A 56,212-nucleotide genomic window follows, 5' to 3' on the forward strand; every position below is an offset into this window, starting at 1 on the left:
CTCGGTATAGATCATGAAGCTGTCCATGAAGCGCAGCAGGATGGCGATGGTCAGCACGTGCTTCATCTTCGGAAGCTGAATGTAGCGGAACACCGCCCAGCGCGACGCGCCGTCGATCTGGGCCGCCCGGTAGTAGTTCTCGTCGATGGACTGCAGGCCGGCATAGGCCAGCAGCACCACCAGCGAGGTCCAGTGCCAGACGTCCATCAGGATGACCGTGAACCAGGCGGAGACCGGCTGCTGGGTGAAGTCGTAGTTGATGCCCAGCCAGTTAAGGCCGAAGCCCAGCAGGCCGATATCCGGCAGCGCGTAGATGTTCCACATCGCACCGACGACGTTCCAGGGGATGAGCAGCGGCAGGGCCATCAGGACGAGACAGACCGAAGCCCAGAAGCCCGAGCGCGGCATGGCCAGGGCGATCACCACGCCCAGCGGAATCTCGATCGCCAGGATGGTGGCGGTGAAGAAGAGCTGGCGGCCGAGCGCGCTGTGGAAGCGCTCCGAGGCCAGCACCGCATCGAACCAGCGCGCGCCCTCGAAGAAGAAGATGTTGTTGCCGAAGGTGTCCTGGACCGAATAGTTCACCACCGTCATCAGCGGCACGACGGCGTTCAGGGCCACGATCAGCAGGACCGGCAGAACCATGAACCAGGCTTTGTTGTTCTGGATCTTCTCCATGGCTCAGGCCTCTCCCCGCACGAGGTGGGAATCCTTGTAGATGTTGATTCGGCGCGGATCGATCACCGCACTGGCCTCTGCCGGGATCGGACTGCCCTCCGGCAGCACAGCGTCAAAGCTGCGCCCCTCGAAGAGCGCCCTGACGATCTTGAAGCGGCCGATGTCCTCGACCCCGGTCACCGAGATCGGCAATCCCTCGCCGCTGGCCGCCAGCCTGACGAACTCCGGCCGCACGCCCATCTCCACCTTGCCTTCCAACGCCGGGTAGCGCCGTTGGAGAGGGATTTCGCTGGTGCCGAGCTGCAGGCGGTCGCCGGCGACCTGGCAGGGCAGCACGTTCATGCCCGGCGAGCCGATGAAGTATCCGACAAAGGTGTGGGCAGGCTCGTCGAAGAGTTCCTCCGGCGTGCCGATCTGAACCACCTCACCCTCGTACATCACAACCACCTTGTCGGCGAAGGTCAGTGCCTCCGTCTGGTCGTGGGTGACGTAGATCATCGTGTGGCCGAATTCGTGATGCAGCTCCTTCAACTGGGTGCGCAGTTGCCACTTCATGTGCGGGTCGATGACCGTGAGCGGCTCGTCGAAGAGAATGGCATTCACGTCGTAGCGCACCAGCCCGCGGCCCAGGGAGATCTTCTGCTTCTCGTCCGCCGTCAGGCCCTGCGCTCTGCGCCTGGCCTTGTCGGTCATGTCGAGCATGGCCAGGGTCTTTTCGACGCGGCGGGCGATCTCGTCCGCCTCGACCTTCCTGTTGGCCAGCGGAAAGGCCAGGTTCTGCGCCACGGTCATGGTGTCGTAAACCACCGGGAACTGGAACACCTGGGCGATGTTGCGCTGCTCCGGTGCCAGCGGCGTGACGTCCTGATCGTCAAAGAGAATGCGCCCGCGCGAAGGCACCAGGAGACCGGAGATGATGTTCAGCAGCGTGGTCTTGCCGCAGCCCGACGGCCCCAGCAGGGCATAGGCGCCGCCGTCTTCCCAGTCGTGGTCGATCTGCTTGAGGGCGAAGTCGCCTTCGCCCTGCGGGTTGGGCATGTAGGAGTGGGCCAGGTGGTCCAGGGTGATGCGCGCCATGATCCCTACTCCGCCGCGCGCGCCGCCGGGGCGGCGACCAGCCTGTCGGCGTCGTCAAACACATAGAAGGACGCCGGGTCGAGGTAGACCGAGATGGTGTCCCCCACCTCGACACGGTGGACCCCATGGGTCAGCGCCACCCAGCGCTCGCCCTCGCTCTCGACATGCACGAAGCTCTCCGATCCCGTGATCTCCGTGGTGGAGACCGCGGCGCGGGCTTCCAGGCAGGCGCCCTCTGGACTGTGCAGCAGCAGGTGGTGCGGCCGGATGCCCACCCGGTAGGGGCCGTCCGCGAGGGCCTCGGCGCCGGCCGGCGCGGCCACGGAGCGGCCGGCGAAACTGAACTGCGCGCCCGCCTTCACCATCGGTACCAGGTTCATCGGCGGGTCGGAAAAGGTCACCGCCGTGATCAGGTCGGCCGGGCGGTTGTAGACCTCGATGGTCGGGCCGAACTGGGTCACGCGCCCCTCCGACAGGGTCGCCGTTTTGCCGCCCAGCAGCAGGGCTTCGTGGGGCTCGGTGGTCGCATAGACGAAGACCGCGCCGGTTTCGGCGAAGATGCGCGGCAGCTCGACGCGCAGTTCCTCGCGCAGCTTGTAATCGAGATTGGCGAGCGGCTCGTCGAGCAGGACCAGGTCGGCCCCCTTGACGAGGGCGCGGGCCAGGGCCGTGCGTTGCTGTTGTCCGCCGGAAAGCTCCAAAGGCGTGCGCTGCAACAGCGCATCGATCTTCAAGAGCCCGGCGGCTTCGTTCACCTTGCGCTCGATGGTCGCCTTGTCCGCGCCGGAGACGCGCAGCGGCGACGCGATGTTCTCGTAGACCGTCAGCGTCGGGTAGTTGATGAACTGCTGGTAGACCATGGCGACATTGCGCTTCTGAACCGGCATGCCGACCACGGACTGACCGTCGACCAGCACGTCGCCCTCGGTCGGCTTGTCGAGCCCGGCCATCAGGCGCATGAGCGAGGTCTTGCCGGAAAGAGTCGGCCCCAGCAGAACGTTCAGTGACCCGGTATCAAGGACCAGCGACACGTCGCGGATATGCATCTCCGCGCCCACCCGCTTGCTGACGTTTCTGAGCTCGAGCGCCATCAGGCCGACTCCTGCCGCGGGCTGCCGCCGTCCTGGCGCGCGAGCCAGGTCTCCAGCTTCTGCCGTGTCTGGTCGGACACATGCAGGCCCATCTTGGAGCGGCGCCAGAGAATGTCGTCGGCCGTCCGCGCCCACTCGTGCTTGCGCAGATAGGTCATCTCGGCGGCATAGAGGCCATCGCCGAAGTCTTCGCCCAGGTCGCTCAGCGCGCGCGCGCCGGCGACGATGGTCTCCGCCCGGGTGCCGTAGTTGCGCACGTAGCGCCAGGCGAGATCCGCCGGCAGCCAGGGGCGTTCCTTGCGGAAGCGGGCCAGATAGCCGTCGAAGTCGGCATCGGCGATGTTGCCGCCGGGCAGCGGTGCCGTGGCGGTCCAGGGTTCGCCCAGCGGCCCCAGGGCCTCGGCAAGCTTTACAAGAGCGTGCTCGGAGAGCTTGCGGAAGGTCGTGATCTTGCCGCCGAAGACCGAAAGCAAGGGCGCGCGGCCGGGGCCGTGATCCAGTTCCAGCACATAGTCGCGGGTGGCGGAGGAGGCGTTCTCCGCCTCGTCGTCGTAGAGCGGGCGCACACCGGAGTAAGCCCAGGCCACATCCGCCGGCGACACTTTCTCCCGGAAATAGGCGTTCACCGCCTCGCAGAGATAGGCCGTTTCCTCTTCGGAGATCGCAACGGCCGCCGGGTCGCCGTCGAAGTCGACATCGGTGGTGCCTACGAGGGTGAAGTCCTGCTCGTAGGGAATCGCAAAGACGATGCGCCCATCAGGGTTCTGGAAGATGTAGGGATAGTCGTGCTCGAACATCTTGCGCACGACGATGTGGGAGCCCTTTACGAGACGCAGCGACTGCGCCTTGTTGAGACCGGCGCGCTGTTCGATGAACTCGGCCGTCCAAGGCCCTGCAGCGTTCACCAGCGCGCGGGCCTGCACCTCCCGCGTCGAGCCGTCGTGAAGATCGCGCAGGACCACCTGCCAGCCGCCGTCCTGGCGTCGTGCCGAAACGCATTCCACCCGCGTCAGCACCTCTGCACCATGCTCGTGCGCGTCCAGGGCATTCAGGGTTACGAGGCGCGAATCCTGCACCCAGCAATCCGAGTAGATGAACCCCTTCTTGAGCTCCGGCACCAGCGGCGCGCCGGCCTCGTGACTGCGCAGGTCGACTCCCTTGGAACCGGGCAGCAGCTTGCGCCCGCCGAGATGATCGTAGAGGAAGAGCCCGAGACGGATCAGCCAGGCCGGCCGCAGCCCCTTGTTGTGCGGCAGGACGAAGCGCAGCGGCCAGATGATATGGGGCGCGGAGCGCAGCAGCACCTCGCGCTCGATCAGCGCTTCGCGCACCAGCCGGAACTCGTAGTACTCCAGGTAGCGCAGCCCGCCGTGGATCAGCTTGGTGCTGGCCGAGGAGGTGGCGTTCGCAAGGTCGTTTTTTTCGCAGAGAAGGACGGAGAGGCCGCGACCGGCAGCGTCGCGGGCAATGCCCGCCCCATTAATGCCACCGCCAACGACAACGATATCAAACGCCTCGGTCATGACCGGCGTTGAGCCCTCCCCCAAAATCGCCCCTTGCGCGGGGCCGTCCGCAGCCGCAACGGTCTGCGTTTACTTGCTTGGCCCAAAGCATAGGCCGCCTTGCCAAGCTTTGACAATCGAAAATATTCGAAAACGAAAAAAATCGAACTTGGCGCAGACTCAGCGGGCCGCCGGGCGAACCCTAGTCGGAACCCTAGTCGTCGGCCCCTGCCGTCGCGATGTGCAGCGCCACGTCGGCCTCTTTCATGATTCCGCGCATCGCTTTGGTCGGCGGTCGATCCGTAAAGACCGCATCGATCTCGTCGAGATGACCGAGGCGGACCATGGCGTTGCGCCCGAACTTCGTGTGGTCGGTCGCCAAAAACACGCGCCGCGAGTTGCCGATGATCGCCTGCGCCACGCGCACCTCCCGGTAATCGAAGTCCAGAAGCGAACCATCGTCATCGATGCCGGAGATGCCGATGATTCCGATGTCGACCTTGAACTGCCGGATGGTATCGAGCGTTGCCTCGCCGACGATGCCCTTGTCGCGGCTGCGCACCAGCCCCCCCGCGACAATCACCTCGAAATCGCGATTCTCCGATAAGATACTGGCAACATTGAGATTATTCGTAATTACACGAAGCCCGCGGCGATCCACCAAGGCCTTTGCCACCTCTTCGGTCGTCGTGCCGATGTTGATGAAAAGGGAGGCGTTGTCAGGCACCTCCCTTGCGACGATGGCGGCGATCCGGGACTTCGCCTCGCGGTTCAGCACCTGCCGCGTCTGATAGGCCAGATTCTCCACCGACGAAGGCAGGCCGGCGCCGCCATGATAGCGCCGCATCAGGCCCTGATCGCAGAGTTGGTTGATGTCGCGCCGCACCGTCTGCGGCGTCACCGCGAAGTGGTCCGCCAGCGCCTCGATGGCCACGAAGCCACGCTCGCGAACCAAATCGATGATCCGCTCCTGGCGCTGATTCAACTCGCTGCGCGGGGGCCGCGGCTCACCCCCGGCGCCCGCTTCACCGGGCTCGCTCACTGCCATACTCCCATAACGGGAGCATAAGCGCAGATACAAATTTTCGAAACCGAAAATTCGAACGTGGGCGGCACGAGCCGGGCGGGGCGCCCGAAAGGGCTCGTTCCGGCGCCGGATGCGGCCCCTTTCGAGCGCTCGGTCCGACACAGAACATCAGGGCGTGAAAGGCCGGAGCGAAGCCCCTATATTGAAGCAACTCATCCGCGCCGCGACGGACCGCCGATCACCGCACCAAGGCAGCGGCGTCCGCCCCGGTCGATCATCTCATTAGCAAGAGGCGTCTATGCAAGAGGCCGCCCCCCTCGCGCCAAAACTGCCCGAAACGCTGGATTCCAGCGAATACCGCATTGCCATCGAGCCGAGCGGCAAGCGCGTGCGGGTGGTCTATGGCGGCCAAACCGTTGCCGACAGCAACCGGGCCCTGGTGCTGCGCGAGACCCGCCTGCCGCCGGTCTACTACCTGCCGCGTGACGACATTGCGATGCAGTTCCTCCAGGCCAGCGAGCACCGCACCTACTGCCCCTTCAAGGGAACGGCCAACTACTGGCATGTCGCCGTCGATGGCAAAACGGTGGAGAACGCGGCCTGGAGCTACGAAGACCCCATCGAGGAAGCGCTTGGGATCCGCGGCTACGTCGCTTTCTACTGGAACAAGGTGGACACCTGGTTCGAGGACAACGCCGCGGTTGAAATCGACCCGAGCGACGGCATCGCCGAGCACGCCAACCCGCTGGCCGCCTGGATGCTGCGGGAGGCCTGGGAAGCAACCTCTTCGGCGGAGCTGCTCGACCGTCTGGGCCGCCAGCTTGTGGAAGCCGGCTTCGGCGTATCGCGGATGAACGTGATCATTCCGACCCTGCACCCGCAGATGGCCAGCAATGCCTTTGTCTGGCGGCGCGGCGAGAGCGTGGTCGACGAGCGGGACTTTCCCCACTATGGCCTGCAGTCGGAGGCTTATCTCAACAGCCCCGTCCGCCTGATCTTCGATGGCGCCGGTGGCATCCGTCGGCGCCTGGAAGGTTCGAAGCCGCGGCTCGACTTTCCGATCCTGGAGGAGCTTCAGGAGGCCGGCGCGACCGACTACGTCGCCATGCCCATGCGCTTTTCCAACGGCAAGATCAACGCCTTTACGCTGGCGACCGACCGGCCCGGCGGCTTCACGACCGAACACCTGGGCCAGATGTACGAGGTTCTGCCGATTCTCAGCCGCCTCTTGGAAGTGCATGCCATGCACCGCATGTCGCGCACCCTGCTGGACACCTATCTTGGCGCCTACACCGGTCAGCGCGTGCTCAACGGGCTCATCAAGCGCGGCGACGGCGAGAACATTCCGGCCGTGGTCTGGTACTGCGACCTGCGCGGCTCCACCGCGCTTGCCGACAGCGTGTCGCGGGACGACTACCTGGATCTCATCAACCGCTTCTTCGAGGCCATGGCCGGCGCCGTCATGGACCGCGGCGGCGAGGTCCTGAAGTTCATCGGCGACGGCCTCCTCGCGATCTTTCCGATGGAGAAGGCGCAAGCCCCCGAGAGCGGCGGGGAAGCTTACTGCGGTGCCAGCGCCTGCAAGGAGGCGCTGGAGGCGGCACGCGACGCGGTCGGCCGCATGCAGGAGGTCAATGCCGCCTTGGCGGAAGAGGGGCGGGCGCCGCTGCGCTTCGGGTTGGCGCTGCATCTGGGCGACGTCACCTACGGCAACATCGGCGGCCAGAGCCGGCTGGACTTCACCGTGATCGGACCGGCCACCAACGAGGCCGCGCGCATCGACCACCTGACGAAGGAACTGGGGATCGCCGTCCTGGTGTCCGAGGACTTCGAGCGCTATGTCACCGGCAAGCTGACCTCGCTCGGCTTCCACCGCCTGCGCGGCGTGACCGACGACATGGAGCTCTTCACCCTGCCGGAGCTGGCGCCCGCCGGTGCCGCGGACTAGCCCCCTGATCGCGGTGCTGCTGGACGAGAACACCAGCGGCGACGGCTCCCGCTACGAGGCCTCGAAGACCTACTTCGAGGCCGTCGACGCCGCCGGCGGCCTGCCGTTCGGCATTCCCTACCTGCCGGCGGTGATCGAAGACGTGGTCGAGAACTTCGACGGACTGCTGGCCACCGGGTCGCGCTTTGCCTTCCCGCCGGACTGGTATCTGCCGGGCGAAACCACCGCTGCTCCGCCGTCGCCACGCCTCGAAGCCGAATGCAAGATCATGGAAGGGTTCCTCGCGCGGGATAAACCGGTGCTTGGCCTCTGCGGCGGCATGCAAGTGCTGGCGGGCTTGAGGGGCTGCCGTCTGGCCGCCGATACCACCAAGATCTCAACCGCACGCCGCAATCACTGCGACCCGGCGATTTCTCACGGCGTCGCTTTGGTTGCCGGAACCCGCCTGGCGGCCATCGCCGAAGCGCCGGTCTTCGAGGTCAACAGTCTGCATCGGGAGTCCGTGGCCGAAGCGCCCGAGGGCGTGGTGGTCAGCGCCTTCTCCGAAGACGGCGTGATCGAGGCCATCGAACTGCCCCAGCACCGCTTTGCCCTCGGCCTTCAGTGGCATCAGGAAAAGTACGCGGGCAAGGCGCATCCTGGAAACACCGTCTTCGGGGCCTTCGTGGCAGCCTGCCAGGAACCATGACGCCTTGCCGGCAGGTTCCGCTTCAGCCGGCGTAGCGGTCCTCTTCCCGGTAGTAATCCTCGAAGCCGACACGCTCGCGCAGTTCGGCGAAGCTGAGAATAGCCTGCGGGTGTGCGCCGGCAGCGAAGGCTGCCAGGGCTTCCTGCATGGCGCTGACGGCGGCGGAGAGAAGCGTCAGGGGATAGGCAGCCAGCTTGTAGCCGATGTCCTCCAGCGCCGCCGGCGGCAGCACAGGGGTTTCGCCCTGCTCCACCAGGTTGGCCAGGGTCGGCTTGTCGACGGCGCTGCAGAAGGCGCGCATCTCAGCCTCCGACGTCGGTGCCTCCAGGAACAGGATGTCGGCACCCAGGCGCTGGAACCCCTCGACGCGGCGCAGCGCCTCGTCCAGGCCATCGGTGGCGCGGGCGTCGGTCCTGGCAAGGATCAGGATGTCGGCCCCCTCCTCGCGCGCATCGACCGCCGCCCGGACGCGGGCCATGGCTTCGTCGTGGCTGACCACGGCCTTTCCGCGGGTATGGCCGCAGCGCTTGGGCCAGACCTGATCCTCGATCATGACCGCAGCGAAGCCGGCCTGGGCATAGCCGGCCACCGTGCGCTTCACGTTGACCGCATTGCCGTAGCCGGTATCGCCGTCGCCGATCACCGGGATGCGGGTGGCGGCGCAGATGTTACGTCCCTGGTCGAGCATCTCCGCATAGGAGATCAAGCCGGTATCGGGAAGCCCCAGACGCGCGGCAGAGACCGCAAAACCGCTCATGAAGGTGAGCGGGAAGCCCGCCTGCTCGATCAGCTTGGCGGAAAGCGCGTCAAAGCAGCAGGGCATCGGGACCAGGCCCGGCTGCGTAAGGATAGCGCGCAGCGCTTCGGCGCCGTGCCGTCCGCCAGCCTGTGGGACCAGGCCGGATTGGGTGATGCCGGGAGCTGTCATCGATAGGGTCCTCACTTGCCGTTCCTGGCCGGTCCCCGCCCGCCGGAGAACGACCCGCCGAAGAATAGTGCCGCCGATACCATCGGGCCAGCTTTGGCGCTATGATCGCCGCCGAATGTGCGAGACCTGCCAGATGCTGCTTTCCGCTGCCCGATCGACCCTTCTGCTGACCGCTGTGCCGACCGGCAAAGCAGAGACCGCTCAGGCAACGCCCGACCAGACCAACCGGGCGTTGCTGGAGGCCGCAGCCCGGCGCCTTGGTGTGCCCATCGACTCTCCCGCCGGCTTCAACGCCGAGGCGGCGCTGAGCCAGGGGCGCGATCAGGCGGTCTTCTGCGACTGGCCATCGCCGGTCACAGCCCCGGAGCGGCTGCACGGTTTCCTGGTGGTCGATTGCCTTGCGGAGAGCGAACGGCCGGGCCTCGACGACATCGGCAGCGGAGGCGTCACCGCCGTGGCTGCGGAGATGGTGGTCTTCGAGTGGCTGGAACGGGCCGACAGCGACGACTTCCGTACACTGTTGCAGCTCATCCGCTAGAGGACCGGCTGCAGGCTGGAGACGCCTGCCGCCATCCGCCCTACATCGTCTTCAGCACCTCGGCGGCGTTCTCGTCGCCCCCTTCAGCCGCCTGCTGCAGCCAGTAGCGGGCTGCCGAAGCATCCGCCGGAACCCCCTGGCCCCGCAGCAAGGCCATGCCGTAGTGATACTGCCCGACGGCATAGCCGGTCATCGCCGCCTGCTTGGCCCAGTGGGCTGCCAGCTCCGGGCTCGCATCGGTGCCGAGACCGTTCTCGTAGGCATGCGAGAGCAGAATCATTGAGGGCGCATTGCCGCTTTCCGCACAGTCCTGCAGGGCAGCCAGCGCAGTTTCGTGCATTCCGCCCTTCTGGGTTTCGTAAACGACCCAGCAGACAAAGCCGGCGCGGTCGGGGCGGGCGGCCAGGGTCTCGCGAAGCTGGGCGATGCCCCCCTCGTCGGGGTTCAGAATCCCATCGTCGGCCTGGGCAGCGGTCGCGGACAGCGCCACCAGAGCGGCCATCATCCATCGCATGGCGGTCTCCTCGTCAGGAAAAGGTTCCGGCTGGAGAAAATGACGAGCCTTCACTGTACACTGTCAGCGAACGCAGGGCATCGGCACCTTAGTCGCAGCGTTTCAGCCGGCGGGCGATGGTGCCGGCGCCCAAGTTGGCCTATCTTGAAGACTGGCCGCGCCGGACTGTCTCCGGCCCAGGCAGGCTGTAGCCGCGCAAAGGGAGTCAGGAATGATCGTCGAGCAGATCTGGACCGGAAATGCCTACCGCAACTTCAACTACCTGATCGCCTGTCCGGACAGCGGACAGGCGCTGGCCATCGATCCGCTCGACCACCGGAAATGTTTGGCCTTGGCGCGCGAGCGCGGCTGGGAGATCACGCAGATCCTCAACACCCATGAGCATGGTGATCACATCGGCGGCAACAAGGCCGTGGTGGCAGCGACCGGTGCAAAGGTCCTCGCCCACAAAAACGCGAAGGACCGCATTCCCGGCATGGACCAGGGCCTCAGCGCCGGAGACGTGGTCAAGGTGGGGCGCAGCGTGGACCTGGAAGTACTCGACACGCCCGGCCACACCATGAGCCATGTCTGCCTGCTCTCCCGCAGCGATCAGCCGGCCCTCTTCTGCGGCGACACGCTGTTCAACGCCGGGGCCGGCAACTGCCACAACGGTGGGCACCCCAACGAGCTCTACCACACCTTCGCCGAGCAGCTTGCGAAGCTCGGCGACGAAACGCTGATTTATCCGGGCCACGACTACATCGCCACCAACCTGCGTTTCACCCTGGACCGGGAACCGGATAACGGCGCCGCCGCCGATCTGCTGGATCGGGTCGATGATCAGGACCCGGCGAAGGCCATGGTTTCAACCCTGGGCCTGGAAAAGGAGATTAACACCTTCTTTCGCCTACACAGCCCGACGGTGATCGCCCGTCTGCGCCAGGCCTTTCCCGACCTGCCTGACGAGCCCAGCACCAAGGACGTGTTCCTGAAGCTGCGCGAACTGCGCAACAGCTGGTGACCCCCTGCCCCGGCGGCGGCATCACTCCGAGGCATCACTCCGAGGCATCACTCCGAGGCATCACTCCGAGGCATCACTCCGGCAGACTGTTCAGCGTGGGGTCCGGCAGGGCATCACTGCCCATGGACGGCATGAAATCAGAGGTAAAATCCTGATACTTGCCGCTTGGCGGCCGTTCGATCTGGTCGACCTCCATCAGATCCAGTGAAAGCCCGGCGTTACCGGCCGCTGCCGCCCAGGCGGCCATGATGCGCTCGCGGAAGGCGGGCGGCAGAGGCGCGACGGTGCAGAGGCGCATTTCGAAGCGCCCGTCGCGGAACTGGTGCACCTGGAACTGGCGGACCGAGCGCGCCAGTTGCTGCGGCATGTCCTCCAACGCCTGACGCAGAGCGCCGACGTAGCCGAGGGTGCCCTCGGGCAGGTAGGCGATGCGGCTGTAACGTCCGACGATGCTGCCAAACGACGGCAGGCTGCGCCCGCAGGGGCAGGGCCCCTCCTCCACCCGCGCCATGTCGTCGGTGTCATAGCGAATCAAGGGCATCGCCAGATTGCTCAAGCCGGTGACGACGATTCGCCCGCTTTCGCCCGGCTGCGCCGGCTGCCCATTCAGATCGACGATCTCAACGAGACAGTGCTCGGTGTTCACGTGGTAGCGCCCGGCCTCACAGCCGCTGGCAACAATGCCGATCTCGTTCAGTCCGTAGTTCTGGGTGACCGGTGCCTTGAAGGCGGTGGTGACGCGCCGGCGCATGGCATCGGTGAGCTGTTCGGAGATCGCCCGCAAACCTCTCAGAGTCACGGGAGGCGGGCTTTCCCCGCAGGCAAAGGCGATCTGCTCCAGGGTCTCCGAATAGCCCGAGAGATAGTCGGGCTGCTCTCGGCCGAGCCAGGCGAGCTGAGCGTCCACCGGGTTGAAGACACTGTACCCGAGCGAGGGTCCGGTCTCGAAGAAGCGGCCGAGATAGCGCCAGGTGTCCTGCCGGCGGGTTTCGCCGAGCTCCAGCATGCGCCCCTCGGCATCGCGCGGCATCTGGACCGGCAGGCGTATCTCCGCGACCGTCGCCATGGGATCCCAACGCGCCCAGCGCACATGGCGCTGTCCGAGGAACGAGAACATCGCGTTGTTGCGTTGCGTTTGTACGACGCGCGCCGGACGCCCGGTGGTGCCGGAAGAAGAAACGACGCCATAGATCTTTTCGCCCTGTGGAAGGGTCTCGCTGCGCAGGCGTTCGTTTTCCTCGTTCACTGTCAGCTTGGAGAGCAGGGGAAGCTTCGTCAGATCGGAAAGCCCGCGAACATCTTCCGGGCGCAGGCGCAGTTCGGCGAAAAGAGCGCGGTAGTACGGCACCCGGGCCACGGCGTAGCGCAGGATCCATTGCAGAGCCTGCGCCTCATGGCGGCGTTGGGCGCCTTCGTCGCGGAACTCGTTCTCGACCAGGCGGTCGAAGACCTGCATCTCCCGATAGGGCGGCTTCAGCGACCACTGTGCCTGCACTTCCCGCTCGGTCTTCAGATCCGTCATGCCGGCCTTTCCGTGCTGCCGGACAGCGCCGCTGTGCTGCTGGGAGCCAGGCCATGCCTGACCCGCAGATCGGAAAAGGCGCTGATGAAGCCAGCCTCCATCGAGGCTTTCGCCTGTCCCGACAGGTAGGTGGCACGCACGGCGGTCAGCACGGCGTCCTGAAGCTGGTCGAGTGTCAGGCCGCAGGCATCTACGGCGCGGAGGTACTCGCCGGTAAGGGAGCTGCCGAAGAGTGCCGGATCGTCCGAATTGACGGTGACGCGGCAGCCCGCGGACAGCAGAACGATCAGCGGATGCTCCTCGTAGGAAGGATAGACGGAAAGGGCGACGTTGCTGGTTGGACAGACCTCGAGAACGATCTCCTCATCGGCCAGATGCCGGACCAGAGCTTCGTCCTCGATCGACCGGACGCCGTGTCCGATACGCCGCGGCCGGAGAGCCTTCAGCGTCGCCCAGACGCTTTGCGGCCCGCCTCCTTCACCCGCGTGAGGGTTGGCCGGCAGACCGGCGGCGGCGGCGCGGGCAAATGCTTCCACGATCTCGGCATCCAAGGGCGCATCGGACTCAGGCCCGCCCAGGCCAAGCGCCACCACGCCGCCGTCCCGTGCCTCCGCCGAGCATGCCCAGGCCTGGACGCGCAGGGCCGGCCCCGGATAGCTGCGCACCAGATCCGGGATCCAGCGGATCTCGGCACCCCAGCGCTCCAGAACCTCCTGCCGGCCGGCGTTCAGGGCGGCCAGAATGTCGTTCGCGCCGAAGCCCAGATGCGCGTGGAGCTGCGGGGTCCAGGTGACCTCGGCATAGCGGATGTTCTCGCGCCCCATGTCCCGGCCCAGACCGACCACGAGACTGCGAAAGTCTTCGAGCGAGCGCAGGCAGGCGGCCGTGGCCGTAAACACGCGGACAAAGCTGTCGAAACTGCCGAAGCGACGCGGCCGGTCTGCGGCCCGGGTCAGAGCCGGCGGCAGGTCAATCCGGTTGCGCTCGGCCAGAAGCTGCAGCGTCTCGGGTCCAACGGTGCCCTCGAGATGCACATGCAACTCCACCTTCGGCATCTCGCGGATGAAAGAGACAACACCCTGATCCAAGCGACCGCACCCCGTCGACGTGCAGGGACCCCGGGCGAACTCTTCCAAGGTGTTTCGCCCTCACGAATCTAGACGTAAAGACTAGATAGAACAGCGAGGCTTGTCGAGGTGGCTCGGCCTTATGGCGCTCGCTCCGGCGGTGCCAGCGGCAACTCCAAAGTGGCGGTCAGGCCCGGAGCGTTGTCGCCGAGCACCAGCCGGCCGCCGTGCAAATGCGCCACCGCTTCAACCAGGCTGAGTCCCAAGCCGCTTCCTGCGGTGCTGCGACTTTGCTCCAGACGCACGAAGCGCTTCAGAACCTGCTCGCGCTGATCCTCGGGAATGCCCGGCCCGCGGTCCCGCACGGAGAGAACCGCAAGACTGCCGCGCCGCTCGACGCCGATGCCGACGCGTCCGCCGCGCTTTGAAAACTTGATGGCATTGTCCATGAGGTTCACCAGGGCCTGAAACAGCAAATCACGGTCGCCCGGACGGCTTGCCGCTTGCAAGGGTGTCACGTCGATTCCGATCTCCAAGTCTTCGGTCAGCGGCGCGTAGAGCTCGACCACGTCCTCGACCAGCGCCTTCAGGTCCACCTTGGCGAAGCGGTCGCGCGAGGTGCCGGCCTCGGCCTGGGCAATCCTGAGGAGCGCCGTGAAGGTCCGCAGCAGGTCGTCAGCCTCTCCGATCGCCTTGGTGATGGCCTCGCGGTAGCCGGCCGACCCCGGTTTTTCAATCAGCGCCAGCTCCAGGCCGCTGCGCAGGCGGGACAAAGGACTGCGCAGATCATGGGCGATGTTGTCGCTGACCTGGCGCATCCCGGCCAGCAGACGCTCGATCTGGTCGAGCATGGCGTTGAGGTTGCCTGCGAGCTGGTCGAATTCGTCGCCGCGGGCACTCATAGGTACGCGCTGCCCAAGATCGCCGGCCATGATGTCCCTGCTGGTGCTGTTGATCGTCTCGATGCGCCGCAGCAGCGCACGGCTCATGAGCAGTCCACCGATGACGGAGAATCCGAGAATGGCCAGCAGGCTGAAAACCAGGATCTCACCGATCTGCGCAGACAGGCGGTCGCGTTCGCGCACGTCGTGGCCGACAAGAACGCGCGCCCCGCTCGACAGCACGAAAGTTCGGGCGCGCCCGAAGTTGACGCCGCCGCCCTCGCTGTCGGGGAAGGCCAGGCGAAAGGTCAGCCAGCCGTCCTCGTCCGCCTCTTCATCGGGCCAGCGGCTGAGGTTCCCCGCCAGCGGCCGGCCAGTTGGATCCGTCAGCAGATAGAGACCGCGGGTCCGGTCCGCGGCGGCGCTGCGGCGTCTGATGGCTTCAATAAGGCCCGGCGTACTGCGCTGGGAAAACTGTTCGGCCAGTCCCCTGACCTCTGCCTCGATTGTGCTGTCGATCTGGCGCGATACCTGACCGGCGGAGATCCAGAAGGTCGCCGCCGCCAGGAAAAGGACCGCAAGGCTGAAGAAACTGAGATAGATCAGCGCCAGGCGGAAGATGCTGGACCGGAGGAGCCTAGCCGTTCTCACGAAGCGAGTATCCCGCACCCCGCACCGTGTGCAGGAGCGCCTTGTCGAAATCCTTGTCGATCTTCTGCCGGAGGCGGGAGATGTGCACGTCGACCACGTTGGTCTGCGGGTCGAAGTGGTAGTTCCAAACGTTCTCCAGCAGCATCGTACGGGTCACCACCTGACCTGCGTGGCGCATCAGGTATTCCAGGATCTTGAACTCGCGCGGCTGAAGGTCGATGGGTTCGCCCTTGCGCGAAACCTTGCGGGCCAGCAGGTCCATCTCCAGATCCGCCATCCGCAATGTGGTTTCCACTTTGTCGCCGGCCGGGCGCCGCAGCAGCGCCTCGACCCGCGCCTGCAGTTCCGAGAAGGCGAAGGGCTTGACCAGATAGTCATCGCCACCAGCCTTCAGCCCCTTCACCCTGTCGTCGACGCCACCCATGGCGGAAAGAAAGAGGATCGGCAGAGTGCTGCCGGTACCGCGCAGTGTCTCCACCACTGCAAGGCCGTCCACCTGCGGCAGCATGCGGTCGACGATGGCGAGGTCGAAGTCTTCGCTGGCGGCCCTCAGGAGGCCTTCCTTGCCGTCGGCCGCGATTTCCGTGGTGTAGCCGGCCTCGCGCAGCCCCTTGGCAATGTAGCCTGCCGTTTCCTTGTCATCCTCGACGATGAGCACACGCATGGGGTCTGCCTCGGACAATGGCGGGACGAAGCCCGAAAAGCCATCTCAGGGTTAGGCCTTTCCTGCTTCGGCTGCAAGCCTGAAGGCCGATCATGGCCGCCGTGTCAGGGAGATCCAAATGCCGGGGAGTGCCGGGCACCGTGGCGGCGCCGGCACTCCCCTTGCGGCCAGGGCAAACCTTCCTGGAACGCCCTGACCTTAGCAGTTCTGCCCTTATGCCGTTCCGGCCGGTCTCAGGCGCGCTTCTTCAGGCCCTAGTCAGGCCCGGTTCAGGCGGAGCGCGAAGAAGCTTTCGCTGCCGCCGCGCGCGGCCCGGATGGCGGCCACCGACTCGCCGGCTGCGGCAAGTTCGGCGATGCGCTCTGCCGCCTGCTCGGCCGTCTGCACAGGCTCAAGGGCGATACTGCGGATGATGTCACCCGCGCGCAGGCCGCTGCGCGCGGCATTGCTGTCGGGCGCGATCTCCACCACGACCACGCCACTGGCCACGTCCGCCAGGTCGAAGTCGTCGCGGATCTCGTCGTCCAGGGTGGCCACCGTCACGCCGGTATCACCGAGCACCGCTTCGCTGTTCTGGACAGACCCTTCGCTCTCCGGCTGGGCCGGCGCCAAGGCCTGCCGCTCGCCGGGGGCGGAGCCGGTGACGACCGTCAGCGTTCGCGCCTCGCGGTCGCGCCAGATGCGCAGCTCTGCCTCTTTCTCCACTTCCGTTGCGGCGACCAGTTGGCTGAGGTCCTTCACTCTTGTGACGGGCTTGCCGTCCCAGCTCAGGACCACGTCACCGGCCCGCAGGCCGGCCTCATCCGCCGGGCTGCCGGGTTCCACCGCGGCCACCAGGGCGCCTTCGGTACCCTCCAGGCCAAAGCCCTCTGCAATGTCCGGCGTGACCGGCTGAATACGCACGCCCAGCCAGCCGCGCTCGACCGCGCCATCGTCGCGCAGATCATCGACGATCTGGCTGGCAAGCTCCGACGGGATGGCGAAGCCGATCCCGACGCTGCCGCCGTTGGGCGAATAGATCGCGGTGTTGACGCCGATAACTTCGCCGGCGCTGTTGAAGGTGGGCCCGCCGGAGTTGCCGCGGTTGATGGGCGCATCGATCTGGATGAAGTCGATCAGGCTGCCGCCCGGAAGATCGCGGCCGCGGGCCGAGACAATACCGGCGGTCACCGATCCGCCAAGCCCGAAGGGATTGCCCACCGCGACCACCCAGTCGCCGGGCCGCAGATCGTCGGACTCGCCGAATGCCACATAGGGCAAGGGACCCTCGGCATCGACTTTCAGCAGCGCGAGATCGGTGCGCGGATCGGCACCGATCAACTCGGCTTCGTAGGCCTTGCCGTCGCGCAGTGTGACGGTGATCTCGTCGGCGCCGTCGATCACATGGTTGTTGGTGACGACATAGCCTTCGGGATCGACGACGAACCCGGAACCGGCGCCCAGCCGCGGACGCTGCGGCTGGCCCTGCGGCTGGCCGGGCCCACCCGGCACTTGGCGATCGAAGAAACGCTCGAAGAATTCCCGGAATTCCGGATTCTGGGGGAAGGGCGCGCCATCACCTCCCCGTCCCCGCGGCGGTTGCGATTCGGAACCGCCGCGCTGAAGAACCGAGATGTTCACCACCGCCGGGGCGACATCTTCGACGAGGTCAGCGAAGCTGGCCGGCGCGGGGCGGGCGACCGCAGGCGCGAGCGAGCCTGCCAGGAGGGCCACAGAGAGGCCGGCCACGGCCAGCGCCCTGCGTGTCGAAGGCAAACGCCCCTGCGGAGCGGGGCTGCGGGCCCCTGTGGCCTGTCGGGCAGGACGGACGAAGGCTGATACCACGGCTGGGTTCTCCTCGGCAGATGAAAGGGTCTCCGAGGACATGGAGCGCCGCCATGAAGGCCGCTTTACCTGATCATTAACTTTTGTTCACCTTGCGCCTCCGCACTGCCCGCGCCGGCTTCACGCCGCTGCTTCGCTGCGGGCGTAGTCGCAGATTGCGGCGACAAGCCTGTCGATGTCCGCCTTGAGCGTGTCAAAACCGCCGTTCTTCTCGATCCGCTCTTCATCCATATAGAGCTTGCGGTTGATCTCCACCTGCAAGCTGTGGCGGCCCTTGGCGGGGTCGGAGTAGCGGCGCACCAGTTCGACGCCCTTATAGGGCTGGTTGATCTTCACCTCGTAGCCCAGGCCCTTCAGTTGTTCGGCCACGAAGGCCGTGAAGTCGGGGGCGCAGGTGGTGCCGTCGCGATCACCCAACACGAACTCGGCCCGCGCGACCGGCCCGTCCTCGGTGCCGCTGTTGCCCATGGCCGGCATCGAATGACAGTTGATATGCCAGACCTGCCCGAAGCGCTGGTGTGCGGCGTCGATCGCCCCTGCCACGGCATCGTGGTAAGGCTGCCAGCAGGTATCGATCCGGCGCCGCACCTCGGCCGGGCTCAGCAGGCGGTCGTAGAGCTGGGCGTCCGGCGGCATCAGGCGCCAGATCAGCCCAACCCCCAGCTCGGTCTTGCGGCTGGGCACCAGCGGATCCGGCCAATCGCCGTCCAGCATTGCGGGATCGAGGTCGACGAGGTCGCGGTTCGGGTCGATGTAGATGCGCGGGAACTCGGCGGCGATCAGGGGTGCGCCGTGCTGCGGCGCGGCGCCGAAGAGCTCGTCGACGAAGGCATCCTCGGCGCGGCGCAGGACAGACAGCGGCGCGATACTGCCGAAGTCCTCGGGATAGGTGCTACCGCTGTGCGGACTGTCGAAAACGGCCGGCACCGGGCTTCCCAGCGGCGCATGGCGACGCAGCCGGGCCTCTGAAGGGGCTGTGGACATGCCAAGGATTTAGGCTAGAAAGCGCTTGAGGTCTAGAGCACTTTCTCGCCGTCACTCGACCCAGTACTCAGGTTTGTTCAAGGTATCCGCGCAGGTGACCCGCCAGTCTCCCTTGCCGGGCGAATCGTCGCCCAGCATCTGCACCATCCAGGCCTCGGCATTGCGCTCTGCGATCGGATAGGGGGCGGCGAATCCCAGCCGCCCGGCGGTGGTGAACCCGTGGCGCTGATAGTAGGCCGGATAGCCGAGCACGAAAACGAGCGCCGTGCCGGCCCGGGAAAGGTCCTCCAGACCGCGCCGGATAAGGGCACCGCCGATGCCCTGTCCCTGCAGCGCCGGCACAACGGCCAGCGGTGCGAGGATTGCCGCTGCGGGGCCGGCCTCTGGGCTGGCAGAGCGTGGGTCGGAAGGTTCGGGGCCGAACAGGCGGGCGCGGGAAAACAGAATGTGCCCGGCCGGCTCTCCATCCACCATCGCAAGCAGCGAAACGACGGGCTGTGCACTGGGATCCCGCAGGATCGCCTCGGTCAGGCCAGCCTCCTCCTCCTGGCCGAACGCCAGCCGATGAACGCGCAGGATTGCGGGCAGGTCGCTCTCTGCCGTTTCCCGTATGAGCATCCGGGACCGGTCCTCCCTCCAGGTTCGGCGCCGCTACTCCTTCACCGCGCCGGTCATGGAGGAGACATAATGCTCCACGAAAAAGGAGTAAAGGATCGCCACCGGCAGCGAGCCCAGCAGGGCCCCGGCCATGAGAGAGCCCCAGCGATAGATGTCGCCGTCGACGAACTCCGACAGCATGGCGACGGGGACCGTCTTGTTGGAGGTGGTGGAGATAAAGGTGAGCGCGTAGATGAACTCGTTCCAGCACAGCGTGAACGAGAAGATGCCGGCCGAGATGAGGCCGGGCACCGCCAACGGCAACACGATCTTCAGGAGGATCTGCGTGCGGGTGGCACCGTCGATCAGCGCGCATTCCTCCAGCTCGTAGGGGATGGTCTTGAAGTATCCCATCAGCAGCCAGGTGGAAAAGGGAATGAGGATCGTCGGATAGGTCAGGATCAGCGCCATGGGTGTGTCGAAGAGGCCGTAGGCGTGGACGATGACAGAGAGCGGGATGAAGAGGATCGACGGCGGCACCAGGTAGGCCAGAAAGATCAGTCCGCCGACCCACTGCGACCCCTTGTAGCGGATGCGCACGATGGCATAGGCGGCCAGCACGGAGGCCACCAGCGAGATGAAGGTCGCGACCACCGACACCAGCATGGTGTTCCACATCCACACCGGATAGTCGGTCTCGAAGATCACGTGGAAGATGTGGGACAGCGTCGGCGCCGCCACCCAGAGCGGATTCGTGGTCTCCATGTCCAGCAGTTCCGCGTTGGGTTTCAGCGCCGTCAGCGTCATCCAGTAGAACGGGAACAGCAGAATGAAGACGATGACCGAGAGCGGAATGTAGATGGTGACCCAGCGCGTCCGCCGCGTCATCAGGAAGTCCATGCCCTCCGAGTCGTCTTTCGCCGCCGCCTTTGCAGCCGTCTTTGCCGCGTCAGTCATCGCTCTCTCCCTGCTGCCACTTGCGCCGCTGCAGGCCGAACCAGGACACCATGATCGCCGCCAGCAGGAAGGGAATCATGGCGGTGGAAATCGCCGCCCCCTCGCCCATGTTGCCGCCCAGGATCGCACGCTGATAGCTGAGGGTGGCCATCAGATGGGTGGCATTGGCCGGACCGCCGCGGGTGATCGCCCAGATCAGCTGGAAGTCGGTGAACGTAAAGAGCACGGAAAACGTCATCACCACGGCGATGATCGGGGTCAGCAGCGGGAAGGTGACGTGGCGGAACATCTGCCAGCGCCCGGCGCCGTCGAGAGTGGCGGCCTCGTAGAGAGAGGGCGGCACGGTCTGCAGCCCGGCCAGCAGGGTGATGGCGACGAAGGGCACGCCGCGCCAGACGTTGGCGAAGATCAGCGACCAGCGCGCGTTCCAGGGATCGCCGAGAAAGTCGATGTACTGATCGATCAGCCCCAGCTTGGTGAGCGACCAGGAGATGATCGAGAACTGCGCGTCGTAGATCCACCAGAAGGCAATGGCCGAAAGCACCGTCGGCACGATAAAGGGCAGCAGGATCACCGCCCTGAGGATCGCCTTGAACGGCAGATGATTGTTCAGAAGCAGGGCCAGATAGAGGCCGATGGCGAACTTCGCGACGCTGGCGACAGTGGTATAGAAGATCGTCTGCCAAACCGACTGCCAGAACACATGGTCGCCGAAGAGCCCATAGATCTCGCAGTCGTCCGGCCCGTAACACTCCTTTTCGTAGAAGTTCAGGATCCCGACGAACTTGCCGGGATTGCCAATGCTGGCATCGGTCAGGGAGAGCCATATGCCGAGGCCCAGCGGATAAGTCAGGAAGAGCACCAGGATCGCCGCCGCCGGCAGCATGAACCAGAAGCCGAGCCAGTTCCTGTCGTTGTTCAGGCGGGTCCAGAGGCCCGGCCCCGTCATGGCGACCGCACTGCGGCGGAGCGTCGAATCGGTCATCGGAGTGCCCTTTCCGGCGCCCGGGCGCCGGCTCGCTTCACGCACCGATAGAGCATGGCGCAGCTACGAAACGTGAGCAAGCCGGCATCCTTTCTCTGGCTTTCCCTGGCTTTCCCTGGGTTGGGGCTTTAGCGGTAAATCCGCCGCGCCTTCTTGGTGGCGTCGGCCACCGCGTCGGCGGGGGACATCTGCCCGGTCGCGGTGTTGGCAAACATGTCGACAACGATGAACTCGGCGATCGCCGAGGCCGCCTTCTGGCCGACAGACCCCTTGTAGCCGGCCACGAAGGTCCGGTTCGCCGCCTCCTTGAAGATCTTGCGCTTCGGATCCGACGTCCAGATTGGATTGCCCTCGAAGGCCTGCAGCGAGTGGGTCAGGTAGGCGACCGAGCCTTCAAGCCAGCGGTTGTACTGCTCGGCTTCCATCAGGAAGGCGATGAAGGCCTTCGCTGCATTGGGGAACTTGGTGTAGGTCGGCACCAGGATCGGATAGGCGATGTGGAACTCCGTCGGCTCGCCCACCGGCCCGACCGGATAGTAGGCGTGATCCATGTCGTTCTGGATGTCGAGGCCGTCGACCAGTGCCTTCTGGTAGATCGAGATGCCGTTGTTGGTGAGCCCGACTTCGCCGGCCAGGAAGGCCTTGTTGTTGGACCCATCGTTCCAGGAGGCCGTACCGGGAATGAAGGCGTCATAGAGCTTCTTCACATACTCGCAGGCCGCGACCGCTTCCGGACTGTTGAGGATGACCTTGTCGTTCTCGTCGACCATGGCCGCACCATGGGCCCAGAGCGCCCAGTGGACCCAGGCATTGGCGTCGCCCGTGGCGTGCCCCAGCGCCATGCCCGCCGGCATGTCGCCGCCTTTCATCGCCTCGCAGAGCGCCAGGAAGCCGTCGAGATCCTGCGGCACTTCCTTGAAGCCGGCTTTCTCGATGGCGGAGTTCCGGTAGTTGATGTAGTTGCCGCCAAAGCACATCGGGATGCCGATCCACTTGTCGCCGCTTTTGCCGTAGGTCTCCGCCGCCGGCACCCAGCCGCCGTACTTGCCGCCCAGATAGTCGGCGACATCGGTGAGGTCGGTGCACCTGTTCGGGAAAAGGTGCGGTAGGGAATAGAGGCCCCAGATGAGGTCCGGACCGGCGCCGACGTTGACCGCCACCGAGGACTTCGGCTGCACGTCGTCCATCGACTCGTTCAGCACCTCGACTTCGATGCCGGTTGCCTTGGTGAAGGCCGCAACCAGTTCCATAAAGGCGTCTTCTTCCGACTGGATGAAGCGCTTCCAGCGCAAGACCTGGAGGCTGGCGCCGCTTTCAGGTTTGAAGGGCGAATCCGCCGCCCAGGCAGAGCTCCAGTCCAAGAGGTCGCTGCCGGCCACTGCCGCGCCGGCCACGGTCGCCGCCGTCGCTTTCAGAATCGAACGACGCGTAAATCTCTGCTGCATAACCTTTCCTCCCATTCCTTTTCGCTGTTGGGCTTGTTGCTTTGGGTTCCCGCTATGGCTGCTCTCTGTCTCTAAGCCTCTGCCTCTAGAGTCTCTGCCCGGAGTCCTGATGAAAGAGATGCACCTTCGCCAGGTTGGGACGCAGGTGGATGCGCTGACCCGGATGGAATTCGTGGCGTTCGCGGAAGGCGGCGATGATCTCGCGCCCGTCAAGGCGCGCCAGAACCTGGGTTTCAGAGCCCATGGGTTCGACCACCACGACTTCGGCCGCAAAACCGTCGCTCTCGGACACCAGGTCCAGGTGTTCGGGCCGGACGCCGTAGACCACCGGCTGCCCTTCGCCGGCCGCGGCCTCCTCGGCCAGCGGCAACGTCGTGCCGTTGCTCATGGTGACCTGCGCACGTCCCCCACGCTCCACCGAGCCCGGCAAAAAGTTCATCGCCGGCGAACCGATGAAGCCGGCAACAAAGACGTTGGCCGGGTTGTCGTAGAGGTCCAGGGGCGCCCCGATCTGCTCGACGATCCCGTCATGCATGACCACGATCTGATCGGCCATGGTCATCGCCTCGATCTGGTCGTGGGTGACGTAGATCGTCGTGGTCCTGAGGCGCTGGTGCAGCTCGCGGATCTCGGTGCGCATCTGCACCCGCAGCTTGGCATCGAGGTTGGAGAGCGGTTCGTCGAAGAGAAAGACCTGCGGATCCCGCACGATCGCGCGGCCCATGGCGACACGCTGGCGCTGACCGCCGGAGAGCTGGCGCGGAAAGCGCTCCAGATAGTCCTCCAGGTTCAGAATGCCTGCGGCGCGGTGCACGGCCTCTTCGATCTGCTTCGCATCGACCTTCGCCAGCTTCAGCGAGAAGGCCATGTTGTCGAAGACCTTCATATGCGGATAGAGCGCGTAGTTTTGAAACACCATGGCGATGTCGCGCTGCTTGGGCGGCACCTCGTTCACCACCTGCCCGCGGATCACGATCTCGCCCGAGGTCACCTTCTCGAGACCCGCAATCATACGCAGCAGGGTGGACTTGCCGCAGCCCGAGGGCCCGACCAGGACCGTGAACGACTCGTCCGGGATCGAGATATCGACCCCGTGAAGCACCTCAGTGGCGCCAAAGGACTTGCGAACGTCGCAAATCTCGACGTCAGCCATCGTGCCTCCCCATTCCAAAGGGCTCAGGGCCCCTGGCTTTGTTTCCGTTATTAACGCCGACCATATATTGTATACGTAACTGCGTCCATTATTTTCAGCCCTGGCGTCAAAGAGCACGCCTTCCACGCGAAACCGGCACTTGTGGCAGCGCCTTTGCGCAGAGTGCAGCGCCCCGGAACCCGTGTGTGAGGGGCCGGCCGCTGCGGCGGCGGCCCTTTCGGACCGCGGGCGACGGCGGCTATGGTCGCACAGGTCGACCGGCAAAAGGCGTGGGATAAGAAGGACCTGGGCATGGGAGCGGGCAACATGGGCGGAGCGAGCAGTATTGGGGGAGCGAGCGGTATGGAAGGACAGGTTGCGGTGATCACCGGCGGGGCCCGCGGCATTGGATTGGCGGTCGCCCGGCGCCTTGCGGCGGAGGGCGCCAGGGTGGCGCTCTGGGACCGGGACGCGGCCGCCCTGGAGGACGCCAGGGCGAGCCTCACGGAGGCGAACTCCGTGGCCTGCGTCCTCGATATCACCGACGAAGAGGCTGTGGCCGCCGCGGCCGCTGAGACGGCGGAGGCCCTGGGCCCGGCCGATATCCTGGTGAACAATGCCGGCATCACCGGCCCCAATCTGAAGACCTGGGAGTACAGCCCCGCAGACTGGCGGCGTGTGATCGACGTCGATCTCACGGCCCCCTTTCTGTGCTGCCGCGCCCTGGTTCCGGGCATGCTGGAGCGCGGCTACGGGCGGGTGGTCAACGTCGCCTCCATCGCCGGCAAGGAAGGCAACCCGAACGCCCCCGCCTACAGCAGCGCCAAGGCCGGGGTCATCGGCCTCACCAAGTCGCTGGGCAAGGAGACGGCGGGCAGCGGCGTGACGGTCAACTGCGTCACCCCTGCCGCGGTCGAGACCGATATCTTCAAGCAGATGAGCCAGGAGCATATCGACTACATGCTCTCGAAGATCCCCATGGGACGTTTCGGGCAGGTCGAGGAGGTCGCTGCCCTGATCGCCTGGCTCGCCTCGCCCGAGGCTTCCTTCAGCACCGGCGCGGTCTTCGACGTCTCCGGCGGGCGCGCTACTTACTGACGGAGCGCGGTCGCTTGGGAAGGTCCGGCTCAGCCCTGCGTTTACGCATGGGCGGCCTGCAGAGATGGCGCTACTGATGCAGGAAGGCGCCCGCTAGCATTCGCTGCCGCTCTGGGCGTCTTGCAGCGCTGCCGGAACCGGCGCGAACCCGCGAGGCCGAGGCCCGACACCCATGCAGATGCCCCGAGATCTCCAGATCCAGCCAGTGGTGCACGCACCGCTGCAGGGCATTGCCTTGATGATCGCGGCCTTCACCACCTTCGCCGCGCTCGACACCACGGCCAAGTACCTCGTGCAGTTCTATCCGCCGGAGCAGGTCGTCTGGGCCCGCTACACCGGCCACTGCGTACTCGCCCTGGTGATCCTCTGGCCGCGCAACGGCGCCGCTCTGCTGCGCAGCCAGCGGCTCGGCACCCAGGTGCTGCGCTCCCTGCTCCTCTTCGCGACCACCTGCACCAACTTCGTCGCTCTGCAGTACCTTCAGCTCGCCGAGACCTCGGCGATCTTCTTCTCGACGCCGCTGATCGTCGCCCTGCTCTCCGTGCCCTTGCTGGGGGAGCGGATCGGACCGCGGCGCTGGACCGCAATCCTGATCGGGTTCCTGGGCGTGCTGGTTGTTGTGCGTCCCGGCCTCGGCTTGATGCACTGGGCCGCCGGTCTGTCGCTGCTGACCGCCCTTGGCGCCGCCCTCTACCAGATCACCACCCGCAAACTGGCCGGGGTCGATCCGGCGGCGACCACGCAGTTCTATACGGCGCTGGTCGGCACCCTGGCGATCACGCCGCTGGTGCCTTTCACCTGGCAGGCGCCGGATCTGACCGGCGTGCTGCTGATGGCGCTGCTGGGTGCGCTGGGCGGCTTCGGCCACTGGCTGCTGATCCTCGCCCACCGCATGGCGCCGGCGCCGATCCTGGCGCCCTTCAATTACACCCAGATCGCGCCCATGGTGCTGCTGGGCTTCCTGGTCTTCGGCGACCTGCCGGATGTCTGGACGGTCACAGGCGCCGGCGTCGTGCTGATGAGCGGCCTCTACCTGCTCTACCGCGAACGCAAGGTGAAGGCTGCCGCCCGATCCTGATTGCCGCCCGACCCCGACTGCACAAAGCGCTCAGGACCGGTCGGTTGCAAGCCGCAAGCCGGCAGCGATAAAGAGCGCGCCGGTCACCCGTTCGATCCAGCGCCGCGCCCGGGCATAGGCCGCCGCGACTCGGGGCCGTGCAAAGATCAGCGCCGCCAGGGCGTACCAGCCGGCGGCGATCACCACGACCAGCGCGCAGATGCCGGCCTGAAAGGCCAGGGGCGCCCCGGCGGGCACGGAGACCGCGAACAGCGAGGCGAAGAAGGCGGCAGCCTTGGGGTTGGCGAGGTCGGCGGCCAGCCCAAAGAAGAAGGCCCGACGCAGGCCACCCGGCACCGGCGCGGCTTGCGCCGGATGGAGGGGGGCGGCACCGGCGTTGCGCTGCAACAGCAGCTTCAGGCCGATGACGATGAGGTAGGCCGCACCCGCCAGCTTCACCGCCGTGTAGGCCCAGGTCACGGTTTCGAAGAGCACCGCCAGTCCCGCCAGGCTGAGCCCCGACCAGATCGCCGTGCCCAGCCCGATGCCGGCCGCCGTCGTCACACCGGCCCGCGCACCGCCGCGGGCGGTTGCGTGGAGGGTTGCCAGCAGGTTGGGTCCCGGGCTCAGCACCGTCACGGTCCAGACACCGCCGATGAAGACGGCGACGGCCAGATGGCCGCCAAACCAGCCGCTCATGAAGGCGGTCACTTCAGGCATGCTGCGGGGCTCCCCTCTCGCGTTGCTTCATAGCGTCACGCCGCCGTCGACCACCATCGCCGTGCCGGTGGTGTAGGCCGACTCGTCGCTGGCCAGATAGACCGCCATGGCGGCGATTTCGTCTGCCGTGCCCAACCGGCCGATGGGCTGGCGGGCGATGAAGGCCTTGCGCGCCTCGACCGGGTCGTCGAAGGCGGCAATGCGGTCGTCCAGAGAGGGCGATTCGATGGTGCCGGGGCAGATGCAGTTGCAGCGCAGCCCCTGCTTGATGAAGTCCGCCGCCACCGACTTGGTGAGGCCGATGACCGCAGCCTTGCTGGCCCCGTAGACGCAGCGGTTGGGCAGGCCACGCAGGGACGAGGCCACCGAAGCCATGTTGACGATGGAGCCGCCGCCGGCATCCAGCATCGCCGGCAGGAAGGCCGAGATCATGCGGTACATGGACTTGACGTTGAGGTCGAAGGAAAAGTCCCAATCTTCCTCCGGGCAGTCCAGGATGGTCCCGTTGTGCACGAAGCCGGCCACATTGCAGAGCACGTTGAGCGGCGGCAGTTCCGCGGCAAGGCTGTGCACCGCCTGGGCATCGGTGACGTCCAGCCGCCGGGTCATGATGCCCGGCGTACCGCCGAGTTCCTCCAGGCTGTCGACGTTGATGTCGGTTGCCAGGACCTGGGCCCCCTCGGCGGCAAAGGCGAGCGCTGTCGCCCGCCCGATGCCCTGTGCCGCCGCGGTGACCAGCGCGGTCTTGCCCGCCAGGCGCTCGCCCATTCTTCCGTCCCCCTCTTCGCGATCTCTTCTTCCGGCAGCCGTGCGCCCTAGTGAGAGTCCCGCGGCAGGTCCTTGACCACCTGGTGGTAGTGCACCGCCGGTTCCAGGCAGCCGCCTGTGGCAAGCTGCCCGACCATGCCCCGGTAGATTTCCTGCCAGGGCGTCTGGTGCTTCAAGGCCGGCGGCTCGTAGGCCGCCCAGCGCGCGTCCATCTCCTCAGCGCTGATCAGCAGGTCGACGCTTCGGGTGTTGAGATCGACGCGCACCCGGTCGCCGGTCTGGATGATCGCCAGCCCCGACTTCGCAGCCGATTCCGGCGAGGCGTTGAGGATCGAGGGGCTGCCGGAGGTGCCGCTCTGCCGTCCGTCGCCGATGGTCGGAAGCTCGGAAATGCCCGCCTTGATGAGGGCGTCGGGCGGCTGCATGTTCACCACCTCGGCCGAACCCGGATAGCCGATGGGCCCGGCGCCGCGCACGAAGAGCAGGCAGGTCTCATCGATCTCCAGCGCGGGATCGTTGATCCTTTCGTGATAGTCCTCCGGCCCCTCGAAAACGATGGCCCGGCCTTCGAAGCTGTTCTCCGCACCGGGCGTGGAGAGATAGCGCCGGCGGAAGTCTTCGCTGATCACCGAGGTCTTCATGATCGCGGCGTCGAAGAGGTTGCCCGAGAGAACCACGAAGCCGGCGTCTTCCATCAAAGGTTCGTCGTAGGAGCGGATCACCGCGCGGTCGCTGGCCACGATGTCGCTGTGCATGTCGCCGATGGTCTCGCCGGAGACGGTCATGGCGTCGGTCTTGATCTTGCCGGCGCGGATCAGCTCCCCGATGACGGCGGGAACGCCGCCGGCGCGGAAGTAGTCCTCCCCCAGATACTCTCCCGCCGGCTGCATGTTCACCAGCAGCGGGATGTCGTGGCCCAGGCTCTGCCAGTCCTCGATCTCCAGTTCCACGCCCATGTGGCGGGCGATGGCGGTGATGTGCGGCGGACAGTTGGTCGAACCGCCGATCGCCGAGTTGACCACGATGGCGTTTTCGAAGGCCTCGCGGGTCATGATTTTGGAAGGGGTCAGTTCCTCCCAGACCATCTCGACGATGCGCCTGCCGGTGTCGTAGGCCATCTGCCCGCGCTCGCGGTAGGGCGCCGGGATGGCCGCAGAGCCGGGCAGCATCATGCCCAGCGCCTCGGCCAGGGAGTTCATGGAGGAGGCCGTCCCCATGGTGTTGCAGTGGCCGGCGCTGGGCGCCGAGGCGGCAACGATGGCGATGAACTCCTCGTAGCCGATCTCGCCGGCCGCGTGGCGTTTGCGCGCCTCCCAGACGATGGTGCCGGAGCCGACACGCCTGCCGTTCCACCAGCCGTTCAGCATCGGTCCGCCGTTGAGGGCGATCGCCGGCATGTCGACCGTCGCCGCGGCCATCAGGCAGGCCGGTGTCGTCTTATCGCAGCCGGTGGTCAGGATGACGCCGTCGATGGGGTAGCCGTGGAGGATCTCCACCAGCCCGAGATAGGCCAGATTGCGGTCGAGCGCCGCCGTCGGACGGCGCCCGCTCTCCTGGATCGGATGGACCGGAAACTCGAAGGCCACCCCGCCGGCATCGCGGATGCCGTCGCGCATCCGCCGCGCCAGATCTACATGGATGCGGTTGCAGGGGGAAAGATCGCTGCCGGTCTGGGCAATACCGATGATCGGCTTGCCGCCCATCAACTCGTCTTTCGTCAGACCATAGTTCAGGTAGCGCTCCAGGTAGAGCGCCGTCATGCTGGGATTTTCCTGGTTGTTGAACCAGCTTTGGCTGCGCAGACGCCGATCCATTTCTGCGATCTTCACGGGCCGTATTCCTCCTGTTTGCTTCTTTCCGGCAGGCTAGAGCATGTTCCGGCCTTTGGAAACACGGCACCCCGAACAGCGCTGCCGCCCCCCGCCACCAGCCCGCCCGCAGAGCTATCCCAGGTCTCGCGGCCGCACGAAGTCCTTCAGCACGGCGCCGCCGCGCGCCGCCTGCGACCAGGATGGCAGCCTGAAATGCGCCAGCGCCGCTGTCGGATACTTCTCGGCCATGGACCGTACGGCCTGCGCGCTGTCGCCGGCCGCAAGCTGCATCGCGAGGTTTTCCATGCCCGGGTTGTGCGCCACGATCATGATGCTGCCCGCTTCGGGGGGCTGACCGGCCAGCAGGCGCAGCATGCGGCTCGGCGGGGCCAGGTAGAGCGACTTGTAAAGGCGCACCTCCGGTGCTTTCGGCAGTTCCGCCAGAACCAGGTCCAGGGTCTGGACCGCACGGACCGCCGTGGAACACAGCACCAGCGTCGGACGCCACTTGCGCTTGCCGATCCACTTCCCCATCTCCCGGGCAGCCCTTTCGCCGCGCGGGGCCAGAGGACGATCGAAGTCCGCCAAGGAGGGATCAACCCAGCTGGATTTCGCGTGGCGCAGCAGCAGCAGATGGGGCATCCGGAAGATTCCTAATCAATTGATTATGGGATCGGCGGGAAGAACGCGGAAGCCGAACCTTTTCCCTTGCGGGCATGGACGACTTTCCGCGAAGGTATAGTTTAACAAAACTGAAACCGTCGCCTCTTCCGTGCATGGAAACGGTTGAGGCAGGCGAATAAAGTGCGGGCTGGCGTCCATAACACGATAAACTGACTTTGGAAGCAAGAACGGCAGAATGCCGCGGCGGACGCTTTGCGCCGATGCAATCACCAAGCGTGCCGAAACACCAGGAGTACGGACACTATCGATGGCGGGTGAACCTTCCACCGGAACGGAAATCGAACTGAAACTGACAGCCGAGCCTTCGGTCCTGGAGCGGCTCTGGCAGGCCCCCCAGCTCTGCGGCGGTCAGGAAACGGCGCCCAAGACCAAGAACCTGGAGAACGTCTACTACGACACCGCCGACCTGCGCCTGCGCAAGCGCGGACTGGCGTTCCGCATTCGCCGGGACGGCGAGCGCTTCATCCAGACTGTCAAGAGCGGCGATGCCGAGGCCGCCGGGCTGTTCAGCCGCAGCGAGTGGGAGGGACCGGTCCCGTCCCTCGAACCGCAGCCCGATATCGTCGACGATCCGAACATCCGCGCCGCCCTGGGGTTGATCCTGCCCGGCGAACTGCGCCCGGTATTCACCACCCGTGTGCACCGCGAAGTGCAGAAGGTGAACGGCACGGACTCCCTGGGGCGCCTCAAGGTCATCGAGGCCGCTTTCGACCGCGGCCAGATCGAGGCGGCCGGGACGGTCCAGCCGCTCGCCGAGATCGAGCTGGAACTGGTGGAGGGCTCCCCGCGCGCGCTCTTTGACCTGGCGCTCTCTCTGCAGGACATTGCGCCGACCCAATTGGAAACCCGGAGCAAATCGACGCGCGGGTACGCGCTGGCGACCGGGCGCCGGCCGGCCTGGCACCGCGCCAAGCCGCTGGCCCTGAAGGCCGACATGAAGGCCGACGATGCCCTGGCGGCCATCTTCGAGTCCTGTCTCCTCCACTGGACGGCAAACGAGGCTGCCGCCCTGGAGGGCAGCGACCCCGAAGGCGTGCACCAGCTGCGTGTGGGCCTCAGGCGCTTCCGCTCGGCCCTCTCGGTGTTCTCCGAACTGCTGCCGCCCGAGCATCGCAGCCGCCTGAACGAAGACGCGCGCTGGATCCTCGGCGCGCTGGGTCCGGCCCGCGACTGGGACGTCTTCCTGGCCGACCTGCTGGCGCCGCTGGAGTTGAATCGGGAGGGCGACAAGGACCTGGCGGTCCTCCGCAAGGCCGTGACCGAACGCCGTGCAGAGGCCTACGCCCAGGTGCGCCACGCCCTCAGCGACCCGCGATACACGCGCTTCATCCTGCAACTGGGCGGCTGGCTGGAGGATCGGGCCTGGCACTGCGCCGACCTGACGCCGGCCCAGGCGGTCTGGCTCGACCAGCCGCTGATCACCCTGGCCGACAAGCTGCTGAGCAAGCGGCACCGCAAGACCCTGAAACTGGGGCGCCGCTTTGCCCACCTTTCGATCGAGCAGCGCCACCGCGTGCGTATCGGCATGAAGAAGCTGCGCTACACCACCGAGTTCTTTCGGGATCTCTACCCGCAGAAGAAGGCCGCACCCTACATCAAGGCAATGCGCAGCCTGCAGGAAAGCCTCGGTCACCTGAACGACGTGGCCGTGGCCGAGACCCTGCTGGCCGACCTCACCAAGCCGCAAGCGGGTCGTCGGCGCCCGGCGGGCCTGGAGCAGGCCGCGGGCAAGGTGATCGGCTGGTATGCCCATGGCGTCACGCAGTTCGAACCGGAAATGCGTGCGACCTGGAAGGCCTTTGCCAAGACCAGACCCTTCTGGCACGAGGCGCCTCGCTAGGAAAACCGGCCAACAGGGTCCCGGGCCGCGGAAATCGGTCGAGCGCAGGGGGGGACTTGGGGTAGGCTTGGCCGCATGATCACGGTTCTCGTCGCCAATACAAAGGGCGGCTGTGGCAAGACCACGGTCGCCACCCACCTCGCCGCCGTCTTCGCCAATGCCGGGCTGCGCACGGCCCTGGCCGATGCCGACAAGCAGGGCAGTTCCCTCGGCTGGGTCAAGAGACGTCCTGACGACGTCGGAGCGATCACCCCGCTCGACTGGCGCGACGGCCCCGGCAAGATGCCGAAAGCCGTCGACCGGCTGGTGATCGACTCGCCGGCGGCCATGAAAATGGGCAAGATCGACGACCTGCTGCGCATCGCCGATGTGGTGGTGGTCCCGGTTCTGCCGTCGGGCTTCGATGTCGAAGCGACGGGGGATTTCCTGAAGAGGCTGGAGTCCCTGAAGCCGATCCGCAAGAGCAAGACCGCGGTCGCGGTGGTGCGCAACCGGGTGCAGCTCGGGACCCGCTCCGCCGCGCAACTGGACAGTTTCATGCTCGGCGTCGGCCATGTCGGGGTGGGCCGCCTGCGGCACCGGACGGTCTACACCGAAATCGCCGGCCAGGGCCTCAGCATCTTTGACCTCTCAGGCCAAAGGAACGAGGAATTGCAGGAGGACTGGGCGCCCCTGTTGCGCTACATCGAGAACTGCGATCCGCAGATCGGCAAGATCGCCGTCGGCGGTGAGATTTCTCTCTAGGTTTCTTTAAGCTTCGGCAGCCTTGGCTGCGGCCACCGCCTCGCGAAAGGCAGGCACGCGGGCCGTCACTGCGGCGGCATCGTCACCGGGCCGGTAGAGGCTGCCGCCCAGTCCGAAGCCCCTGGCCCCCGCCGCCCAGTACCCCGGGATCTTCTCCGGCGTGATGGAGCCGACCGCCAGGACCGGAAGATCGGGCGGGAACACCGCCCGCATGGCCTTCACCACCGGCGGCGGATTGGCCTCTGCCGGAAACAGCTTCACTGCGTCGGCGCCGGCCTCGATCACGGCAAGCCCTTCGGTGGGCGTGGCAAAGCCGGGCACGGCATAAAGACCCCGATCCTTGGCCGCCCTGACAACGGCTAGGCCTGCATTGGGGGTAACGATCAGGCGTCCGCCCGCCCCGGCAACCGCTTCGACGTCGGCGGGATCCAGCACCGTCCCCGCTCCGACGAGGGCTTCGCCGCCGCAGGCTTCGGCCAAGGCGGCGATGCTGTCCAGGGGTCTGGGGGAGTTCAGCGGCACCTCGATGATGCCGATCCCCTCAGCCAGCAGGGCCCGGCCGATGGCGACAACCTCCTCCGGCTTGACGCCGCGCAGGATGGCCACCAGCGGCATTCTGTCCATCCAGGACCTGAGATCCGTCATCGCATCCTCGCGATGGTGTCGCCGTCAAACAGCCTGCGGGCCACCTGAAACAGGCCCTTGGCCGCCACCTCGGCATCGAGACGCCTTACATCGCACCCGAGGTTGCGGAGGGCAACCTCGTAAAGCGCCTCCAGCGCCGGCGTGCCGAGCAGGGCGACCTGGGGCGGCGGGCCTTCGAGATCGCGCAGCGCCGCCGAAACCTCATGGCCGATCAGGAGGCCGGAGAGATAGCTGCGCACGGCGCCTTCCGGAAGGGCGCCGCTGAGCACGCGGCTGCGCGCCGAAAACAGCACCCGGAGCAAGGCACCCTCCGCCCCCAGCGCGACCCCCTGCTCGAACCAGGCGTCCGCCGCCGCCGGTTCCGCGGTCATCAGCCGCCCAAGGATGGAGTGCCTCTGCAGAAGGTCATAGACCTCGCCGGTCATGTAGGTGGCAAAGCCCGTCACCGCCCCGCCGGCGACGCTCGCCCACTTGCTGTGGGTGCCGGGCAGGCAGATCACCGCCCGCTTGCCTGAACCCTCGGCTGAGAGGTCGGACATCGCCCCGAGAATCTGAATCTCCTCGCCCCGCATGACATCGGGCAGACCGGGGACGGTTTCGGCGCTGAGCCCCGGCACGATCCAGACCTCGACCCCCGGCCAGCGCTGCGCATCCGACCAGTCCAGACGTTTCAGCCCACCGGCCAGCATGGAAAGATCGCAGGGACAGGGGCAGTAAGGCACCTCGACCCAGCCCTGCCGGCTGCCGATCATGCCGCTCATGACGACCAGAGCGCCGGGCCGTTCGTCCAGCCAGTCGCCGACCTGCTGCCGGAAGGCGGCTGCGAAATCCCCACCGGGAACCCGCAGAATGCCGGAATCCGAGGCACGGCGGTCCCGAATCGCTCCATCGGGACCCAGGACATAGGCGCGAAACGATGATGTGCCCCAGTCAACCGCAATGACGGGGCGCGGTGCGGTCACAGATAGTCCTCGATGTAAGCTGCGACGATGGCATCGAGGCTCGCGTCCTTGGGGAGGCCGAGGGCCGTTGCGCGCTCATGGGAAGCATCTTTCGGCCAGCCGGCTACGATCTGCTCGATGAAGGGGTCCGGTTCGAAAACGATCTCGCCCAGCGTCCTATCCGCGGCCACACGCTTCAGGGACTCGATCATTTCCGCAACGGTGACCGTAAAACTCGGCAGGCTGAACGCGCGGTCATCCCCCAGAGCCGTGGCGTCGGCCTCGTGCAGGGCGATGAAGCCCTCGACAATGGAGCGGTAGCTGAGCACCGGCATGACGGTCTCCGCCGCCACCGGGATCTTGCAAAGCTCCCCGTTCAAGGGCTCGCGGAACAGGCCGGACACGAAGCTGGAAGCCGCCTGGTTGGGTTTGCCGGGCCGCACGATCACCGTCGGCAGGCGGGCGGAACGCCCATCGAAGAAACCCTTGCGGGTATAGTCGTTGACCAGCAGTTCGCAGACCGACTTGGTCATGCCATAGGTCGTTTGCGGCGTCTGCTTCACGCTGTCGCCGACGACCGTGGGCATGCCCGCGCCGCCGAAGACCGCGATCGAACTGGCGAAAACCAGGCGCGGCAGGCCGTCGCGGGCGCGCAGGGCCTCGAACACGTTCAGGCCGCCGTACAGGTTGACGCGCAGGGCAAGATCAAAGTCCTTTTCACCGCCGCCGCTGACCACCGAGGCCAGATGAAAGACGGAGATGTCGTCGCGATCGATGAGGCCGGCAACCGTGGCCGCGTCGGAGATGTCGCCGCTCTGGAAGACCACCCGCTCGTCGGCCCATTCCGGGCGCTCCGGCGGTGTCGCGACATCGAACAGCAGCAGGGAGTCGATGTCCGCTGCCGCACCGTCTGGTGCAGTCAGGCTACCGCGCTGCAACAATGCTTGCGCCAACCGCAGGCCGATGAAGCCTGCTCCGCCGGTAATGACAACTTTCACGCCACGTTCCTCCCCGCTTCTGGGTGCTTTTCCGCCCCTATGTGCTTTCGGGCGCTGATTGTGGCCATGCGGCGCTGGCTGCGCAACGTGGCATCTGCATATGGGGATCTGGTTATGGAGATCCGGTCCGGGGGATACAGCACCCCTTCGCTGTCGCCTTGGCGCTGGGCCGGAGGTTTGCTATTGATCTTGGACGCCCCCGCCAGAGGGCCAGCCACGCAACCTCCAGATCCGCCCTAGCGCACCTTACCAATGCCCCTATGTCCCGGCGCCCTTTGCCTTGCGGCCTTGCGGTCCTGAGGCTCCGAGGGCGCCCTCGTATCACGGAGAGACAGAGAGTGAAGCCGGAGCTTTTACTAGTCGGCCCAATGATGCCGCATGTCATGGAAGCCCTGGACGAGGACTTCACGGTCCATCGTCTTTGGGAGGCGGAAGACCGCGACGCCCTGCTGGCCCAGGCCGGCAGCACCGTGCGGGCCATCGGCACGAACGGACATCTCGGAGCTTCTGCCGCACTGATGGATGCCCTGCCGAAGCTGGAGATCATCGGCTGCTACGGCGTCGGCGTCGACTCCATCGACCTGCCCCACGCGGCAAAGCGCAACGTGATTGTCACAAACACGCCGGACGTGCTGAACGACGACGTCGCCAACATGGCGATCGCCCTGCTGCTGGCGACCTCCCGGCGGATCTGCGCCGGCGACCGCTACGTGCGCGACGGCCGCTGGCTGGAAGCAAACATGCCCCTGACCAGAAGCATTCGCGGCAAGCGCCTGGGGATTCTCGGCCTGGGGCGCATCGGCAAGGACATCGCAACCAAAGCTTCGGTCTTCGGCATGGACATCGGCTATCATGGCCGCAGCCGGCAGAACGACGTGCCATACCGCTACTACGACGACCTGGTTGCCATGGCAAAAGACAGCGATTACCTGGTGGCGATCTGCCCGGGTGGCGAGGCGACGCACAATATCGTGAACCGGCCCGTGATCGACGCCCTGGGGCCTGAGGGTGTTCTGATCAACGTCGCCCGCGGGTCGGTGGTCGACGAACCGGAACTGGTCGCGGCCCTGCAGGACGGGCGGCTCGGCGGCGCCGGTCTGGACGTCTTCGCCGAAGAGCCCAAGGTGCCCGACGCGCTTCTGACGATGGATCAGGTGGTCTTGCAACCGCACGCGGCCAGCGCCACTGTCGAAACGCGTCATGCCATGGGCGATCTTGTCGTTCAGAACCTGCGGGCGCACTTTGCCGGCCAGCCGGTCCTGACTCCGGTCCAGTAGGCCGGTCCAGAAGAACAGAAGAGCATAAGGAGACATGCCATGAAGTTGCTGCGCTATGGAGCGCCCGGACGGGAAAAGCCGGCAGCCGTCGACCGCAAAGGGGTTCTGCGCGACCTGTCGGGCCAGATCGGCGATCTGGCCGGCGCGGCGCTGCTTCCCGAGAATCTGGACGCCCTGAGGGGACTGGATCTGGAAAGCCTGCCGGAAATCGAAGGCACCCCACGCATCGGGCCCTGTGTCGGCGAGGTCGGGAAGTTCGTGGCCATAGGCCTGAACTACGCTGACCACGCCAAGGAATCCGGCGTCGACGTGCCGCGCGAGCCGGTGATCTTCATGAAGGCCACCTCCTGCATCTGCGGGCCCAACGACAACGTGGTCATTCCCGGCGGATCGGAGAAGACCGACTGGGAGGTCGAACTGGGTGTGGTGATCGGAACGCCCGGGCACAATATCGAAGAGGCCGAGGCCCTGTCCCATGTCGCCGGCTACTGCGTGGTCAACGACGTTTCCGAACGGGCCTTTCAGCTTGAAGGCACCGGTCAATGGGTCAAGGGCAAGAGCGCCGATACCTTCGGTCCCGTCGGCCCCTGGCTGGTGACGTCAGACGAAGTGCCGGACCCGCAGAACCTGCCGATCTGGCTGGAGGTCAACGGCCACCGCTATCAGGACGGCAGCACCAAGACCATGGTCTTTCCGGTTGCCCATCTGGTCAGCTATGTCAGCCGTTTCATGTCGCTGCAGAGCGGCAACATCATCACCACAGGCACGCCGCCCGGCGTCGGCATGGGCCAGAACCCACCCACCTACCTGAAGCCCGGCGACGTCATGACCCTGGGCATCGATGGTCTGGGCGAGCAGCGTCAGCACGTCGTCGCCAGCAACTGAGAACGCTTGGCGCCTCTGTCGCCTGCCTGCGAGCGGGCCAGGGCGCAATTGGAAGGACCGAGGTAAATGAGCGCAGCGAAGCAGAGAGTCGGCTTCATCGGTGTCGGGCTGATGGGCCACGGCATGGCGAAGAACATCGTCGAAAAGGGCTATCCCCTGGAGGTGATGGGCCACCGCAACAAGAAGCCGGTGAAGGACCTGGTCAAGCGCGGCGCCAAGGAGGCCAAGAGCCCGGCCGCAATGGCGCGCGACTGTGATGTGATCTTTCTCTGCGTCACCTCATCGGTTCAGGTGGAAGACCTGATCCACCGCGCTGACGGTATCAAGGCGGGTGCCCACAAGGGCCTGATCATCGTCGACTGTTCGACCGCCGACCCCAACTCCACGATCGCCCTGGCCGAAGAGCTGAAGCCGCTCGGCGTGCGCCTGATCGACGCGCCTCTCGGCCGCTCCCCCAAGGAAGCCGAGCAGGGGCTGCTGAACACTTTCGTTGGTTCAGACGACAAGACCCTGAAAGAGGTCCTGCCGATCATCGAGACCTGGGCGGAGAACATCATCCACGTCGGGCCCATCGGTTCGGGCCACAAGATCAAGCTGATCAACAACTTCGTCGCCATGAGCTACTCGGCGATCTTCGCCGAGGCCTACACCACGGCCAAGAAAACCGGCGTGCCGCTGGACAAGTTCTACGACGTCATCACCGCCGGCGGGCTCAACAGCGGATTCTTCCAGAACCTCAGCAAGTGGGTCATCGGCCGCGATCCCAAGGCGCATGAGTTCACCCTGGCGAACTGCGACAAGGACATCCGCTACTACAACCAGTTGGCCAATGCGGAAAAGCTGACCACCGTGGTCGCCTCCTCCGTGCAGCAGAGCTACACCATGGCGCTGGCGATGGGCCGCGGCGACTGGCACATGCCCATGCTGGCCGACGTTATCGCGGACTTCAACGGCATCTCCCTCGGCGCAAAGCCGAAGGCGGCTAAAGCGAAAGCGGGCAAAGCAAAAAAGGCCGCGAAGAAGGCCAAGAAAGCGGGGAAGAAGTAGGACCTAGCCGCCGAAGCGGCCGGGCGCCAAGCCGGTAACGCCGGGGTCGATCTCGAAGAGAGCCCCGGCAAGCGGCTGGTCCTCCAGTTCCTGGTCACTGAGGCCAACAGAGGCCGAGGTCACGAAAAGGCGGTCAAGGTTGTCGCCGCCGAAGGCGCAGCTCGTGACCTGGCCGACCGGCATCTCGATCACCCGGTCCAGTTCGCCGTTCGGGCGGAAACGGCTGATACGCCAGCCGCCCCAGTGCGCGACCCAGAGCCCGCCATCCGCATCGCAGGTCATGCCGTCCGGGTAGCCGTCGCCTTCCGGGATCTTGGCGAAGACGCGTTTGCCGTTCAGCCGTCCGTCGGACGAGAGATCAAAGGAATAGATCGTGCCCTCGACGGTGTCGGTGTGATACATCACGCTTTCGTCGGGGCTGAGCGCCGGGCCGTTGCTGACCACATAGCCTTTGTCGACGCGGTGCCAGTCCAGGTCGGGATCGAGCCTGTAAAGGCAGCCGCTGGCCTCGCGCTCATTGTCGTCCATGGTACCGGCCCAGATCCGCCCCTGGGCGTCGGCCTTGGCGTCGTTGAAGCGGTTATCGGGATAGTCCGGTTCCGGTTGGCCGATCACCTCGACCGCCATGGTGCCTGGGGTCAGAAAGACGAACCCGCGGTCCTTGAAGCCCGCAACCAGACCTTCGCCGTTGTCGCGCTCAATCACCCAGCCGATGCGCTCCGGCATCACCCAGGACGTGGTATCGCCGTCTGCGAGCCGGTAGCGGTGCAGCGCGGGAGACTTGATGTCCACCCAGTAGAGCGCGCCTTCTCCAGGCGACCACAGCGGGCCTTCGCCCAGCGCCGCGCCCGCAGGCCAAAGGCACTTCACCTCCGACATCCCGTTTCTCCGTCACGGCTGTCCCTCTTGCCAGCGGCTACCTTAGAGACATCTGCGAAGGATCAAAACAAACAAATGCCTATAGCAGGGTTGCGCAGAAGCGGGATGGCCTCAGAGATAGCGTTGTGCGTAGTAGCGCCCGAACTTCGCCGGGTCGCCACCAGCATCGTTGAGGAAATGCAGGATGTCTTCCGCAACACGGCGTCCGGTGATGTAGGCGCCATGCACCGCGAGAGGCTGATAATGGCGGTCGTAAGCCGGTGCCACCGCCTCCCCGGCCCAGAACAGCGGCAGCGTATCGCGCGGATCCTTCAGCGCCTCGCGCGCTTCCTTGGCCAGCATCCGGCCCTGGCGGCGCGGCGCAAAGGCAAGATATGAGTTGCCGCCCTTTGCGAAGGGATCCTTCGACCAGTCCTGACGCAGATAGTTCGGACGGAAGGTGCCGTTGCGGTCGGTCTTGCCCACCAGCACCGCCTTTTGGGTCCAGCGGCGATTGCGCCCATAGATTCGCCCGATCGCCTCGAAGACATGGGCGATGGCCGCTTCGTCGTCCATGCCGGCGATCTGGTCATGGTCCTGGTTCATCAGCAGGCCCGTCAGCACATGCGGGCCGTGATGTTCCTTCGGGAAGGAGGAAAAGAAGGTTCGCGCCTTGCCTTGCGGGTTGCTCAGCACCGACATGTGACCCGATGATTCGCCACCGTCGTCAACCCACACGCGCTCCTTGAACTCCAGGCTGAACTTGGTGATGGCGCCCATGCGCACCAGCCCCAGCGCCTCGCACTTGCGGGGCGTCAGCAGCGGGCCGAAGATCGCATCGCCTTCGCCGCTGTCCGGGTTCAGCATGCCGGCGGAAAAGGTGCAGACCGCGCTGCGGCCGCGGAAGACCGCGCCACCGGCGGTGGTGACCGCAACCGTTCCGTCGGCCCGGCGCTCGACCTTAACGACCTTGCGTCCCGTGGACCCGGCCCGGCTCTTTTCTATCTTGCCGCCGGCCTTGCGAAACTCCTCGGCGATCTTCGCCGGTAGGGTATCGAAGCCACAGAGCCCGAAGGGTTTCACCGCGTCGTGCTCCATGCGCAATTCCTTGCGCTCCATCAACTGATCGATGATTGCATCGGTCTTGAGCCCGGCGATGGAGATCTCGTTCAGCGGCCCCGGCGTGTGGGCGGACAGCGTGTATTCCAGCAGTGCCAGCGCGCGCTTGGAGAGATCGTTCTTCTCGGCGTAGCGCTTGATGAAAGTCGCCGTCGTCATGTCGGCCTTGGTGGCGGCGTCGAACTCCTGGATCTTCTGCAAGGCATCGGGCATCGACCAGAATTCCGGCTGGATGATCACCTCGGCCAGCATCTTGGTGCGCTGCCAGGGGCTGAAGAACATGCGGTTGCGCGGGATCTTCAGAAAGCCCATGCCGCATTTGTGGAAGGGCGAGGTGGTGAAGCCGTGTTTGCGCACCTCCCGCCAGAACTCGAGGTAGCGGTCCTGCTCGGCGATGTGGATGTACTCCGCACCGCCTTCGACGGGTACCGGCTTGCCGCTTTTCTTCACGATATCGCGGCGCGAATACATGCGCCCGCCGATGCGGCTGGCCCCTTCCAGAAGCAGGACCTTCAGGCCCGCGACCTGCAGGTCGCGGGCCGCGGTCACGCCGCTGATTCCGGCACCGAGGACGATGCAGTCGTAGAGCGCGCTGGCGGATGATGAGGTGCTTGAAGCTGGCGTCGGCATGATTCGCCCCCTGACGTGCGCGCGCCGCCGCCCGGCGGCGCCTGCCTGGTGAAACCGCATACCTGCAGGGAACCCCTGCCCGCGCTCCCTGCGGACAGACATGGATCACAACAGATTGGCGAACCCCCCGGCGCCGCTCCGCAAGAGCCGCAACGACGTCACGGCTCTCGCGCGGCCAAGTCTAAGCCGCAATCGAGGTTCGGACCAAGCAATAGCAGAAGCCCGAAGCGGAAAAGACGGAAACCCCGGGCTACTCCGAAAGGATGACAGGGTGTCTGAACGCTTCGGTCAACCGCCGGCGGCCGCGTCCGACATGCGCTGATAGACGTTACTGCTCCGGAAGTTTGGCCAGTGCTGAATCAACAGTTCGGCAGCGTTGCGGCCCTCTCCATCCCTGATTGTCGGGTCGGCCCCGTTGTCGAGCATTGCCTCAATCAACTGGGAGTTTGCGCTGAAGGTAACGGCCCAATGCAACGGCGTTTCGCCGTTATCGTTCCTGGCATTGATCTTCGCCCCTGCTGCTTTCAGCATCGGAATTATGCTTTTGGCGGCCTCCATGTTCAGCCGCCTTTCTTCGTCGGTCTCCTCGTCGGAGCCGATGTCGTAGCCATGCTCGCGCATCACTTCGTCGACTACCCCGCGCAGATAGACCCAGTGCATTGGCGTCGACCCAAGGTCGTCAGCGGCGTGGACATCAGCACCGTACTGGATCAGCAAGGCCACCATTTCCGGTGCCAGTGTACCGCCTGCGGCAGCGTGGAGCGGTGTACCGTACTCATCGTCCTGCGCAGTCAATGATGCACCCAGATCCAGGAGGCGCTTCGCCACTTCTGGGTTGGAAGACTCCGTGACCGCAAAGAAAAGCGGAGTCCACCCATTTTCAACCCTCGATTCGAGATTCGCCCCAGCCTCCGCAAGAACGGAGATGATCTGAGGGTTCTCATTTGCTTTGGCAGCAAGATGGATGGGCCTGATGTTGCCCTTGATGGGCCTTTGAACCTCACCACCTCTGTCGATGAGCAATCTCAGGACAGCAGGGTTCGGATTCGACGTAGCAGCCGTAAAGACCGGTGTGGCACCAAGAATGTTTTGCGCATTCGGGTTCGCGCCGTGATCCAAAAGGTATTCTACGATGGAAAGGCTGTCGGTGTGATAGACAGCATCATGGAGCGGTGTTTCACCAAAGTCATTGGATGCGACCGCCGAAGCCCCGTTTTCAAGCTCGGCCTTCACGGTCTGGAGAGTCGCATCTTCCCAAAACTGCGCGCGACACAGGGTCGTGCAGTTCGCGACCTGGGCTGACTTGCACGATGCCAAAGAGAGGGCGGCGGCAGAGAGGCCAAATGCGAGTACTAGAGAACGAAGCATGTAGTCTATGGTCCTGGTTTCACGGCAGAAGCTTCTCCAAAGACTCAAGGCAAGCCCCTTGCTCTTCAACCTTGGCGCGATACAGAGAGAGATTCAAGGCCCAAGCGTAGAGGCGGCCCGGCGGATGCCGGGCCGCCCTTTCCTACCCAGGCCGGACTGTGTCTAGCGGATGCCTTTCTCGATCAGGGGAATCAGCGCACCGATGGTCTGCGGCGTAACCGTGCCGGACCCGGTGTTGGTGAAGAGCCCGGTGAAGCCGTACCTGGCCGAGAGCACGCACTGGGTCACCGGCAGGAAACCCTGCAGGTAGAGCTGCTGATCCAGGACCGTCGAGATCCAGCCGTCCTCCAGGCCGTCGATGGTCGCGGGCGCGAGATCAATGCCGCCGACCACGACATCACCCGGCTGCTTGCCGGCATCCTCCAGCGCCTTCGGAATGAACGCGGTAACGCCGCCGTGCTGGGTGCCGATCGCCTTCACGTCCGGATTGTTGGCCAGATAGGCGGCGAGAATCGGCACGACAAGCGAGGAGTCCGAGTTCACCTCCGGCGAGATCTCCAGATAGTCGACCGAGAGCCCGGCCTCTTCCAGCGCCGTTTTGAGGCCCAATGTACTCTGGCCCCGCTCGGCCTCCGACAGCAGGCCGTAGACCAGGGCCTTGTCGCCGGAGCCGAGGCCCTGAGCCACCATCGACTGGCCGGTGATGTAGCCGCCGGTGTAAAGGTCGACGCCCGCATAGCCGAAACCGCCGGCCTGATGTTCCTTATAGAGTTCGGTGAGAGGCGCGTTGCCGCTGGTCACCACGATCCCCGCCGAGCGCGCCTCCGTGACCAGATCCGCAAAAGCGTCGCTGCCGGGATGCCCCATGATGCCGATGCAGGTGGGGCTTGCCGCCAATCCCTCGCGGAAGTGGTTCAGCATGGTCTCCGGCTGCCAGGCGGAGTACTGCTCGATCAACTCCAGGCCGAAAGCCTTGGCGGCGTCGCGGGCGCCGGTGGTTCGCGCCAGGGTCGCGCCGTCGCCGGCATTGCCGCCCATCTGCATGTACATCACCATACCCTCGCCCAGCATCCCCTCGGTGCTCTGCGCCTGTGCCGGCGCTGCGGCCAGGGCGATCACAGAGGCGAGGCCCAGGGCAAACCCGATCTGCGTGCGGCCGCCCTGTCTCGTTATGCCCTCTCTTGCTCCGCGCTGGCTCGACATCGTCGCTGCGTTCCACTGCATCACTCGTTCCTCCATTTCTTTGATTATCGTTGTCTCCTGTCCGGCCTTTACCGGGGACCAAGCGCCCGGGATCAGGCATGCGGACTGCCGGCCGGCTTTGAGCAGTCCGCAAAACATCAACAGACGCACCGCAACGGCAACCTCAGCCGTCGCGCCGCAAGAGGCGGCGCAGGGCCGCCAGACGGCCGGGGTCTTCCACCAGAAGGTGAAAGATCACCGCGCCGATAAACACGAGCCCGACGACGGCGCGCACCCAGAAGCCCTGGATGCCGCTGGCCACCAGTCCGGCCTCGATCATGACAATGATGAAAGCCCCGAAGAAGGAGCCGACGATGCTGCCCTGCCCGCCGAAGATCGAGGTGCCGCCGATGAAGACCGCCGCCAGGGCGATCAGCAGATAGCCCTGCCCCTGCGTGTTGAAAAAGTTCCGGTTTTCAAGGGTCAGCAGCACGGCGGCAAAGGCGGCCAGCACACCCATCAGGGTGAAGAGCTTGATGCGCTCCCGGTTGACGGAAATGCCGACCACCCGGGCCACCTTGGCGTTGTCGCCGATGAACAGCAGATGCTCGCCGAAGCGGTGCCGGTTCAGCAGGAACCAGAGGAAGATGGCAAGCGCCAGGACCCAGAGCGATTGCACCGGCAGAGCGCCGATGCGCCCGACGAAGACCTCCCAGACCGCGGTATCGCGGATGGTGCGGATGTTATAGGAGAGCCCGCCCGACACCACGGTCGTGATCCCGCCCCAGAAGAACTGCATGGCGAGAGTGGCGATGATCGAGGGCACGCCGATCCCGGCAACCAGGATGCCGTTCACCAGGCCGATCAGCGCCCCGCCGGCCAGCGCCGCCAGAAAGGCCAGCCAGGTCAGCTCATAGGTCTTGAAGAGATAGGCGAAGATGAAACCCGAGAAGGCGATGACCGAGGGAAAGGAAAGGTCGATCTCCCCCGCCGCGATCACCAGCGTCAGGCCCAGCGCCAGCACCAGGACCGGCGGCACGGTGGTCAGGAAGGAGGTGTAGATGCGGTAGCCGAGGAAGACGTTGGGCGCCAGGATCATGAAGAGGCCCACCAGGGCCAGAAAGACGCCGATGATCGGCAGGCCTTCCACCTGCGGCAGACGCCGTGCCTCCGGCTTCATGGCCGCCCCTCCCCGGCGCCATCGCGGCCATGCTGCAGATCGATCAGCGCCGCCGTCAGATCGGACAGCGACATCTCACCCCTTGTGATCTCGCGCACGATGCGGCCGCGGTCCAGGACGACCAGGCGGTCGGCCAGCTCGTGGACATGGGCCAGATTGTGCTCGATGTAGACGCAGGCACGGCCCGAATCCTTGATGTGACGCACAAAGTCCAGGACCTTGCGCACCTCCTTGATGGCAAGCGCCACCGTCGGCTCGTCGAGCACGATGAGGTCGGCGTCGAAATGCATGGCCCGGCCGATGGCAACCCCCTGGCGTTCACCGCCGGAAAGCTGAGAGACCGGGCTGTCCGCGTCGATCCCGACACCGCGAAAACCAATCTCGTTCAGCAGCACCTCGTTGGCGATCCGCTTCTGCTCTTTCACCTTGATGAAGCCGAGGCGGTTGGTGATCTGTCGGCCGACGAAGAAGTTGCGCCACAGCGGCTGCTTCTCGCCGAGGGACTTCTCCTGATAGACGGTCTCGAAGCGCAGTTCGTGGGCGCGGCCGACGGAGTAGGTCTCCCAGTCGACCTTCTGGTCGCGGATGTAGAGGTTGCCGGCGCTGGGGCGCTCGACCCCGGTCATGATCTTGATCAGGGTCGACTTGCCGGCCCCGTTGTCGCCGATCAACCCAACGATCTCGTTACGGCCGACGGCAAAATCGATGTCGCTGAGGGCCTGGACATTCCCGTAGTGCATCTGCACGCCCTCCAGACGCACAACGTCGCTGTACCCCGGCTCACTCATGCTCCCTTCGCCCTCCTTCTCCCTCTCTTTGTCCCCGTCTCTTTCTCTCTCGCAGGGCAGCAGCTCTGCGCAATGGCGCGACGGCTAGTTGTAAAAAGCGGCGGGCTCCCGCTTCTTCGGCAGCTTCAGCGCCGCCAGAACATCCGCCTTGGCATTCTTCAAGAGCCTGCGCATCGCAGACCGGGCGGTTTCAGGGTCGCGCTTCTCAATGGCCCGGAGCACCGCCTTGTGGCCCGGTAGCGAGGTGACGTGGGCGTCGGGTCGCGCCGAGCTGGAGAGCCGGAAGGAAACGGCCAGCGCCGTTTCAATCAACGATCCCAGCGACCCCATGAACTGGTTGCCGGAGGCGGTGAGGATGGCCTGATGGAACCTCAGATCGGTCGCCACGACGGCATCGCTGCCGCTCGGCGCCTGCTCCATTGCCTCGAACGCCTCCTGAATGGCTGCAAGCTCCGCTTTGCTGCGGCGCTGTGCTGCCATGGCCGCGCCGGAGGGTTCGATAATCTGGCGCATCTCGAAGAGGCTCTCGACCAGGTCTTCGACGGGTGCGGCCTCGAAATGCCAGGCCAGCACATCCGGGTCGAGCATGTTCCACTCGCCCCGCGCCCGGACGCGCGTGCCGACCTTGGGCTTGGACTCCAGCAAGCCCTTGGCGGCGAGCACCTTGATCGCCTCGCGCAGCGCAGTGCGGGAAACGTCGAGCGCAATACTGAGATCGGCTTCGCTGGGCAGCAGCGTCTCGGCGGGCAGCTCGCCGCTGATGATGCGCACGCCCAGATCGTGCGCGACCAGTCCATGCAGGCTGCGCTTCGAGTAGGTCTTGCTAGAGCGTCGCGTCCCTGACACTGTTTTTCCTTGCGGCGCAACGAGGCGCAGTCGCAACGCCGATGGGAGGATCCGGGCGACCTGACGACCGGCTTATTCCTCATACAATATGCTGATAGGTTAGCGGAACCGCGGCGCGGGTCAAGCGGCCAGGCAGGAACCACGGTGAATGGACCGCATCGAGGGGGACCGGAGCGATGCAGGAAAAGGGCGTAAGTGCGACGTCAGACAGCGGCGAGCGCGTCACTCTGAGAGCCGGCAGGGCCGAGTTGGAGCTGAGCCTCGAAGGCGGCTGCATCACCGCCTTTCGATGGCATCGCGAGGGAAACCCGATCGACTGGATGCGCCCGGCCCCATCCACCGCCAGCTTTGCACCGACGGAGGCAGCCTGCTTTCCCCTGGTCCCCTATTCAAACCGCATCCGCGAAGGCCGCTTCTCCTTCGAGGGGGAGAGCTACCAGCTGGCCCCGAACTTTCCGCCGGAACGCCACGCGATCCACGGCCACGGCTGGCAGAACCGCTGGCGCGCGGCCAACCAGGCTGCCGACGCCGTCACCCTGGTGTTCGACTATCCTGAGGACAGCGACGGGGACGGCAGTGACTGGCCTGCAAGCTATCGCGCCGAACAGCGCTTCGAATTGAGCGAACAGGATCTGATGGTCGAGATCGCCGTGAGCAACACCGGCACGCGGGTGATGCCGGCGGGCCTCGGCCTCCATCCCTACTTTCCGCGGACGCCGGAATGCCGGCTGACTGCGGCCATCGGGCGCATGTGGGAAAGCGATGCCGAAGTGATGCCAGCAGACCTGGTGGTCCCGCCACCGGACCGCGATCCCAGCCGCGGCATCCAGCCGGCCAAGGCCGGGCTCGACAACTGTTTCACCGACTTCGGCGGACAGGCGGTTATGGAATGGCCGGAGTGGGGCGCCAAGCTGACCATGACATCGGAAGCAGTGCTGGGCTTCCTCGTGGTCTACACGCCTCCGGGCGAGCGCTTCTTCTGTGTCGAGCCGGTCTCGGCGATCACCGACGCTGTGAACCTGGCGCAGCAGGGCCGCTCTGACAGCGGCTTCCGCAGCCTGGCCCCCGGCGCGCGCTTTGCCGCCCGCACCGTGTTCACACCGCACCTGGAAGCAGGCTGATGGCCGAAGGCACAGCGCGAAACCCGGGCGGATTTCATGGCATCTATCCCATGCTCTACGCCTTTTTCGATTCCGAAGACCGTCTCGACCGCGCCGCCATGCGCCGTCAGGTCGACGCCTGCCTGGCCGCCGGCGCGCACGGCATCGCCGCCCTGGGTCTCGCCACAGAGGTTTCCAAGCTCAGCGAGGCGGAACGCCGGCAGGTCATGGACTGGGTCTGCGAGGACGTCGCCGGGCGGCGGCCCGTCGCGCTGACCATCTTCGCCGCCTCCGTCGAGGAGCAGGTCGCCATGGGCCGCGCTGCGCGGGCCGCAGGCGCGGACTGGCTGATCCTGCAACCGCCGCCGGTCAAAGGTTTGCCGGAAAGCGACTACATACGCTTCTTCGGTGCGGTGGCTGATAAGCTCGACTGCCCGGTCGCCATTCAGAACGCGCCCGACTACATCGGCATCGGGCTTTCAACCCCCGGCCTGCTGGAGCTCAACCGCCAGCACCCCAACGTCTGCATCGTGAAGGGAGAGGGCCCGGCCCTCACCATCCGGCAGGTGATCGAGGAAACCGAGGGCCGCCTGGCGGTCTTCAACGGCCGCGGCGGGCTGGAACTGCCCGACAATCTGCGCGCCGGCTGTGTCGGGCTGATCCCGGCGCCGGACTGCTTCGACCGCCAGATCGCCATCTTCGAAGCGATGCGCCGCGGCACGGCAGAGGGCGAGCGCGAGGCGGAAGCCTTGTACCGCGAGATTCTGCCGGCCATCACCTTTGTCATGCAATCCATCGACACCCTGCTCTGCTACGGCAAGCGGGTCGCCGCGCTGCGTCTGGGGCTCAGCGTCCATGACCGGGCGCCGGCCCTGGCGCCCAGTGCCTTCGGCCTGGACTGCGCCAGGCGCTACGCGGAAGCGCTGGGACCTCTGGACGGAAGCGCCTCTAGCCCTGGCGGCGCAGCAGCAGCGCGTAGACGGTAACCGAAGCCGTGATGAGCAGCCCGTAGAGGAACTGGACGTAGAAGCCGGTGAGTCCGATGGCGACGATGCCGGCCTCCAGAGAGCCGATGATCAGCACACCCACGAAGGTGCCGTACATCGTCCCCTTGCCGCCGAAGACCGAGGTGCCGCCGATGAACACCGCCGCCAGGGTGGTCAGCAGCATGCCGTCGCCCTGGCTCGGCCAGAAGTAAGTCACCTCCGACGTCAGGAAGACCCCGGCCAGGGCGGCGAAGCCCCCCACCAGCATGAAACAGGCGATCTTGATGCGGTCCACCTTGATGCCCATCATCGCCGCCGAGGCAGCATTGTCGCCGACGAAGAGCACATGGCTGCCAAAGCGGTGGCGCCGGTAGAGCAGGCCGAGGGCCAGCGCGATGACCACCATCCAGACGAACTGCATGGGCAGCGCGTCCCCGAACAGCCGGCCGACGAAGACCTCGTGCAGCGGCGACTCGCGCAGGGAAACGAGTGCAATGCCCTTGCCTTCCGCGGCGATGTTCACCATGCCGCGCCAGAGGAACATGGTGCCGATGGTGGCGACGATGGAAGGAATGCCCACCTTGGCCACCAGGATCCCGTTGCCGAGACCGGCGATCACACCGACCAGAAGACAGGCAGCCAGCGCCAGCAGAAAGCTCTCGCTGGACACGTAGACCGTACCGAAGACCCAGGTGGAAAACCCCATGACCGAGGGGAAAGAGAGATCCATCTCCCCCAGGGTCACGACGAAGGTCATCGCCAGCGCCATGATGCCGAAGAACGGCATGGTCGACATGAAGGAGCGGTAGATGTCGTAGCGCAGGAAGACCTCGGGATTGCCGGTGAGGAACAGCAGATAGAGGCCGGCCAGGATGAGGGTGATGGCGATCTGGATCTTGTAGGCCGAGGCAAGCGCCGCCCAGTCCCGCCCGCCGCCGGCTTCCCCCACCGCGTCCTTGGTCTCGCTGGTCATGCGCCCGGCCCCTCCGCGCTGGAACCTTCCCCTTCCAGGCTGCCGGTGGTCGCCAGCAGCAGCATCTTGTGCACCAGCTCGTCCTGGCTGAGGTCCTGCTTGCGGAAGTCGCCGGCAATGCGGCCGCGGTCGAGAATGACGAAACGGTCGGAGACGTCGTAGACGTGGAAGATGTTGTGGTCGATGAAGATCGCCGACTTGCCCTGGCGCCGGATGTCCTTCACGAAGTCCAGGACCTTTGACGTCTCTTTCAGGGAGAGACCCATGGTCGGTTCGTCCAGTATGATGAGGTCGGCATCGAAGTAGAGGGCGCGCCCGATGGCCACGCCCTGCTTTTCGCCTCCGGAAAGGCCGCGAACCTCGGAGTCCACCGTGATGGCCTTGGAGGTGAAACCCATGTGGCGGCGGAGCAGCCGCTCCGTCTCGGCCTTCTGCTGCGCCACGTCGATGAAACCGAAACGGTTGGTGAGTTCCCGCCCGGCGAACATGTTGCGCCAGAGCGCCTGCTGATCGGCAAGGGCACGTTCCTGATAGACCGTCTCGATGCCGATCTCGCGGGATCGCTTCACCGAATGCTCCTGCCGGCGCGCGCCCTTGAACCAGACCTCTCCCGAGGAGGGGCTGTGAACGCCGGTGATGACCTTGATCAGGGTTGACTTGCCAGCCCCGTTGTCGCCGACCAAGGCGACAATCTCGTTCGGCCCGATGTCCAGATCGATGTCGTGAAGGACCTTGATCTTGCCGAACCCTTTGCTGACCCGGCGCAGCGACAAGAGGCTGTCGGTTGCAGTCATGGCGGTTCCTGCGAAGTGCTGCCGGGACGGCGAAACGCCTGCGCCGTCCCGGAATTCGATCGAGTAGGCGGACTCCGAACCTAACGGATCGCTTCCGCCGCCAGCGGCGCCACCAGGGCGATGTTGTCGCTGGTGATCAGCGCCGCCCCGGTGTCGATGTTCATGCCCGCAAAGCCGAACTTCGAGGTCAGATAGAGCTGCACGATCGGCAGATAGCCTTGCAGGAAGGGCTGCTGATCCAGCACCACGTCGATGTAGCCCTCTTCGATGCCCTGCGCCGTCGCGGCGGAAAGATCGAAGCCCGCACCGCAAACCTGGTCCGGCTGCTTGCCGGCGGCGCGCAGATAGGTGCCGAGCGTGGCGGTCAGCGCGCCGTGGTCGGTGACCACGGCCTTGAGGTTCGGGTGGCTGGCGGCGAAGCTGGCGAAGACCGGCGTACCGGTGGCGGCGTCCTTGTTGGTCGAGTCGGAGATCTCCAGGTACTCGACCGTGACGCCGGCGGCTTCCAGGGCGTCGATGACGCCCTTGGTCCGCTGACCGCGCGCCTCCTGCCCAAGCAAACCCCAGACCAGGGCCTGGTCGCCGGCCTGCAGTCCGCAGTTCCTGACGGTGCCCTGGCCGAGGAAGCTGCCCGCCTCGTAGAGCGTGGCGCCGACGTAGCCCATGCCGTCGGCCTTGTATTTGCCCTCCGACGTCGGCAGGTCTACGTTCTGCGTGGTCACGATAATGCCCTTGGAGCGTGCTTCGTCCACGAGGTTGCCGAGCGCCGCCTCACCGGGATGGCCCATCAGCGCGATACCGTCGGGGCGCCGCGCGATGGCTTCCTTGAACTGCTGCACCATCTTGGCTGGGTTCCAGTCGGACCAGACGTAGTCGACCTGACAGCCGGTATGTTCGGCCGCCAGGACGGCGCCGTTGTAGACGATCGACGCAAAGGCGCCACCTTCCGGCCCGCCCGGAAAGAACACGAACCGCTTTCCGTCACAGGAGAGGTCGGCCGCCGCTGCCGGCGCAGCGGCCAAAGCCAACCCGAGTCCGAGGGCGGCCACGCCCCCCTTGATTGCAAACCCTGACATGGGACACCTCCTCCGCATTTTCGTTTTCTTGTCGTTTTTACCCTATGGCATCCGGCGAAACGGGTTCCGCCTCCGGCGGCGCCCAACGGCATCGCGCGGGGCAGGTTCCGCGCCGCAAAGACCGCCACCCGGCACCGCGCCCGCAGCGCTGCACCACACCGCTCCATTCCTCATACCATATGGGTAATCTTGGCGTGCAGCCGGAACGCCGTCAAGGCAGCCGCTCAGCGGGCGCAGACACAGAGAACCTTCCTAGAGCAGATGCGGCTTGATGGAGTCGCGGAAGCGATCCACCAAACCCGGTGCGGAAGCACTTTCGTGTTTGCGTCCAAACATGATCCGCTCCAGGACCAAGACTTTCCACAGAGAAGCGCTCGCGGAATCGGCATTCTGCGATAGACTGCGGGTCAACGGATTCAAAGGAACCGTCTTCCGGTGCTTCACCTTCTGTTTCGTTCTTTTGCCTGGCGGTTGCCGGCCACGGTTGCGGACGCCGGCCGATGATTCCTGCCGACCTCCTCGCCACCTTCCAGATGGGCTTTCTCTTCGCCCTGATCGTGGTGGCGCTCACGCTCTTTGCGACCGAGGCCGTCTCTATCGAGCTCACATCCCTCTCGGTCATCGCGGTGCTGATCCTGTTCTTCCACTTCTTCCCGGTGACCGGCCCGGAGGGAAAGGACCTCCTTAGTCTGCGCAGCCTGTTCTCCGGCTTCGCCAATCCGGCACTGATCGCCGTGCTCGCGCTTCTGGTGCTGGGCGAGGGCCTGACGCGCACGGGTGTCCTGGACCTTGCCGCCAACGCGGTCATTCAATGGACGCGGTCGAACCCCTTCTTTGCCGTTGCCCTGATGCTGGTGGTCGTCATGGCCTTCAGCGCAGTGCTGAACAACATTCCCGTGGTTGTGCTCTTCGTGCCGATCATGCAGACCCTCACCAAGCGCTTCCGGCAGTCGCCAAGCCGCTACATGATGCTGCTGAGCTATGCCTCGGTGCTGGGGGGCATGACCACGCTGATCGGCTCCTCGACCAACCTGCTGGTCTCCCTGGAGCTGGACGACCTGGGAGAGGAGCCCTTCGGGTTCTTCGACTTCACGGTCCCGGGGCTCGTGCTGGCGGGCTGCGGGCTGGTCTACCTGCTGCTGGTCGCACCGCGCCTGCTGCCCGACCGCCCGGCGACAAGCGGCGGTGCCGGGGAACAGGGCCGCCACTTCGTCGCGCAGGTCTCCGTCAGCGCCGGCTCGCGGCTGGTGGGTCTGCGCCCGGTGGGCGGTATTTTCCCCGCGCTGCCGGACATCACCATCCTGATGATCCAGCGCGGCGAGCGGGCCATCCTGCCGCCCTTCGAAGACCTGGTGCTGGATGCCAACGACCTGGTGGTCATCGCCGCCACCCGCCCGGCGCTGGCGAGCCTGGCAAAGGACGAACCGGAACTGCTGCACCCCGAGTTACTGGAAGCCGCCGTTCAGCAGGGCCAGGGCGAGGATGGCGGCGACCAGATCAAGCGGCCGCGCTGGCTGCTCGGCGGGCAGGTTCAGGCCGAGGTCATGATCCGCCCGGACTCCGAGATCGTCGGACACACCCTCGAAGAGATCGGTTTTCGCTACAAACACCACTGCATCGTTCTCGGCATCGAACGGCGCAACCGCATGCTGCGCGAGCGCATCACCCGCATCCCCTTGAAGGACGGCGACGTGCTGCTGATCCAGGGCCGGCCCGAGGATGTCGACCGCCTGCGCGGGGAGCGTAGCGTCGTACTGATGGAGTGGTCACGCCAACCCCTGGTCACGGCCCGCCACCAGCGCGCCGCGGCGGTCATATTCCTCGGCGTCATAGCGGCCTCGGCCAGCGGTGTGATCCCCATCGCCCTGGCCGCCTTCTGCGGCGCCACCGCGATGATCGCCACACGCATCCTCTCGCTGGGCGATGCCTTGCGGGTGCTCGACCGCAAGATCGTCCTGACGATCGCCATGGCGCTGGCCTTGGGCGCCGCGATGCAGGCGACGGGTGGGGCGGCCTTTTTGGCGGAAACCATGATGGCGGCGCTCAGCGGCGCGACGCCGGCTCAGATCCTCTCGGCCTTTTTCCTGCTCCTGGCTTTGCTGTCCAACGTCCTGAGCACCAAAGCCACAGCCGTGCTGTTCACACCGATCGCCGTCGATCTCGCCTATGTGCTGAACCTGCCGGTGGAGCCCTTCGCAGTGGCGGTGATCTTTGCATCCAACTGCTCCTTCGCCTCCCCCATCGGCTACCAGACGAACCTTGTGGTGATGACACCGGGAAACTATCGCTTCATGGATTTCGTCCGCGTCGGCCTGCCGCTGATCGTGCTTGTCTGGATTGCCTTCAGCCTCTTTGCGCCGTGGTACTACGATCTTCCGCCGCGGTAACCGCGTTGACGAAGGACTCGACCTCCTGCCGGGCGCGCTGCAGGCTCCGGCGCCCGCTGTGCGGCACCTGATGGTCGGCAAGGTCGAAAAGCGTAAGGCCGCGAAAGAAGAGTTCGCGGAAGACGACCCTTTCGCTGAACCCCGGCTGCAGACGAAAGCCCAGACGCCGGGACAGGACGTCCAGCAGCGCCGCCATTTCCCGGGTGTTGCGGCTGTCGAGCTGGCCGACCCGGTTGCGGGTGACGATCCAGTCGAGATCCGAGCGCCCCTTCAGGTCGCGGCCCTGCTTTTCCTGCCAGACCATGCGGCAATACTGACTGGGTGCCCGAACCTCCCGGCGCACGCGGTCGATATCCGCCAGGGCGTCGATGTCGATAAAGCTGTCGTTGATCGGTGTGATGACCACGTTGGCACGGGCATGGGCCAACTGCGCCAGGTGGCTGCTGTGGCCGGGTGTGTCCACCACCACCGCATCGCAGCCGTCCAGTTCGGCCATTGCCTCGTCGAAACGTCCGCGCTCCTCGGCTTCCGCCTCGAGGCGGCGCCCTGCCGCGGAGGGATCGATGCGCCGATAGCGCGGAACGACCACGACACCGGCGGCGCTTTCCTGAGCTGCTTTGCGGTTCTGTAGGAAGCGCGACAACGTTCCCTGCTGCCCGTCGAGGTCGAGGCAGGCGACGCTCCGGCCCTGCAGCGCCAGGCCCGTGGCGATGTGAATGGCGGTCGTCGACTTTCCGGTGCCGCCCTTCTCGTTGCCGATTACGATGACGCGGGCATTTTGGTCCTGCGCGGTCTGCGTACCCGCCAGCGTTGGCGCGGCGGCGTCCAAAGCGGCCGCGATCTCCTCGACCATAGCTTTCGCATGGGCGCTGGCAGCGCCATCGGCCAGCGCGAGGGCCTGCACGATCCGCAACAGCAGGTCGACCGCCGCAGGCTCCCCCGCCAGGCGCTTGACGTTCGCAAGGGCAGCCGCCCGTCCCGCGCGCCCATCGGTGCGGATTCTCCCGAGATCTGTTTCGAAGATCTCAACGGCCCTGTGCACCTCCAGATCGTGGGCCGTACAGAGTTCGTCGAGGATCTGGTCCAGGCGGTTGCGCCGCGCCAGCGAGAGCGTGGCGTCGACCGAGGCCACCAGTGCGGCGCCTGAGAGGCAGCCACGGAGAAGCGGCGTTGCCCGCGACCAACCCTGTCCGCGCAACACGCCGCCGGCCAACTTGCCAAGGAAGGTCAAACGATCCCCCCTGTTTTCGACTTCCAGGCCAACGGTCCTGAGACACCGCGCACCGCCCCGACCGCTCAGCGGAAAGGACGATCCGGTCAGTTCCCGGACCACCGGCACCCCCGTCACGAGTATAGGCGTCCCCGATGGTTTGGTTAACATTTATGGTTAAGCCATTGACAACGCGGCAGTCGAAAACGGCCTGAAGCAGGCCCGGCGGCGGGATTCCGATTCGCGGCCAGACCCTGGCCGGCCCGATTCAGCCGAGGGGAGCGGGCGGTGCCACACAGTCCTCCGCGCCGCGGAAACGGCAGAGACGGTAGCGCAGCAGCGCGGCATAGTCCCTGAGCAGCGTGTTCACGTCGGCCCAGCTCTCAATCGGTCCGGGGTCGATGCTGCGGCGCCCAAAGTTGCGGTCGACGGTCGCTCCAAGGACCTCCCCGGTCACCGAGTCCGTCCACTCGGCCTCGATGATGAAGGCCCGTCCCTTGAGAAGCGGGCTGGCCAGCATATCCTGCACCACCTCAGCCTCAGCACTGCCGGGTTCCACCGTGGAGACGGTATCGAGCACCACGGGGTCGCGGGTCTCCGGCAGAACCGCAAACTGCACGCGCGCCACACCGGCCGCCGGGAAGCGGACGAGAGTGTAGTCCTCAGCCAAGGCCTCCCGCAGCAGGATGTAGAGATTGTTCAACAGCACCTGGCGGTCGTCCGGCGACACCAGGCGCATCTGCTCCAGTGGTGCGAAGTACAGCAGCGGGTCCAGCAGAATACGGTCATAGGTCCCCCGTGAGGCCGCCGGGCTGGCGTAGAACTGATCCGGCGCATAGCTGCCCTCGCCCGGCTGCAACTGGGCACGCACCTCCGGCGGCAGGATGGCGGAACCGGTCGCACCATCCTGAGAGGCCGTGGACGCACAGCCTGCTGCGATCAGGGCGAAGAGGAACAAAACAACGAAGCGGCGCATTGCGATCTCCCACAGTGAGGCGCGGTGACAGTAGGCCAGTGCGCGGGTTCGCGGCAATCCAAGATGCTGCCGGACAAGGCAGAATCGCTGCGGACCCCACCCGGACATGACGCAGCAATGAACCCTGGCCGCCCCCCGCCCGACACATGGCTGAGGGGAAGATAGGCCCACGACCGCCAGGCCCCTCGCGTTATCGGATAGCCAGGGTGGACTATGCCTCATATCAGATATCTAGCGGCTCCCCTGCCGGCTGCGGTCATGCTGTACTTCCTTGACCGCGGGCTCGCGATGCCCGCGAACGGCCGGGCATTCGGGGGAATTGCCGCGTTGGTTGAAGGGCCGCTGGCCGCCGATACAATGCTGTCATTTGCCGTCGTCGGACTGCTCTGCCTTGTCTTTGCCGGTGTCATCGGATGGATGTTCGGCGACTGGGCCGTGCGCGCCACGGCGCGCTTCGGTGGTCTGCGCTGTGGTGTCTATCTCGGTGAAACCTTCTCGGGTGTTCGCTACTATGCCGACGG

General features: G+C 65.7%; 52 protein-coding genes (1 of these 52 cut by a window edge). 15 read left to right on the top strand and 37 right to left on the bottom strand.

Annotated features, from left to right (window positions below; all coding sequences use genetic code 11):
- The 5 genes from Q0982_RS08295 to Q0982_RS08315 all read right to left on the bottom strand — a co-directional run.
- On the bottom strand, positions 1-678 hold a 678-nt coding region (locus Q0982_RS08295), incomplete at its 3' end, for a carbohydrate ABC transporter permease (protein WP_299394076.1).
- 3 nt (positions 679-681) lie between these two features.
- Positions 682-1,755, bottom strand: a complete 1,074-nt coding sequence (locus tag Q0982_RS08300) for an ABC transporter ATP-binding protein (RefSeq protein WP_299394078.1) — start codon at positions 1,753-1,755, stop codon at positions 682-684.
- Between the two features lie 5 nt (positions 1,756-1,760).
- Positions 1,761-2,846: an ABC transporter ATP-binding protein gene (locus Q0982_RS08305; protein WP_299394081.1), complete on the bottom strand. Its 1,086-nt coding sequence runs from the start codon at positions 2,844-2,846 to the stop codon at positions 1,761-1,763.
- On the bottom strand, positions 2,846-4,369 hold the full coding sequence (glpD, locus tag Q0982_RS08310; RefSeq protein ID WP_299394083.1) for a glycerol-3-phosphate dehydrogenase: 1,524 nt from the start codon (positions 4,367-4,369) through the stop codon (positions 2,846-2,848). The genes Q0982_RS08305 and glpD overlap by 1 nt, the downstream gene beginning before the upstream one ends.
- A gap of 193 nt (positions 4,370-4,562) precedes the next feature.
- On the bottom strand, positions 4,563-5,333 hold the full coding sequence (locus tag Q0982_RS08315) for a DeoR/GlpR family transcriptional regulator (protein ID WP_299394208.1): 771 nt from the start codon (positions 5,331-5,333) through the stop codon (positions 4,563-4,565).
- Between the two features lie 340 nt (positions 5,334-5,673).
- On the opposite strand from Q0982_RS08315, the gene Q0982_RS08320 reads away from it, so the two are divergent.
- Positions 5,674-7,323: a DUF427 domain-containing protein gene (locus Q0982_RS08320; RefSeq protein ID WP_299394086.1), complete on the top strand. Its 1,650-nt coding sequence runs from the start codon at positions 5,674-5,676 to the stop codon at positions 7,321-7,323.
- Positions 7,310-8,011: a gamma-glutamyl-gamma-aminobutyrate hydrolase family protein gene (locus Q0982_RS08325; RefSeq protein WP_299394087.1), complete on the top strand. Its 702-nt coding sequence runs from the start codon at positions 7,310-7,312 to the stop codon at positions 8,009-8,011. Before Q0982_RS08320 ends, Q0982_RS08325 begins: the two co-directional genes overlap by 14 nt.
- 22 nt (positions 8,012-8,033) lie before the next feature.
- Here Q0982_RS08325 and Q0982_RS08330 read toward each other — a convergent pair whose 3' ends face one another.
- On the bottom strand, positions 8,034-8,939 hold the full coding sequence (locus tag Q0982_RS08330) for an oxaloacetate decarboxylase (RefSeq protein ID WP_299394089.1): 906 nt from the start codon (positions 8,937-8,939) through the stop codon (positions 8,034-8,036).
- Positions 8,940-9,054: 115 nt separating this feature from the next.
- Between Q0982_RS08330 and Q0982_RS08335 the strand changes: the two genes are divergently transcribed.
- Positions 9,055-9,477: a hypothetical protein gene (locus Q0982_RS08335; RefSeq protein ID WP_299394091.1), complete on the top strand. Its 423-nt coding sequence runs from the start codon at positions 9,055-9,057 to the stop codon at positions 9,475-9,477.
- 40 nt (positions 9,478-9,517) lie between these two features.
- On the opposite strand, the gene Q0982_RS08340 is transcribed toward Q0982_RS08335, so the two are convergent.
- Positions 9,518-9,991: a tetratricopeptide repeat protein gene (locus tag Q0982_RS08340; RefSeq protein WP_299394094.1), complete on the bottom strand. Its 474-nt coding sequence runs from the start codon at positions 9,989-9,991 to the stop codon at positions 9,518-9,520.
- Positions 9,992-10,202: 211 nt separating this feature from the next.
- Between Q0982_RS08340 and Q0982_RS08345 the strand changes: the two genes are divergently transcribed.
- The gene (locus Q0982_RS08345) at positions 10,203-10,994 is read left to right on the top strand and encodes a hydroxyacylglutathione hydrolase (protein ID WP_299394097.1); all 792 of its coding nucleotides are present in this window, start codon (positions 10,203-10,205) and stop codon (positions 10,992-10,994) included.
- A 73-nt stretch (positions 10,995-11,067) separates the two neighbouring features.
- On the opposite strand, the gene Q0982_RS08350 is transcribed toward Q0982_RS08345, so the two are convergent.
- From Q0982_RS08350 to Q0982_RS08400, 11 genes are all read right to left on the bottom strand, one after another.
- The gene (locus Q0982_RS08350; protein ID WP_299394099.1) at positions 11,068-12,516 is read right to left on the bottom strand and encodes a phenylacetate--CoA ligase family protein; all 1,449 of its coding nucleotides are present in this window, start codon (positions 12,514-12,516) and stop codon (positions 11,068-11,070) included.
- The gene (add, locus tag Q0982_RS08355; RefSeq protein WP_299394102.1) at positions 12,513-13,604 is read right to left on the bottom strand and encodes an adenosine deaminase; all 1,092 of its coding nucleotides are present in this window, start codon (positions 13,602-13,604) and stop codon (positions 12,513-12,515) included. The genes Q0982_RS08350 and add overlap by 4 nt, the downstream gene beginning before the upstream one ends.
- 119 nt (positions 13,605-13,723) lie before the next feature.
- A complete protein-coding gene (locus Q0982_RS08360) occupies positions 13,724-15,115 on the bottom strand; it encodes a HAMP domain-containing sensor histidine kinase (RefSeq protein WP_299394103.1) in 1,392 nt (463 codons plus the stop codon).
- Positions 15,102-15,779, bottom strand: coding sequence for a response regulator transcription factor (locus Q0982_RS08365; protein ID WP_299394106.1), 678 nt, complete (start codon positions 15,777-15,779; stop codon positions 15,102-15,104). Before Q0982_RS08365 ends, Q0982_RS08360 begins: the two co-directional genes overlap by 14 nt.
- A gap of 258 nt (positions 15,780-16,037) precedes the next feature.
- Positions 16,038-17,507, bottom strand: a complete 1,470-nt coding sequence (locus Q0982_RS08370) for a Do family serine endopeptidase (protein WP_299394107.1) — start codon at positions 17,505-17,507, stop codon at positions 16,038-16,040.
- Between the two features lie 216 nt (positions 17,508-17,723).
- Complete coding sequence (locus tag Q0982_RS08375; RefSeq protein WP_299394109.1) at positions 17,724-18,587, bottom strand: N-formylglutamate amidohydrolase; 864 nt, start codon at positions 18,585-18,587, stop codon at positions 17,724-17,726.
- Positions 18,588-18,638: 51 nt separating this feature from the next.
- Positions 18,639-19,205: a GNAT family N-acetyltransferase gene (locus tag Q0982_RS08380; RefSeq protein WP_299394111.1), complete on the bottom strand. Its 567-nt coding sequence runs from the start codon at positions 19,203-19,205 to the stop codon at positions 18,639-18,641.
- A 33-nt stretch (positions 19,206-19,238) separates the two neighbouring features.
- Entirely contained in the window at positions 19,239-20,141 is a 903-nt protein-coding gene (locus Q0982_RS08385; protein WP_299394114.1) for a carbohydrate ABC transporter permease, read from the bottom strand.
- Positions 20,134-21,126, bottom strand: a complete 993-nt coding sequence (locus Q0982_RS08390) for a carbohydrate ABC transporter permease (protein WP_299394115.1) — start codon at positions 21,124-21,126, stop codon at positions 20,134-20,136. The genes Q0982_RS08385 and Q0982_RS08390 overlap by 8 nt, the downstream gene beginning before the upstream one ends.
- A 128-nt stretch (positions 21,127-21,254) precedes the next feature.
- The gene (locus Q0982_RS08395) at positions 21,255-22,571 is read right to left on the bottom strand and encodes an ABC transporter substrate-binding protein (RefSeq protein ID WP_299394118.1); all 1,317 of its coding nucleotides are present in this window, start codon (positions 22,569-22,571) and stop codon (positions 21,255-21,257) included.
- Between the two features lie 85 nt (positions 22,572-22,656).
- A complete protein-coding gene (locus Q0982_RS08400) occupies positions 22,657-23,724 on the bottom strand; it encodes an ABC transporter ATP-binding protein (RefSeq protein WP_299394120.1) in 1,068 nt (355 codons plus the stop codon).
- Positions 23,725-24,066: 342 nt separating this feature from the next.
- On the opposite strand from Q0982_RS08400, the gene Q0982_RS08405 reads away from it, so the two are divergent.
- Complete coding sequence (locus Q0982_RS08405) at positions 24,067-24,801, top strand: SDR family NAD(P)-dependent oxidoreductase (protein WP_299394122.1); 735 nt, start codon at positions 24,067-24,069, stop codon at positions 24,799-24,801.
- Positions 24,802-24,979: 178 nt separating this feature from the next.
- Positions 24,980-25,879, top strand: coding sequence for a DMT family transporter (locus tag Q0982_RS08410; protein ID WP_299394125.1), 900 nt, complete (start codon positions 24,980-24,982; stop codon positions 25,877-25,879).
- 30 nt (positions 25,880-25,909) lie between these two features.
- Here Q0982_RS08410 and Q0982_RS08415 read toward each other — a convergent pair whose 3' ends face one another.
- From Q0982_RS08415 to Q0982_RS08430, 4 genes are all read right to left on the bottom strand, one after another.
- A complete protein-coding gene (locus Q0982_RS08415) occupies positions 25,910-26,578 on the bottom strand; it encodes a LysE family transporter (protein ID WP_299394127.1) in 669 nt (222 codons plus the stop codon).
- 27 nt (positions 26,579-26,605) lie between these two features.
- Positions 26,606-27,346 (bottom strand): SDR family oxidoreductase, encoded by a 741-nt coding sequence (locus Q0982_RS08420; RefSeq protein ID WP_299394130.1) that lies wholly within the window; start codon positions 27,344-27,346, stop codon positions 26,606-26,608.
- 47 nt (positions 27,347-27,393) lie between these two features.
- Positions 27,394-29,160 carry an IlvD/Edd family dehydratase gene (locus Q0982_RS08425; protein ID WP_299394210.1) on the bottom strand — a complete coding sequence of 589 codons (1,767 nt, stop codon included), beginning with the start codon at positions 29,158-29,160 and terminating at the stop codon, positions 27,394-27,396.
- A 129-nt stretch (positions 29,161-29,289) separates the two neighbouring features.
- A complete protein-coding gene (locus tag Q0982_RS08430) occupies positions 29,290-29,799 on the bottom strand; it encodes a histidine phosphatase family protein (RefSeq protein WP_299394132.1) in 510 nt (169 codons plus the stop codon).
- Positions 29,800-30,088: 289 nt separating this feature from the next.
- Here Q0982_RS08430 and Q0982_RS08435 point away from each other — a divergent pair, with 289 nt between their 5' ends.
- Both Q0982_RS08435 and Q0982_RS08440 read left to right on the top strand, forming a co-directional pair.
- Positions 30,089-31,681, top strand: a complete 1,593-nt coding sequence (locus Q0982_RS08435; protein WP_299394135.1) for a CYTH and CHAD domain-containing protein — start codon at positions 30,089-30,091, stop codon at positions 31,679-31,681.
- A gap of 75 nt (positions 31,682-31,756) precedes the next feature.
- Positions 31,757-32,425 (top strand): ParA family protein, encoded by a 669-nt coding sequence (locus Q0982_RS08440; protein ID WP_299394137.1) that lies wholly within the window; start codon positions 31,757-31,759, stop codon positions 32,423-32,425.
- A 6-nt stretch (positions 32,426-32,431) separates the two neighbouring features.
- Here Q0982_RS08440 and Q0982_RS08445 read toward each other — a convergent pair whose 3' ends face one another.
- Genes Q0982_RS08445 through denD form a run of 3 tightly spaced genes read right to left on the bottom strand, consistent with a single transcriptional unit; the run spans position 32,432 to position 35,009 of the window.
- A complete protein-coding gene (locus Q0982_RS08445) occupies positions 32,432-33,070 on the bottom strand; it encodes a 2-dehydro-3-deoxy-6-phosphogalactonate aldolase (RefSeq protein WP_299394140.1) in 639 nt (212 codons plus the stop codon).
- Positions 33,067-34,032 carry a 2-dehydro-3-deoxygalactonokinase gene (locus tag Q0982_RS08450; protein WP_299394142.1) on the bottom strand — a complete coding sequence of 322 codons (966 nt, stop codon included), beginning with the start codon at positions 34,030-34,032 and terminating at the stop codon, positions 33,067-33,069. The genes Q0982_RS08445 and Q0982_RS08450 overlap by 4 nt, the downstream gene beginning before the upstream one ends.
- Positions 34,029-35,009 carry a D-erythronate dehydrogenase gene (gene denD / locus Q0982_RS08455; RefSeq protein WP_299394144.1) on the bottom strand — a complete coding sequence of 327 codons (981 nt, stop codon included), beginning with the start codon at positions 35,007-35,009 and terminating at the stop codon, positions 34,029-34,031. The genes Q0982_RS08450 and denD overlap by 4 nt, the downstream gene beginning before the upstream one ends.
- A gap of 338 nt (positions 35,010-35,347) precedes the next feature.
- Here denD and Q0982_RS08460 point away from each other — a divergent pair, with 338 nt between their 5' ends.
- From Q0982_RS08460 to Q0982_RS08470, 3 genes are all read left to right on the top strand, one after another.
- Positions 35,348-36,286: a 2-hydroxyacid dehydrogenase gene (locus Q0982_RS08460; RefSeq protein WP_299394146.1), complete on the top strand. Its 939-nt coding sequence runs from the start codon at positions 35,348-35,350 to the stop codon at positions 36,284-36,286.
- Positions 36,287-36,325: 39 nt separating this feature from the next.
- On the top strand, positions 36,326-37,171 hold the full coding sequence (locus Q0982_RS08465; protein WP_299394148.1) for a fumarylacetoacetate hydrolase family protein: 846 nt from the start codon (positions 36,326-36,328) through the stop codon (positions 37,169-37,171).
- 66 nt (positions 37,172-37,237) lie between these two features.
- The gene (locus Q0982_RS08470) at positions 37,238-38,218 is read left to right on the top strand and encodes an NAD(P)-dependent oxidoreductase (RefSeq protein ID WP_299394151.1); all 981 of its coding nucleotides are present in this window, start codon (positions 37,238-37,240) and stop codon (positions 38,216-38,218) included.
- 3 nt (positions 38,219-38,221) lie between these two features.
- On the opposite strand, the gene Q0982_RS08475 is transcribed toward Q0982_RS08470, so the two are convergent.
- The 7 genes from Q0982_RS08475 to Q0982_RS08505 form a co-directional block, all read right to left on the bottom strand.
- The gene (locus Q0982_RS08475) at positions 38,222-39,097 is read right to left on the bottom strand and encodes an SMP-30/gluconolactonase/LRE family protein (RefSeq protein ID WP_299394153.1); all 876 of its coding nucleotides are present in this window, start codon (positions 39,095-39,097) and stop codon (positions 38,222-38,224) included.
- 111 nt (positions 39,098-39,208) lie between these two features.
- A complete protein-coding gene (locus Q0982_RS08480; protein ID WP_299394156.1) occupies positions 39,209-40,825 on the bottom strand; it encodes an NAD(P)/FAD-dependent oxidoreductase in 1,617 nt (538 codons plus the stop codon).
- Positions 40,826-41,113: 288 nt separating this feature from the next.
- Complete coding sequence (locus Q0982_RS08485; RefSeq protein ID WP_299394158.1) at positions 41,114-42,193, bottom strand: ankyrin repeat domain-containing protein; 1,080 nt, start codon at positions 42,191-42,193, stop codon at positions 41,114-41,116.
- 162 nt (positions 42,194-42,355) lie between these two features.
- Positions 42,356-43,417, bottom strand: coding sequence for a substrate-binding domain-containing protein (locus Q0982_RS08490; RefSeq protein ID WP_299394161.1), 1,062 nt, complete (start codon positions 43,415-43,417; stop codon positions 42,356-42,358).
- Between the two features lie 142 nt (positions 43,418-43,559).
- On the bottom strand, positions 43,560-44,555 hold the full coding sequence (locus Q0982_RS08495; RefSeq protein ID WP_299394163.1) for an ABC transporter permease: 996 nt from the start codon (positions 44,553-44,555) through the stop codon (positions 43,560-43,562).
- Complete coding sequence (locus tag Q0982_RS08500; protein ID WP_299394166.1) at positions 44,552-45,343, bottom strand: ATP-binding cassette domain-containing protein; 792 nt, start codon at positions 45,341-45,343, stop codon at positions 44,552-44,554. Before Q0982_RS08500 ends, Q0982_RS08495 begins: the two co-directional genes overlap by 4 nt.
- 84 nt (positions 45,344-45,427) lie before the next feature.
- On the bottom strand, positions 45,428-46,225 hold the full coding sequence (locus Q0982_RS08505; RefSeq protein WP_299394169.1) for a FadR/GntR family transcriptional regulator: 798 nt from the start codon (positions 46,223-46,225) through the stop codon (positions 45,428-45,430).
- Between the two features lie 140 nt (positions 46,226-46,365).
- On the opposite strand from Q0982_RS08505, the gene Q0982_RS08510 reads away from it, so the two are divergent.
- Both Q0982_RS08510 and Q0982_RS08515 read left to right on the top strand, forming a co-directional pair.
- Positions 46,366-47,310, top strand: a complete 945-nt coding sequence (locus Q0982_RS08510) for an aldose 1-epimerase (RefSeq protein WP_299394171.1) — start codon at positions 46,366-46,368, stop codon at positions 47,308-47,310.
- The gene (locus Q0982_RS08515) at positions 47,310-48,275 is read left to right on the top strand and encodes a dihydrodipicolinate synthase family protein (RefSeq protein ID WP_299394173.1); all 966 of its coding nucleotides are present in this window, start codon (positions 47,310-47,312) and stop codon (positions 48,273-48,275) included. Before Q0982_RS08510 ends, Q0982_RS08515 begins: the two co-directional genes overlap by 1 nt.
- Here the strand turns inward: Q0982_RS08515 and Q0982_RS08520 are convergent.
- From Q0982_RS08520 to Q0982_RS08530, 3 genes are all read right to left on the bottom strand, one after another.
- The gene (locus Q0982_RS08520; RefSeq protein WP_299394175.1) at positions 48,238-49,248 is read right to left on the bottom strand and encodes an ABC transporter permease; all 1,011 of its coding nucleotides are present in this window, start codon (positions 49,246-49,248) and stop codon (positions 48,238-48,240) included. The two genes, Q0982_RS08515 and Q0982_RS08520, sit on opposite strands and share 38 nt — an antisense overlap.
- Positions 49,245-50,042 (bottom strand): ATP-binding cassette domain-containing protein, encoded by a 798-nt coding sequence (locus Q0982_RS08525; RefSeq protein ID WP_299394178.1) that lies wholly within the window; start codon positions 50,040-50,042, stop codon positions 49,245-49,247. The genes Q0982_RS08520 and Q0982_RS08525 overlap by 4 nt, the downstream gene beginning before the upstream one ends.
- An 80-nt stretch (positions 50,043-50,122) precedes the next feature.
- Positions 50,123-51,118: a substrate-binding domain-containing protein gene (locus Q0982_RS08530; RefSeq protein WP_299394180.1), complete on the bottom strand. Its 996-nt coding sequence runs from the start codon at positions 51,116-51,118 to the stop codon at positions 50,123-50,125.
- A 500-nt stretch (positions 51,119-51,618) separates the two neighbouring features.
- Between Q0982_RS08530 and Q0982_RS08535 the strand changes: the two genes are divergently transcribed.
- Positions 51,619-53,505, top strand: a complete 1,887-nt coding sequence (locus tag Q0982_RS08535) for an SLC13 family permease (RefSeq protein WP_299394182.1) — start codon at positions 51,619-51,621, stop codon at positions 53,503-53,505.
- Here the strand turns inward: Q0982_RS08535 and Q0982_RS08540 are convergent.
- Both Q0982_RS08540 and Q0982_RS08545 read right to left on the bottom strand, forming a co-directional pair.
- Entirely contained in the window at positions 53,462-54,736 is a 1,275-nt protein-coding gene (locus Q0982_RS08540; RefSeq protein WP_299394184.1) for a division plane positioning ATPase MipZ, read from the bottom strand. The two genes, Q0982_RS08535 and Q0982_RS08540, sit on opposite strands and share 44 nt — an antisense overlap.
- Before the next feature lie 247 nt (positions 54,737-54,983).
- Complete coding sequence (locus Q0982_RS08545) at positions 54,984-55,691, bottom strand: DUF3313 domain-containing protein (protein ID WP_299394187.1); 708 nt, start codon at positions 55,689-55,691, stop codon at positions 54,984-54,986.
- A gap of 327 nt (positions 55,692-56,018) precedes the next feature.
- Between Q0982_RS08545 and Q0982_RS08550 the strand changes: the two genes are divergently transcribed.
- Positions 56,019-56,212, top strand: the start of a protein-coding gene (locus tag Q0982_RS08550; protein ID WP_299394188.1) for a hypothetical protein. The gene runs 712 nt beyond the window's last position; 194 of the gene's 906 nt are visible here — the first part of the coding sequence; its start codon is at positions 56,019-56,021; its stop codon lies off the right edge, out of view.

Source organism: Pelagibius sp., assembly GCF_028281305.1.
Taxonomy (GTDB): Bacteria; Pseudomonadota; Alphaproteobacteria; order Kiloniellales; family Kiloniellaceae; genus Pelagibius.

Excerpts from the sequence above, each read along its gene's own strand:
- Q0982_RS08300 (WP_299394078.1), bottom strand. The coding sequence starts at position 1,755 with ATGGCGCGCATCACCCTGGACCACCTGGCCCACTCCTACATGCCCAAC.
- Q0982_RS08305 (WP_299394081.1), bottom strand. The coding sequence starts at position 2,846 with ATGGCGCTCGAGCTCAGAAACGTCAGCAAGCGGGTGGGCGCGGAGATG.
- glpD (WP_299394083.1), bottom strand. The coding sequence starts at position 4,369 with ATGACCGAGGCGTTTGATATCGTTGTCGTTGGCGGTGGCATTAATGGG.
- Q0982_RS08320 (WP_299394086.1), top strand. The coding sequence starts at position 5,674 with ATGCAAGAGGCCGCCCCCCTCGCGCCAAAACTGCCCGAAACGCTGGAT.
- Q0982_RS08330 (WP_299394089.1), bottom strand. The coding sequence starts at position 8,939 with ATGACAGCTCCCGGCATCACCCAATCCGGCCTGGTCCCACAGGCTGGC.
- Q0982_RS08335 (WP_299394091.1), top strand. The coding sequence starts at position 9,055 with ATGTGCGAGACCTGCCAGATGCTGCTTTCCGCTGCCCGATCGACCCTT.
- Q0982_RS08340 (WP_299394094.1), bottom strand. The coding sequence starts at position 9,991 with ATGCGATGGATGATGGCCGCTCTGGTGGCGCTGTCCGCGACCGCTGCC.
- Q0982_RS08345 (WP_299394097.1), top strand. The coding sequence starts at position 10,203 with ATGATCGTCGAGCAGATCTGGACCGGAAATGCCTACCGCAACTTCAAC.
- Q0982_RS08350 (WP_299394099.1), bottom strand. The coding sequence starts at position 12,516 with ATGACGGATCTGAAGACCGAGCGGGAAGTGCAGGCACAGTGGTCGCTG.
- Q0982_RS08365 (WP_299394106.1), bottom strand. The coding sequence starts at position 15,779 with ATGCGTGTGCTCATCGTCGAGGATGACAAGGAAACGGCAGGCTACATT.
- Q0982_RS08375 (WP_299394109.1), bottom strand. The coding sequence starts at position 18,587 with ATGTCCACAGCCCCTTCAGAGGCCCGGCTGCGTCGCCATGCGCCGCTG.
- Q0982_RS08380 (WP_299394111.1), bottom strand. The coding sequence starts at position 19,205 with ATGCTCATACGGGAAACGGCAGAGAGCGACCTGCCCGCAATCCTGCGC.
- Q0982_RS08385 (WP_299394114.1), bottom strand. The coding sequence starts at position 20,141 with ATGACTGACGCGGCAAAGACGGCTGCAAAGGCGGCGGCGAAAGACGAC.
- Q0982_RS08390 (WP_299394115.1), bottom strand. The coding sequence starts at position 21,126 with ATGACCGATTCGACGCTCCGCCGCAGTGCGGTCGCCATGACGGGGCCG.
- Q0982_RS08395 (WP_299394118.1), bottom strand. The coding sequence starts at position 22,571 with ATGCAGCAGAGATTTACGCGTCGTTCGATTCTGAAAGCGACGGCGGCG.
- Q0982_RS08400 (WP_299394120.1), bottom strand. The coding sequence starts at position 23,724 with ATGGCTGACGTCGAGATTTGCGACGTTCGCAAGTCCTTTGGCGCCACT.
- Q0982_RS08405 (WP_299394122.1), top strand. The coding sequence starts at position 24,067 with ATGGAAGGACAGGTTGCGGTGATCACCGGCGGGGCCCGCGGCATTGGA.
- Q0982_RS08410 (WP_299394125.1), top strand. The coding sequence starts at position 24,980 with ATGCCCCGAGATCTCCAGATCCAGCCAGTGGTGCACGCACCGCTGCAG.
- Q0982_RS08415 (WP_299394127.1), bottom strand. The coding sequence starts at position 26,578 with ATGCCTGAAGTGACCGCCTTCATGAGCGGCTGGTTTGGCGGCCATCTG.
- Q0982_RS08420 (WP_299394130.1), bottom strand. The coding sequence starts at position 27,346 with ATGGGCGAGCGCCTGGCGGGCAAGACCGCGCTGGTCACCGCGGCGGCA.
- Q0982_RS08425 (WP_299394210.1), bottom strand. The coding sequence starts at position 29,160 with ATGGATCGGCGTCTGCGCAGCCAAAGCTGGTTCAACAACCAGGAAAAT.
- Q0982_RS08430 (WP_299394132.1), bottom strand. The coding sequence starts at position 29,799 with ATGCCCCATCTGCTGCTGCTGCGCCACGCGAAATCCAGCTGGGTTGAT.
- Q0982_RS08435 (WP_299394135.1), top strand. The coding sequence starts at position 30,089 with ATGGCGGGTGAACCTTCCACCGGAACGGAAATCGAACTGAAACTGACA.
- Q0982_RS08440 (WP_299394137.1), top strand. The coding sequence starts at position 31,757 with ATGATCACGGTTCTCGTCGCCAATACAAAGGGCGGCTGTGGCAAGACC.
- Q0982_RS08445 (WP_299394140.1), bottom strand. The coding sequence starts at position 33,070 with ATGACGGATCTCAGGTCCTGGATGGACAGAATGCCGCTGGTGGCCATC.
- Q0982_RS08465 (WP_299394148.1), top strand. The coding sequence starts at position 36,326 with ATGAAGTTGCTGCGCTATGGAGCGCCCGGACGGGAAAAGCCGGCAGCC.
- Q0982_RS08470 (WP_299394151.1), top strand. The coding sequence starts at position 37,238 with ATGAGCGCAGCGAAGCAGAGAGTCGGCTTCATCGGTGTCGGGCTGATG.
- Q0982_RS08475 (WP_299394153.1), bottom strand. The coding sequence starts at position 39,097 with ATGTCGGAGGTGAAGTGCCTTTGGCCTGCGGGCGCGGCGCTGGGCGAA.
- Q0982_RS08480 (WP_299394156.1), bottom strand. The coding sequence starts at position 40,825 with ATGCCGACGCCAGCTTCAAGCACCTCATCATCCGCCAGCGCGCTCTAC.
- Q0982_RS08485 (WP_299394158.1), bottom strand. The coding sequence starts at position 42,193 with ATGCTTCGTTCTCTAGTACTCGCATTTGGCCTCTCTGCCGCCGCCCTC.
- Q0982_RS08490 (WP_299394161.1), bottom strand. The coding sequence starts at position 43,417 with ATGCAGTGGAACGCAGCGACGATGTCGAGCCAGCGCGGAGCAAGAGAG.
- Q0982_RS08495 (WP_299394163.1), bottom strand. The coding sequence starts at position 44,555 with ATGAAGCCGGAGGCACGGCGTCTGCCGCAGGTGGAAGGCCTGCCGATC.
- Q0982_RS08500 (WP_299394166.1), bottom strand. The coding sequence starts at position 45,343 with ATGAGTGAGCCGGGGTACAGCGACGTTGTGCGTCTGGAGGGCGTGCAG.
- Q0982_RS08510 (WP_299394171.1), top strand. The coding sequence starts at position 46,366 with ATGCAGGAAAAGGGCGTAAGTGCGACGTCAGACAGCGGCGAGCGCGTC.
- Q0982_RS08515 (WP_299394173.1), top strand. The coding sequence starts at position 47,310 with ATGGCCGAAGGCACAGCGCGAAACCCGGGCGGATTTCATGGCATCTAT.
- Q0982_RS08520 (WP_299394175.1), bottom strand. The coding sequence starts at position 49,248 with ATGACCAGCGAGACCAAGGACGCGGTGGGGGAAGCCGGCGGCGGGCGG.
- Q0982_RS08525 (WP_299394178.1), bottom strand. The coding sequence starts at position 50,042 with ATGACTGCAACCGACAGCCTCTTGTCGCTGCGCCGGGTCAGCAAAGGG.
- Q0982_RS08530 (WP_299394180.1), bottom strand. The coding sequence starts at position 51,118 with ATGTCAGGGTTTGCAATCAAGGGGGGCGTGGCCGCCCTCGGACTCGGG.
- Q0982_RS08535 (WP_299394182.1), top strand. The coding sequence starts at position 51,619 with ATGATTCCTGCCGACCTCCTCGCCACCTTCCAGATGGGCTTTCTCTTC.
- Q0982_RS08545 (WP_299394187.1), bottom strand. The coding sequence starts at position 55,691 with ATGCGCCGCTTCGTTGTTTTGTTCCTCTTCGCCCTGATCGCAGCAGGC.